The sequence below is a fragment of the Cryobacterium sp. TMT1-66-1 genome (assembly GCF_004403435.1).
GTDB classification, from domain to species: Bacteria; Actinomycetota; Actinomycetes; order Actinomycetales; family Microbacteriaceae; genus Cryobacterium; species Cryobacterium flavum.
Map to the genome: position 1 here is coordinate 341,497 of NZ_SOGP01000023.1, position 55,017 is coordinate 396,513.

Annotated in this window: 65 protein-coding genes and 3 pseudogenes (2 of these 68 cut by a window edge); 35 read left to right on the forward strand and 33 right to left on the reverse strand. The window is 63.1% G+C overall.

Annotated features, from left to right (window positions below):
- Nucleotides 1–669, forward strand: the 3' portion of a protein-coding gene (locus E3T29_RS17925; protein ID WP_198417785.1) for an SDR family oxidoreductase. Its footprint begins 297 nt before the window's first position; only the last 669 of its 966 coding nucleotides appear in the window; its start codon lies beyond the left edge, outside the window; it ends in the stop codon at nt 667–669.
- Nucleotides 670–884: 215 nt separating this feature from the next.
- Here the strand turns inward: E3T29_RS17925 and E3T29_RS17930 are convergent, their stop codons facing one another.
- Both E3T29_RS17930 and E3T29_RS20785 read right to left on the reverse strand, forming a co-directional pair.
- Nucleotides 885–2,252, reverse strand: a complete 1,368-nt coding sequence (locus E3T29_RS17930; RefSeq protein WP_166792454.1) for an NAD-dependent succinate-semialdehyde dehydrogenase — start codon at nt 2,250–2,252, stop codon at nt 885–887.
- Between the two features lie 13 nt (nt 2,253–2,265).
- Entirely contained in the window at nt 2,266–2,511 is a 246-nt protein-coding gene (locus E3T29_RS20785; RefSeq protein ID WP_166792455.1) for a transposase, read from the reverse strand.
- 21 nt (nt 2,512–2,532) lie between these two features.
- Between E3T29_RS20785 and E3T29_RS17940 the strand changes: the two genes are divergently transcribed.
- The 3 genes from E3T29_RS17940 (at nt 2,533) to E3T29_RS19825 (ending at nt 4,104) form a co-directional block, all read left to right on the forward strand.
- Nucleotides 2,533–3,186: a recombinase family protein gene (locus tag E3T29_RS17940; protein ID WP_134346844.1), complete on the forward strand. Its 654-nt coding sequence runs from the start codon at nt 2,533–2,535 to the stop codon at nt 3,184–3,186.
- A gap of 239 nt (nt 3,187–3,425) precedes the next feature.
- A complete protein-coding gene (locus tag E3T29_RS19820; protein ID WP_166789862.1) occupies nt 3,426–3,569 on the forward strand; it encodes a GPGG-motif small membrane protein in 144 nt (47 codons plus the stop codon).
- Between the two features lie 391 nt (nt 3,570–3,960).
- Nucleotides 3,961–4,104, forward strand: coding sequence for a hypothetical protein (locus E3T29_RS19825; RefSeq protein WP_166792456.1), 144 nt, complete (start codon nt 3,961–3,963; stop codon nt 4,102–4,104).
- On the opposite strand, the gene E3T29_RS17945 is transcribed toward E3T29_RS19825, so the two are convergent.
- A complete protein-coding gene (locus E3T29_RS17945) occupies nt 4,099–4,422 on the reverse strand; it encodes a low temperature requirement protein A (RefSeq protein WP_134346845.1) in 324 nt (107 codons plus the stop codon). The two genes, E3T29_RS19825 and E3T29_RS17945, sit on opposite strands and share 6 nt — an antisense overlap.
- Nucleotides 4,423–4,561: 139 nt before the next feature.
- Nucleotides 4,562–4,747 carry a hypothetical protein gene (locus E3T29_RS17955; RefSeq protein WP_134346846.1) on the reverse strand — a complete coding sequence of 62 codons (186 nt, stop codon included), beginning with the start codon at nt 4,745–4,747 and terminating at the stop codon, nt 4,562–4,564.
- 264 nt (nt 4,748–5,011) lie between these two features.
- On the opposite strand from E3T29_RS17955, the gene E3T29_RS17960 reads away from it, so the two are divergent.
- The 3 genes from E3T29_RS17960 (at nt 5,012) to E3T29_RS20790 (ending at nt 8,259) form a co-directional block, all read left to right on the forward strand.
- Nucleotides 5,012–6,052: an aromatic acid exporter family protein gene (locus tag E3T29_RS17960; protein WP_241987886.1), complete on the forward strand. Its 1,041-nt coding sequence runs from the start codon at nt 5,012–5,014 to the stop codon at nt 6,050–6,052.
- A 774-nt stretch (nt 6,053–6,826) separates the two neighbouring features.
- Nucleotides 6,827–7,969: a glutathione-independent formaldehyde dehydrogenase gene (locus E3T29_RS17965; protein WP_134346848.1), complete on the forward strand. Its 1,143-nt coding sequence runs from the start codon at nt 6,827–6,829 to the stop codon at nt 7,967–7,969.
- 188 nt (nt 7,970–8,157) lie between these two features.
- The gene (locus E3T29_RS20790; RefSeq protein WP_370449201.1) at nt 8,158–8,259 is read left to right on the forward strand and encodes a helix-turn-helix domain-containing protein; all 102 of its coding nucleotides are present in this window, start codon (nt 8,158–8,160) and stop codon (nt 8,257–8,259) included.
- A gap of 323 nt (nt 8,260–8,582) precedes the next feature.
- Here E3T29_RS20790 and E3T29_RS19830 read toward each other — a convergent pair whose 3' ends face one another.
- Nucleotides 8,583–8,741: a hypothetical protein gene (locus tag E3T29_RS19830; RefSeq protein ID WP_166792457.1), complete on the reverse strand. Its 159-nt coding sequence runs from the start codon at nt 8,739–8,741 to the stop codon at nt 8,583–8,585.
- A gap of 207 nt (nt 8,742–8,948) precedes the next feature.
- On the opposite strand from E3T29_RS19830, the gene E3T29_RS17975 reads away from it, so the two are divergent.
- Nucleotides 8,949–9,773: a hypothetical protein gene (locus E3T29_RS17975; RefSeq protein ID WP_134346850.1), complete on the forward strand. Its 825-nt coding sequence runs from the start codon at nt 8,949–8,951 to the stop codon at nt 9,771–9,773.
- A 155-nt stretch (nt 9,774–9,928) separates the two neighbouring features.
- On the opposite strand, the gene E3T29_RS17980 is transcribed toward E3T29_RS17975, so the two are convergent.
- Nucleotides 9,929–10,783: a PPK2 family polyphosphate kinase gene (locus tag E3T29_RS17980; protein WP_134346851.1), complete on the reverse strand. Its 855-nt coding sequence runs from the start codon at nt 10,781–10,783 to the stop codon at nt 9,929–9,931.
- 166 nt (nt 10,784–10,949) lie between these two features.
- Between E3T29_RS17980 and E3T29_RS17985 the strand changes: the two genes are divergently transcribed.
- Nucleotides 10,950–11,957: a diacylglycerol kinase family protein gene (locus E3T29_RS17985; protein WP_134346852.1), complete on the forward strand. Its 1,008-nt coding sequence runs from the start codon at nt 10,950–10,952 to the stop codon at nt 11,955–11,957.
- Nucleotides 11,958–11,986: 29 nt separating this feature from the next.
- Nucleotides 11,987–13,444, forward strand: a complete 1,458-nt coding sequence (locus E3T29_RS19835) for a phosphatase PAP2 family protein (RefSeq protein ID WP_166789864.1) — start codon at nt 11,987–11,989, stop codon at nt 13,442–13,444.
- On the opposite strand, the gene E3T29_RS17995 is transcribed toward E3T29_RS19835, so the two are convergent.
- Complete coding sequence (locus E3T29_RS17995; RefSeq protein WP_241987887.1) at nt 13,441–14,247, reverse strand: DUF1206 domain-containing protein; 807 nt, start codon at nt 14,245–14,247, stop codon at nt 13,441–13,443. The two genes, E3T29_RS19835 and E3T29_RS17995, sit on opposite strands and share 4 nt — an antisense overlap.
- Nucleotides 14,248–14,433: 186 nt before the next feature.
- Here E3T29_RS17995 and E3T29_RS18000 point away from each other — a divergent pair, with 186 nt between their 5' ends.
- The gene (locus E3T29_RS18000) at nt 14,434–15,495 is read left to right on the forward strand and encodes a sodium:calcium antiporter (RefSeq protein WP_241987888.1); all 1,062 of its coding nucleotides are present in this window, start codon (nt 14,434–14,436) and stop codon (nt 15,493–15,495) included.
- 59 nt (nt 15,496–15,554) lie between these two features.
- Here E3T29_RS18000 and E3T29_RS18005 read toward each other — a convergent pair whose 3' ends face one another.
- Nucleotides 15,555–16,382: an SDR family oxidoreductase gene (locus E3T29_RS18005; protein WP_134346854.1), complete on the reverse strand. Its 828-nt coding sequence runs from the start codon at nt 16,380–16,382 to the stop codon at nt 15,555–15,557.
- Nucleotides 16,383–16,722: 340 nt separating this feature from the next.
- Between E3T29_RS18005 and E3T29_RS18010 the strand changes: the two genes are divergently transcribed.
- The 13 genes from E3T29_RS18010 (at nt 16,723) to E3T29_RS18075 (ending at nt 26,135) form a co-directional block, all read left to right on the forward strand.
- Nucleotides 16,723–17,397, forward strand: coding sequence for a haloacid dehalogenase type II (locus tag E3T29_RS18010; protein ID WP_134346855.1), 675 nt, complete (start codon nt 16,723–16,725; stop codon nt 17,395–17,397).
- Nucleotides 17,398–17,601: 204 nt separating this feature from the next.
- Entirely contained in the window at nt 17,602–17,823 is a 222-nt protein-coding gene (locus E3T29_RS18015) for a hypothetical protein (RefSeq protein ID WP_092342117.1), read from the forward strand.
- Between the two features lie 329 nt (nt 17,824–18,152).
- Nucleotides 18,153–18,644 (forward strand): YkvA family protein, encoded by a 492-nt coding sequence (locus E3T29_RS18025; RefSeq protein WP_198417786.1) that lies wholly within the window; start codon nt 18,153–18,155, stop codon nt 18,642–18,644.
- Nucleotides 18,645–18,677: 33 nt separating this feature from the next.
- A complete protein-coding gene (locus tag E3T29_RS18030; RefSeq protein WP_134346857.1) occupies nt 18,678–19,409 on the forward strand; it encodes a response regulator transcription factor in 732 nt (243 codons plus the stop codon).
- Nucleotides 19,410–19,536: 127 nt separating this feature from the next.
- Nucleotides 19,537–19,863 (forward strand): sensor histidine kinase KdpD, encoded by a 327-nt coding sequence (locus E3T29_RS18035; RefSeq protein ID WP_166792458.1) that lies wholly within the window; start codon nt 19,537–19,539, stop codon nt 19,861–19,863.
- A 64-nt stretch (nt 19,864–19,927) separates the two neighbouring features.
- The gene (locus E3T29_RS18040; protein WP_166792459.1) at nt 19,928–20,641 is read left to right on the forward strand and encodes a phosphatase PAP2 family protein; all 714 of its coding nucleotides are present in this window, start codon (nt 19,928–19,930) and stop codon (nt 20,639–20,641) included.
- On the forward strand, nt 20,631–21,305 hold the full coding sequence (locus tag E3T29_RS18045; protein WP_134346860.1) for a response regulator transcription factor: 675 nt from the start codon (nt 20,631–20,633) through the stop codon (nt 21,303–21,305). The genes E3T29_RS18040 and E3T29_RS18045 overlap by 11 nt, the downstream gene beginning before the upstream one ends.
- Complete coding sequence (locus E3T29_RS18050) at nt 21,302–22,312, forward strand: sensor histidine kinase KdpD (protein ID WP_134346861.1); 1,011 nt, start codon at nt 21,302–21,304, stop codon at nt 22,310–22,312. The genes E3T29_RS18045 and E3T29_RS18050 overlap by 4 nt, the downstream gene beginning before the upstream one ends.
- Before the next feature lie 122 nt (nt 22,313–22,434).
- Complete coding sequence (locus E3T29_RS18055) at nt 22,435–23,238, forward strand: hypothetical protein (RefSeq protein ID WP_198417787.1); 804 nt, start codon at nt 22,435–22,437, stop codon at nt 23,236–23,238.
- 63 nt (nt 23,239–23,301) lie between these two features.
- The gene (locus tag E3T29_RS18060; RefSeq protein ID WP_198417788.1) at nt 23,302–23,964 is read left to right on the forward strand and encodes a DedA family protein; all 663 of its coding nucleotides are present in this window, start codon (nt 23,302–23,304) and stop codon (nt 23,962–23,964) included.
- Nucleotides 23,965–24,062: 98 nt separating this feature from the next.
- The gene (locus E3T29_RS18065; protein WP_241987889.1) at nt 24,063–24,782 is read left to right on the forward strand and encodes a response regulator transcription factor; all 720 of its coding nucleotides are present in this window, start codon (nt 24,063–24,065) and stop codon (nt 24,780–24,782) included.
- Nucleotides 24,783–24,811: 29 nt separating this feature from the next.
- Nucleotides 24,812–25,729: a cell wall metabolism sensor histidine kinase WalK gene (locus E3T29_RS18070; protein WP_166792460.1), complete on the forward strand. Its 918-nt coding sequence runs from the start codon at nt 24,812–24,814 to the stop codon at nt 25,727–25,729.
- Between the two features lie 103 nt (nt 25,730–25,832).
- Complete coding sequence (locus E3T29_RS18075; RefSeq protein WP_134346864.1) at nt 25,833–26,135, forward strand: hypothetical protein; 303 nt, start codon at nt 25,833–25,835, stop codon at nt 26,133–26,135.
- Nucleotides 26,136–26,361: 226 nt separating this feature from the next.
- On the opposite strand, the gene E3T29_RS18080 is transcribed toward E3T29_RS18075, so the two are convergent.
- The 8 genes from E3T29_RS18080 to chrA all read right to left on the reverse strand — a co-directional run bounded on the left by E3T29_RS18080 (nt 26,362) and on the right by chrA (nt 34,117).
- The gene (locus E3T29_RS18080; RefSeq protein WP_166792461.1) at nt 26,362–27,318 is read right to left on the reverse strand and encodes a F510_1955 family glycosylhydrolase; all 957 of its coding nucleotides are present in this window, start codon (nt 27,316–27,318) and stop codon (nt 26,362–26,364) included.
- Nucleotide 27,319: 1 nt separating this feature from the next.
- A complete protein-coding gene (locus E3T29_RS18085; RefSeq protein WP_134346866.1) occupies nt 27,320–28,405 on the reverse strand; it encodes a M23 family metallopeptidase in 1,086 nt (361 codons plus the stop codon).
- A gap of 160 nt (nt 28,406–28,565) precedes the next feature.
- Nucleotides 28,566–29,363, reverse strand: a complete 798-nt coding sequence (locus tag E3T29_RS18090; RefSeq protein ID WP_134346867.1) for a M23 family metallopeptidase — start codon at nt 29,361–29,363, stop codon at nt 28,566–28,568.
- 198 nt (nt 29,364–29,561) lie between these two features.
- On the reverse strand, nt 29,562–30,164 hold the full coding sequence (locus E3T29_RS18095; RefSeq protein WP_134346868.1) for a DUF305 domain-containing protein: 603 nt from the start codon (nt 30,162–30,164) through the stop codon (nt 29,562–29,564).
- A 94-nt stretch (nt 30,165–30,258) separates the two neighbouring features.
- On the reverse strand, nt 30,259–30,717 hold the full coding sequence (locus E3T29_RS18100) for a hypothetical protein (protein ID WP_134346869.1): 459 nt from the start codon (nt 30,715–30,717) through the stop codon (nt 30,259–30,261).
- A gap of 19 nt (nt 30,718–30,736) precedes the next feature.
- Nucleotides 30,737–32,122 (reverse strand): MFS transporter, encoded by a 1,386-nt coding sequence (locus E3T29_RS18105; protein WP_134346870.1) that lies wholly within the window; start codon nt 32,120–32,122, stop codon nt 30,737–30,739.
- Nucleotides 32,115–32,507 (reverse strand): metalloregulator ArsR/SmtB family transcription factor, encoded by a 393-nt coding sequence (locus tag E3T29_RS18110; RefSeq protein ID WP_304997051.1) that lies wholly within the window; start codon nt 32,505–32,507, stop codon nt 32,115–32,117. Before E3T29_RS18110 ends, E3T29_RS18105 begins: the two co-directional genes overlap by 8 nt.
- 395 nt (nt 32,508–32,902) lie before the next feature.
- Complete coding sequence (gene chrA, locus E3T29_RS18115) at nt 32,903–34,117, reverse strand: chromate efflux transporter (RefSeq protein ID WP_134346872.1); 1,215 nt, start codon at nt 34,115–34,117, stop codon at nt 32,903–32,905.
- A gap of 503 nt (nt 34,118–34,620) precedes the next feature.
- Between chrA and E3T29_RS18120 the strand changes: the two genes are divergently transcribed.
- The 3 genes from E3T29_RS18120 (at nt 34,621) to E3T29_RS18130 (ending at nt 36,691) form a co-directional block, all read left to right on the forward strand.
- Nucleotides 34,621–34,872: a helix-turn-helix domain-containing protein gene (locus tag E3T29_RS18120; RefSeq protein ID WP_241987890.1), complete on the forward strand. Its 252-nt coding sequence runs from the start codon at nt 34,621–34,623 to the stop codon at nt 34,870–34,872.
- Nucleotides 34,873–35,291: 419 nt separating this feature from the next.
- Nucleotides 35,292–36,140, forward strand: coding sequence for an alpha/beta fold hydrolase (locus tag E3T29_RS18125; RefSeq protein WP_134346874.1), 849 nt, complete (start codon nt 35,292–35,294; stop codon nt 36,138–36,140).
- 86 nt (nt 36,141–36,226) lie between these two features.
- Nucleotides 36,227–36,691: a hypothetical protein gene (locus tag E3T29_RS18130; protein ID WP_134346875.1), complete on the forward strand. Its 465-nt coding sequence runs from the start codon at nt 36,227–36,229 to the stop codon at nt 36,689–36,691.
- Nucleotides 36,692–36,740: 49 nt separating this feature from the next.
- On the opposite strand, the pseudogene E3T29_RS18135 reads toward E3T29_RS18130, so the two are convergent.
- The 7 genes and pseudogenes from E3T29_RS18135 to E3T29_RS18165 all read right to left on the reverse strand — a co-directional run.
- Nucleotides 36,741–36,941, reverse strand: a pseudogene (locus E3T29_RS18135) (transposase); the annotation flags it as partial.
- A gap of 108 nt (nt 36,942–37,049) precedes the next feature.
- Entirely contained in the window at nt 37,050–37,265 is a 216-nt protein-coding gene (locus E3T29_RS20795; protein ID WP_370449196.1) for a hypothetical protein, read from the reverse strand.
- A gap of 53 nt (nt 37,266–37,318) precedes the next feature.
- Entirely contained in the window at nt 37,319–37,798 is a 480-nt protein-coding gene (locus E3T29_RS18145; RefSeq protein ID WP_134346877.1) for an AAA family ATPase, read from the reverse strand.
- A 144-nt stretch (nt 37,799–37,942) separates the two neighbouring features.
- The gene (locus E3T29_RS18150) at nt 37,943–38,278 is read right to left on the reverse strand and encodes a DUF1206 domain-containing protein (protein ID WP_134346878.1); all 336 of its coding nucleotides are present in this window, start codon (nt 38,276–38,278) and stop codon (nt 37,943–37,945) included.
- A 58-nt stretch (nt 38,279–38,336) separates the two neighbouring features.
- Complete coding sequence (locus E3T29_RS18155) at nt 38,337–39,473, reverse strand: LCP family protein (protein ID WP_241987891.1); 1,137 nt, start codon at nt 39,471–39,473, stop codon at nt 38,337–38,339.
- Nucleotides 39,474–39,747: 274 nt separating this feature from the next.
- Nucleotides 39,748–40,803, reverse strand: a complete 1,056-nt coding sequence (locus E3T29_RS18160) for a hypothetical protein (RefSeq protein WP_134346880.1) — start codon at nt 40,801–40,803, stop codon at nt 39,748–39,750.
- A gap of 102 nt (nt 40,804–40,905) precedes the next feature.
- Entirely contained in the window at nt 40,906–41,820 is a 915-nt protein-coding gene (locus E3T29_RS18165) for a DUF808 domain-containing protein (protein ID WP_134346881.1), read from the reverse strand.
- A 282-nt stretch (nt 41,821–42,102) separates the two neighbouring features.
- On the opposite strand from E3T29_RS18165, the gene E3T29_RS18170 reads away from it, so the two are divergent.
- The 3 genes from E3T29_RS18170 (at nt 42,103) to E3T29_RS18175 (ending at nt 42,875) form a co-directional block, all read left to right on the forward strand.
- Nucleotides 42,103–42,339: a hypothetical protein gene (locus E3T29_RS18170; RefSeq protein WP_241987892.1), complete on the forward strand. Its 237-nt coding sequence runs from the start codon at nt 42,103–42,105 to the stop codon at nt 42,337–42,339.
- On the forward strand, nt 42,326–42,400 hold the full coding sequence (locus E3T29_RS20405) for a hypothetical protein (protein WP_241987905.1): 75 nt from the start codon (nt 42,326–42,328) through the stop codon (nt 42,398–42,400). Before E3T29_RS18170 ends, E3T29_RS20405 begins: the two co-directional genes overlap by 14 nt.
- Before the next feature lie 64 nt (nt 42,401–42,464).
- Entirely contained in the window at nt 42,465–42,875 is a 411-nt protein-coding gene (locus E3T29_RS18175) for a hypothetical protein (RefSeq protein WP_134346882.1), read from the forward strand.
- 136 nt (nt 42,876–43,011) lie between these two features.
- On the opposite strand, the gene E3T29_RS18180 is transcribed toward E3T29_RS18175, so the two are convergent.
- Nucleotides 43,012–43,329 (reverse strand): YdeI family protein, encoded by a 318-nt coding sequence (locus E3T29_RS18180; protein ID WP_134346883.1) that lies wholly within the window; start codon nt 43,327–43,329, stop codon nt 43,012–43,014.
- A 94-nt stretch (nt 43,330–43,423) separates the two neighbouring features.
- On the opposite strand from E3T29_RS18180, the gene E3T29_RS18185 reads away from it, so the two are divergent.
- Together E3T29_RS18185 and E3T29_RS18190 are read left to right on the forward strand one after the other, a co-directional pair.
- Nucleotides 43,424–44,065, forward strand: coding sequence for an NADPH-dependent F420 reductase (locus E3T29_RS18185; RefSeq protein WP_134346884.1), 642 nt, complete (start codon nt 43,424–43,426; stop codon nt 44,063–44,065).
- 9 nt (nt 44,066–44,074) lie between these two features.
- Nucleotides 44,075–44,467, forward strand: coding sequence for a hypothetical protein (locus E3T29_RS18190; protein ID WP_134346885.1), 393 nt, complete (start codon nt 44,075–44,077; stop codon nt 44,465–44,467).
- 34 nt (nt 44,468–44,501) lie between these two features.
- Here E3T29_RS18190 and E3T29_RS19915 read toward each other — a convergent pair whose 3' ends face one another.
- The 4 genes and pseudogenes from E3T29_RS19915 to E3T29_RS18210 all read right to left on the reverse strand — a co-directional run bounded on the left by E3T29_RS19915 (nt 44,502) and on the right by E3T29_RS18210 (nt 46,442).
- Nucleotides 44,502–45,212 carry a response regulator transcription factor gene (locus tag E3T29_RS19915; protein WP_134346963.1) on the reverse strand — a complete coding sequence of 237 codons (711 nt, stop codon included), beginning with the start codon at nt 45,210–45,212 and terminating at the stop codon, nt 44,502–44,504.
- Nucleotides 45,209–45,929 (reverse strand): annotated as a pseudogene (locus E3T29_RS19920) (sensor histidine kinase); the annotation flags it as partial. The gene E3T29_RS19915 and the pseudogene E3T29_RS19920, both read right to left, overlap by 4 nt.
- Nucleotides 45,929–46,353 (reverse strand): annotated as a pseudogene (locus E3T29_RS18205) (potassium-transporting ATPase subunit KdpA); the annotation flags it as partial. The pseudogenes E3T29_RS19920 and E3T29_RS18205, both read right to left, overlap by 1 nt.
- Nucleotides 46,353–46,442 (reverse strand): potassium-transporting ATPase subunit F, encoded by a 90-nt coding sequence (locus tag E3T29_RS18210; protein WP_134346886.1) that lies wholly within the window; start codon nt 46,440–46,442, stop codon nt 46,353–46,355. The gene E3T29_RS18210 and the pseudogene E3T29_RS18205, both read right to left, overlap by 1 nt.
- Before the next feature lie 399 nt (nt 46,443–46,841).
- On the opposite strand from E3T29_RS18210, the gene E3T29_RS18215 reads away from it, so the two are divergent.
- A complete protein-coding gene (locus E3T29_RS18215; protein ID WP_134346887.1) occupies nt 46,842–47,342 on the forward strand; it encodes a hypothetical protein in 501 nt (166 codons plus the stop codon).
- 94 nt (nt 47,343–47,436) lie between these two features.
- Nucleotides 47,437–49,302 (forward strand): bifunctional 3'-5' exonuclease/DNA polymerase, encoded by a 1,866-nt coding sequence (locus E3T29_RS18220; protein WP_241987893.1) that lies wholly within the window; start codon nt 47,437–47,439, stop codon nt 49,300–49,302.
- 139 nt (nt 49,303–49,441) lie between these two features.
- Here the strand turns inward: E3T29_RS18220 and E3T29_RS19965 are convergent, their stop codons facing one another.
- On the reverse strand, nt 49,442–50,731 hold the full coding sequence (locus E3T29_RS19965) for a hypothetical protein (protein WP_166792462.1): 1,290 nt from the start codon (nt 50,729–50,731) through the stop codon (nt 49,442–49,444).
- A 526-nt stretch (nt 50,732–51,257) separates the two neighbouring features.
- Between E3T29_RS19965 and E3T29_RS18230 the strand changes: the two genes are divergently transcribed.
- Nucleotides 51,258–51,779, forward strand: coding sequence for a DUF3145 domain-containing protein (locus E3T29_RS18230; protein WP_092342239.1), 522 nt, complete (start codon nt 51,258–51,260; stop codon nt 51,777–51,779).
- Between the two features lie 182 nt (nt 51,780–51,961).
- On the opposite strand, the gene E3T29_RS18235 is transcribed toward E3T29_RS18230, so the two are convergent.
- The 4 genes from E3T29_RS18235 to E3T29_RS18250 all read right to left on the reverse strand — a co-directional run.
- Nucleotides 51,962–53,197 (reverse strand): beta-ketoacyl synthase, encoded by a 1,236-nt coding sequence (locus tag E3T29_RS18235; protein ID WP_134346890.1) that lies wholly within the window; start codon nt 53,195–53,197, stop codon nt 51,962–51,964.
- Between the two features lie 104 nt (nt 53,198–53,301).
- Nucleotides 53,302–53,550, reverse strand: a complete 249-nt coding sequence (locus tag E3T29_RS18240; protein ID WP_092108059.1) for an acyl carrier protein — start codon at nt 53,548–53,550, stop codon at nt 53,302–53,304.
- Nucleotides 53,551–53,609: 59 nt separating this feature from the next.
- Complete coding sequence (locus E3T29_RS18245) at nt 53,610–54,614, reverse strand: beta-ketoacyl-ACP synthase III (protein ID WP_134346891.1); 1,005 nt, start codon at nt 54,612–54,614, stop codon at nt 53,610–53,612.
- Nucleotides 54,615–54,660: 46 nt separating this feature from the next.
- Nucleotides 54,661–55,017 carry the 3' end of an ACP S-malonyltransferase gene (locus E3T29_RS18250; protein WP_134346892.1) on the reverse strand. 564 nt of this gene lie beyond the right edge of the window, so only the last 357 of its 921 coding nucleotides appear in the window; its start codon lies off the right edge, out of view — the gene reads right to left on this strand; its stop codon occupies nt 54,661–54,663.

Here is a 55,017-nt window from a genome sequence, read left to right on the forward strand (position 1 = left end):
GTTGCCGCCGAAGGCGGAACCACTGAGATCCTCGTCGAGGACCTCACTCAGAGCGGCGTTGTTGAAGGAATCGCGCACGCAGTCGCTTCGTGGAGCACCGTCGACCTCCTCGTCAATAATGCCGGGAATGTGCGGGCGGGCCGGCTCGAATTGACCGGCAATGCGGACGTCCACTCGATGATCGATCTGAATCTCACCGCCCCGATTCTCTTAACCAAGACCCTGCTGCCCGCGCTTCGACAGAGCGCGACGGTGAGCGGGAGCATCATTTTGAACATTTCCAGCGGGATTGCGCTCGTGGGAATGCCGTTCTATTCGGTCTATGCGGCGACGAAATCGGGTATTTCACAGTTCGGCGAGTCACTCCGCCGCGAGTTGACCGGAACGGGCGTACATGTTGCGACCGTGTACCCCGGCGCAACCGACACCGCGATGATGACCTCACAGACCGCTGGCGCTGAACTCGGTTGGGGACGCCGACCACTCGGCGACGTCATCACTAACCTGATTACTGCCCTCAAGGCCGGTGAGCACGAAATCAACACCGCACCAGAAGGTCGTCGCGAGATGCAGCAACTCAATATCACCGACCCGATGGCAGTGGATGCCGCCCTCGCACCCGGCCTCGAAGCCCTGGAACTCGCGGTCCGCGACCACCGCAGCATCTAGCACCACACAACACAGTAGACACCATCTCGCGTGGCTCACGCATCAATGTTGCCTAGATATGCCGTTTGGCCCAGAAGGTGGAGAGATTCTCTTCGAGTACGAAGACGGCAGCATTGTACGGACTCACTAGCTGAAGGGTCGCGTTTGGGTCGGCACACAGCCCTATCGGCAACTGAACGGTCTTTACCGCGTCGGCTGAGGATTTCGTCTATGTGTCAGCCGATGCGAATGAGTTTCTTGTTCACGAACTCGCTGGCACCGAAGCGTCCGAGTTCGCGCCCGAAGCCGCTTCTTTTCACTCCGCCGAACGGTAGCTCTGCGCTGCCGGCATCGACGAGGTTGACGAACACCATGCCAGCTTCGATGCGGTCGGCGACCCGAAGGGCCTGCTCGGGATCGGTCGTGAACAGATAGGAGCCCAGCCCAAAGGGAGTGTCGTTTGCGAGGGCGACAGCTTCATTTTCTGAGGCTGCCCGGTAGACGAATGCTACGGGCCCGAAAAACTCCTCGTGGTACGTGTCGTTGTCTCGCGTTACGTCGGTGAGCACCGTCGCTGGGTAGAAGGTACCCGACCGCTTACCTGTGCTCGCCAGGGTCGCTCCCTGAGCGACTGCGCGCTCTACCTGCTCCTCAAGATGCTCGGCTGCAGCGAGCGACGAGAGAGGGCCGTAGTCTGCCCCGGGGACGGTCGGATCGCTGGGAGAGCACGCCAGGATAGCGGCGGTGAACTTCTCCGTGAACTCATCGTAAAGTCCATCGATCACGATGAATCGTTTGGCGGCGTCGCAGGCCTGTCCGCCATTGCGAAGGCGACCGGCGACGGCGGCATCCACTGCGGCGGCCATGTCGTCGGTGCTCAGCAGAATGAACGGGTCTGACCCGCCCAGCTCCAGCACGACCTTCTTGAGGTGGCGACCGGCGACCTCGGCAACGGCCGCGCCGGCGCCCTCCGAACCGGTGAGGGAGACGCCCTGTACCCGCGGGTCGGCGATGATCGTGGCGACCTGCTCGCTGTCCGCGTACACATTGGTATAGGCGCCGACCGGGAAGCCTGCGTCGTGAAAGATTTGTTCAATCGCCGCGGCCGACTCCGGGCACTGCGACGCATGCTTGAGGATGATCGTGTTGCCCGTCATGAGGTTCGGTGCAGCGAAGCGCGCAACCTGGTAGTACGGGAAATTCCACGGCATGACGCCAATGAGCACACCCACAGAACTGGAGCGCATGAACGCGGAACCCTCTCCGCCGAGCAGGGTGATTGGTTCGTCCTTCAGAAATTCCTGCGCGTTGTCGGCGTAGTACCGGTAAATGTTGGCGGCATAGTCGACCTCGCCGAGCGCTTGATCGACGGGCTTGCCCATCTCGCGCACGATTGCGGCCGCCAGTTGATCGCGGCGTTCCGCATGCAATTCGCCGACCTTCCGCAGGAGTGCGGCTCGCTCGTCGACGGAAGAGTTCCGAGACCAGCCGTAGTGAGCCTCATCCGCCGTTGCGATGACTTGCTCGAGTTCATCACTCGAAATCTGGGGGTACGTCTTGATGGTCTCGCCTGTGGCGGGGTTGATCACGGCATGGTGGCTCACGGGCCACCTCCTTTCACGGTCGAACTCTGTGCCGGAAATTGTCACGTAACACGAGCCAATCATGTTCGCTGAATTTGTCAAGGCGAATCAGACCAGCGGTGTCGTTGTGGGCCTTGAATGTGGTGACCCACCGGCCCAGCGATGCCTCGTTGATGCCGAGCTCGCGGGCCACGTTCGCTATCGCCCTGCCGGTGTTGATCACGAGCTTTACGGCCTCGTCTTTGTACCCAGGAGTGAACTCCCTGCGTGTCTTTCCCATGTGAACATTCTCTCTTGTGGGGTGTCCACTCAATGGGGGCAGGGCCAACTGATCGGCTACGCGCGCGTATCGACGCGTCAGCAATCCACCGACCGACAGCAAGTCGATATCCTCGCCGCTGGCGTCCGGCGTGATGACGTCTACGTCGACCATGGGATCTCAGGAGCTCGCACATCGCGGCCCTGCTTCGATCGCGCGCTTGACGCCCTCGAGGCGGGCGACACTCTCGTCATCACGGCTCTGGACCGGCTCGGGCGATCGACGCAGAACATGCTCGCTTTCGCCGAAGAGCTCCGCGCCCGCGGTGCCGGCTTGAGGGCGCTCAACCTGGGCGGCGACGACGTCGACACCGCGACACCGATGGGGTCCATGCTGTTCACGATCATGGCGGCGCCCGGTCAAATGGAACACGAAATCAAGCGAGAGCGCGTAGTCGACTCGATCATCAAGCGCGGCGCCGCCGGAAAAAATCTGGGCGGGCGACCGAGACTCATTACCGACAGTCAAATCCGAAACGCCCACCGGCTCATAAATGGTGGAGAGACAGCGGCGCAGGTCGCGCTCGATCTTAGAATGTCCGGAGCGACCTTCTACCGCCGGGCGCGCGTCCTCGGGTTACTGCCAGATCAACCTGCTGACGAGACTCTGGGACGTGACGACGCCACCAAGCGCTAGCCGTTAGGTCACGTCCCGCACGGTGTTAAGAAACTCCACCACTCAGCGGGACGTGACCGTGCCTGGGTTCTCTTAGTCGTTTCGCATGGCCGCTAACAGATGATGACAGAGTCTCACCTCCACGACATGCTGGATAAAACACATGGGTCAGAGATCGAGCAGGGGTACGTTCGCTTTAACAGATCGAAAACCGCTGTGGGCGTACGGCCCGTCGGCGCTGAATGAAATGGAGTCGCACCATGGCAACAATTCTCTGGATCATTGCGGTAGTCCTCGTTATTGCAGGCATTGTCGCGCTATTTCGACGCCAGATTCTCTGGGGTATTGTGCTCATCGTCGTGGGACTGTTGGTTGGTCCAGGTGGCGTGAGCGTCTTCACTTGAGGCTGCGGATCGAGTAGCCGTTTCGGGGCGTGGCGGAGCTCCGGAACGGTTTCGGCGTGAATGATCCACTGACGCTCTTCGTTATCTGAGGGCTGCATGACGTCGAGGAGGTCGTAGCTTCTCCTGATACTTGCGATCGTCTCGCGGATTGGACCGGCATGGACGGGTCTAACCGAGCCTTCACCAAACCCGGGGCTCGACAAAGCCAGATGGACGCGCGGGCGGGACTGCTCTCGCGAGTGCGGTTCCTATGCTTCACCCTTTTCTTGTCGGCTGCGGAGCTCAGCACAATCCCCGCGATGATGATCGCATACACATACGTGTGGGCGAGTCGGGCGAGTCAGCCGGGCTTCGATACCGACGCGATGGCCCTGCTCCCGACGCGCTCGACGTGATCCAAGTACAGCCACCTCATGGTGACGGCGGTGACGAAGGCGACGAGCAGGCCGAGGACGCCGTCACGTCATATGTCCTGGTCGATGAATGCGAAACCGGTGAAGAGGAAGGACTCCCCGAGGGCGAGGATTACTCATAGGGCGCTCCGCTCGGCGATGTGGGCGCCGGAGATGTCCCAGTCGTCTGCGGTGGATTTTCCCAGACCGGGCGCGCCGACACTCAGGCTGGCGGAGAGGTATTCGGTGGCCAGGGCGATGCCCCAGAGCGGTAGTCGCCATTCGAGCGGACGAAGGGCACCGATACTCCACAAGTTCCCGGCGACCGGGATCCAGACGAATATCCGCAGGTAGGTGTGATGCAGCGCCCTGTCGTGCCGGGCGACCGCCAGCAACACGAACCCGGTGCGTTCGAGCTGCAAGGTGACATAGGAGACGGTTAAGACCAGCGCCCCGGTCACCGAACGACTCGTAGATGGACGGACTCATCACGAGGCCGATGATCGCGCCGCGTACGGGCAATCGCACCGGGTCGAGCCAGTTGGTCGCCCAGGTCGTGTAGATCCAAATCCACCAGAAGCGAGCTCGAGCACGGCGGATTCAAGGGCAACCGATCAACGACTGGTTGTCAAGGAGATGCCGGGAGAGCTGGGTGAGCGCGCGGATGGAGATGAGGTCGAAGAAAATCTCGATGTAGGCGACAGAGTGCGCACTCTGAATCGTCGGGCCGTAGGAGGTTCCGACGGATGCCGAAAGCTGCGGGGCCGTTTCTTTCGGTGCGGTCACGGGCTCATTCTCCCGTGCTGGGGGCGAGCTGAGCGGTGCGGTTCGAGAATTCGCAGATATTTGTTGTCAACCGACCTACAACGATGACCGGGCAACTCGAACGGAGTGCATTGCCGGGAAATTCTCCGGTTCGGTCAGTACCGTAACGAAGCAACATACGCCCGGTGGGCACCGTGATTGAATGGAACTATAATGACAGGCACCACGCTGGCATCAGTTACACACACGGCTTGGCAGCTGAAATCGCAGATAACCAGGTCGCGCATGTTGCAGGCCGGCAAAGCCGCAGTAGCCGTCGGCATTTCATGGTCAATCGCTCCGCACTTGCCCGGGGTCGCCGACAATTACCCCTACTACGCACCGCTCGGCGCCCTCGTGAGCATGTATCCCACGCTCATGGGTTCGGTTCGGAATGCTCTGCAGACCCTCGGCAGTCTCGTAGTCGGAATTGTGCTCGCCGCGGCTGTGCTCGTTCTCAGCCAGCCGAACGTGGTGACGATTTCGGTCGCCGTCGGCATCGGCGCGCTGATCGCCGCGACAGGGTGGTTCGGCAACAACCGCGAATACATACCGGTGACGGTTTTGTTCGTGCTGATAGTGGGCGGCCCCGACGCGGACTCCTACTCCATCGGTTATATCGTGCAAATCAGCCTCGGCATCGTCATCGGGCTCCTGGTCAACATGTTGGTCTTTCCCGCGCTGAACCTCAATGGCGTGGGCCTGAAGCTCTCGAACTATCGCTCAGCGCTGGCCGATCACCTATCCGAGGTCGCCGAAGCCCTCGCCGAGCACTGGCCACCGGAGCGGGACGGCTGGGCGTCGCGCAAAGACTCGCTCATCAACCTTTCCAGCGGGCTGCGCACTGCGCTGCAGCAAGCCGACGAAAGCCGCAAAGTCAATCCGCGGGCTCGAATCCACCGCCACCGAGACCTGAGCGCCGACTACGAGGACCTGGCCGCGCTCGAAACCATCGCCTTTCACGTGAGGGATCTCACGGAGGTATTGGCCGGGGCAGTGTGGGGCACCCCGATCAAGGTGGAACTGAGAGAGGACTTGCGCCCGTCGGTGAGCCTGGCGCTTGACGCGATGGCTGCGGCGCTGCGTGATTGGGATGCGGGAAATACGGATCTGACGGCCCACGCCGCCGCCGCGGATGCGCTTGCGTCCCTCATGGCCGAGCTTGACGACAGAAAGGACTCCACTTCGGCGACGTCGATGGGCGCCGCGATATCCATCGCGATGGATATCGCCCGGGCGCTCGCAGCCCTCCTCTCCCGCCTCGAAAGTCCGGCGACGGATGACTAGTTGCGATGCCCTGATGCCAGGACATTGTGACTTTCGTTCGGAACTAGCGGGCCACTGTCATCCGTTGAATTCAGCCACTGGATAGAACTTCGCCCCATCGGTCAGGGTAGCGACAAGATCCGATGCGCAATCAGCGTTCACGTAGGTCCACTCGGTGATCGCTTCAGAGGCAGATTTGATGACCACACGTGAAACACGTGTAGATCGAAGATGGCCCAAAATAATTCTCTGAGTCGGCGAATCTGTCGCCGCCGGGGTTGCGTGTGCCAGAACTGATGAGGGCGTCGAAGATTACGCTGTTTGCGTTCTCTCGAACGTTTGAAAAGGCAAGGCCGCCAGTGGCGAGGCCGAGTAGGGCCGGATCAGCAGCACCATCCCAAAAGGTGCCGGGGAGCGCGTCTGCGTCGCTCCTGAGAGCGTCCGCGAACGCACTGCTCTGCGTGCCTACGGCGCTGGCGAGGCCGTCACCGAGTGGATCTTTGAAGGGACGGGTATCGGCCCTCGCGACAAGCGACAGCTCGATATTCCGTGACGCTCTCTGCTTTCTCCTGATGCGCGCCTCTGGCCGAGTCGGGTTCTCTTGATCCGGCCAACGCACTGCCGCCCACCCCGTACGAACGCACAGTGGCGGGTCACGCGCGATCGTGATAGACAAAAGCCATGCAGACCTTCCGCGCGGTCTAAGACTGTCCGGACAATCATCGATTGAACACCTCCGAAAGTGAAGACGGACCGTCCGTGTTCATGGTCATAAAATTCAGGGAGTGAAGAGAAATGAAGGCAGTCGTTTACAAGGGGCCCAACTCGGTCAAGGTTGAAGATGTTCCGGATGCCAAGATCGAACGTCCCACTGACGTTCTGGTACGCATTACGGCGACAAATATTTGCGGTTCAGATTTGCACATGTACGAGGGACGTACCGATTTCGAGGTGGGACGCACGTTTGGGCACGAGAACATGGGCGAGGTCATCGAGATCGGGAACGGCGTCGACGCCGTCAAGATCGGCGATCGGGTCGTGCTGCCATTCAATATTTCCTGCGGGTTTTGCAAGAATTGCGAACGCGGTTTCACCAACTATTGCATGACCACTCAACCGGACCCGGTCGGCGCGGGCGCCGCTTACGGCTTCGCGGGAATGGGTCCGTATCCCGGCGGGCAGGCCCAAATGCTGCGTGTGCCCTACGGCGACAATAACTGCCTGCGCCTGGGTGAAGACGCCATAGAAAAGCAAAACGATTATGTGATGCTGTCGGACATCTTCCCTACCGGCTACCACGCTACCGAAATGGCCGGCGTAATCCCCGGTGACACAGTGGTGATTTACGGTGCGGGTCCGGTCGGGCTCATGGCCGCCCTATCTGCCACGATCAAGGGCGCGAGTAAAATCTGGGTTGTGGACCGACGCCCGGACCGGCTGGCCCTCGCCGAGCAGATCGGTGCAATCGCCGTTGATGACTCAAAAACGGACCCGGTTCAGTTCGTACTGGACCAGACCAAGGGTATCGGCGCGGACCGTGGTTGTGAATGCGTGGGCTATCAGGCCCACGATCCACAGGGCACCGAAGATCCCGCCATGACTCTGAATCGGCTGATTCAGTCCGTGCGCATCACCGGGGGCATTGGCGTTGTCGGCGTCTTTCTGCCGGCAGATCCCGGCGGCTTCGACGAGAACGCCAAGCAGGGCAAGCTGGCCATTGACTATGGCCTGCAGTGGCTCAAGGGGCAAAGCATGGGCAGCGGCCAATGCCCGGTGAAGAAATACAACCGGCAATTGCGTGACCTGATTGCCGTGGGCAAGGCCAAGCCATCGTGGATCGTTTCCCATGAGATCCCCCTCAGCAAAGCCGTGGACGCTTACAAGAACTTCGGCGACCGCACGAAGGGTTGGACGAAGGTCATCCTCAAGCCCGAGTAGGCCACTGCTGAACGAACTCGCCGCGGCGCGGTCACCGCCCGACTCGACCATTGAGGCGGTGAATTCGACGTCTTCCAGTGTGGCTTTCGGAAGTATATGAGGGGTTATATCGACGAACTGGACGGCGTTGGCGTCAAGCAACGGGCGGGCGGATCCCTCTTCCTGTGGCAGAGGTATCTGGGCGGTACATGTCCCTGGAGGAGCGACTGCGGATCGCGGACTTGCATCTGGGTGGCACCGGCGTGCGTGCGATCGCTGCTCTGGTGGGCCGTTTTGGACTGCTGCCCTGACCGAACCGCGGTACCAACAGAACATTGCCGCCGCCGCTCTGCATGATGGCAAGCCGATCGGCATCGCAATGTCAGGACCCTCGCTCAGTGACGCCGACGAGCCGTGGCAACTGTACGTTATGTACTTCTATGCCGCCTTCCGGCTATCTCCCTGTGGGTTGCTGACCCGAATCCCCCGCGCAAGCCCTTTATCAAAAGCACGGAATTGTCGCGGACGGTGCACTGAGCTTCGAATGGTTCGGGTCCTTGATCCCGTTGAGGCCCGATGGTGGCGCCAGAGATTTACTTCGCGACGCCTTCGCTGACGCCGAGTGCTGTGATTCTCAGTTGACGGCGTCGGGCTGGCTGCCGGCGATCTGAGCGAGGGCGGCCAGGTGGCCCTCGAGCGTTTTTCGCCCATCGACCGTGGGCAATACCCAGGTGAGCCGCCGTGAATCCTTTCGTTCGGGTGAACTCTCCTTCCACCGCGACGATGCCCGCATCGGTAAGCACCTTGAGGTTCTTGGACAGGTTTGCGTCGTAGTTCCCGGGTGTCCCGGATGACCGCGAATTTCCAGTTCCGATGTGAAATGTGACGATCGCAGGCCCAATCTTTAGCGGACCACTGCGCGATGGTCTGCCGCGAGTTTAGGGGACTTACTCAGGACGCCCACGCACACTGGAATTTCGATCCAAAACGAAGGACCTTTGTGAGCAATCTCCAGCGCATTTTAAACATGGCATCGAAGGCCCTCGACAAGAAAGGACAGGCCGTTTCGAATGGTGGCGGCAAGGCGGATTGGCGGGAAATGGTGCGTACCGCCGCCGATAAGATAACCGGTGATAGCCGGACCCCGGCGAACGTTGCGCCGCAGGCATCGGTCAACGCTCCGCGCGTGTCTAGACCCGCGCGGGCGGTGAGTGCTGAAGACCGTGCGGCGATCGGCCGCTATGAATACTTGCTGAATACCGCGCAGCCACAGCAGCTCGAACAGGTTCATCGGGAGGCGTTCGCGCGGCTCACGCCGGCGCAACGCGACGAAGTAAATACGCAACTGCGCGCCGAGCTGCCGGCTGGCGAATACCCGACGTCGAGTAGCCCGGACGATCTGGCCCGGTCGGCCACGCGCGGTGAAGCAAAGAACCCTGGTTTTCTCCGCAAGATGTTTGTCAAGTCGGGTCGCCGTGGCGGCATGGCTGGTGTGGGCATGGGTGCTGTCGCCGGTGCCGGGCTTGGTGCAGCAGGCGGGTTGCTCGCAGCTGTTGCCGGCGGGGCCGTGCTCAGCAGTGTTGCCGCCCCTCTGTTGGAACAAGCCGCCGGGTTGGGCGTTGATTTTGAGTCCCTCGCGGGGAGATTCGAGGCTGGCCTGACTGATCTCACCGGAGGGCTTGACGGAGTCTCGGGTGGACTCGAAGGAGTCGCCAGCGGAGCTGGCGAGTACACATCGGGGCTCGGCGATCAGCTGTCCGAACTGGGATCAAATTTTGAGATACCGGGCCTCTCCGGTCTCGGGAACTTCTTCGGGCGCGAGTAGAAGCGCCACCAGACGTGGCGATTCGGAAGGCTCGTCAAGACGATGTAACGACAAGCTAAAAATGCACAGTCGTACTTGGTGGCTGAGACAGGGCCCAGGCGTGACACTTTCGGAACCTGCGGACTCGATGTGACCCCAACACCGGCACCACTGGGTCAGGTGGCGGAGAGGCGCACCTTCTCGGCTTCCACGTCGAAGTCGGCCGTCGGCCAGGTGAGAACCATGCTCTTCAGCGCTTCGATGAGCAGGTGTTGCACGACGAGGCGGGCGTACCATTTGCGGTCGGCTGGCACGACATACCAGGGTGCCGCCGCCGTTGACGTGCGCTCCAAGGCAATCTGGAAAGCCTCCTGATACGCCGACCAGTGCATCCGCTCGTCGACATCGACCGTGTGGTACTTCCAGTATTTGTCTGGTCGGTCGAGGCGCTCGCCGAGGCGTGACTTTTGCTCGGTGGAGCTGATCTGCAGCATGACCTTGATCACGGTGGTGTCGTCGTCAACGAGTTCCTGCTCGAACGCGTTGATCTGGTTGTAGCGTTTTTTGATCTCGACCGGAGGCGCGAGCTCGTGAACCCTCGCGATGAGCACGTCTTCATAGTGTGAGCGGTCGAACACGCCAATCATTCCTGCCGCTGGTACGCGTTTGCGAATACGCCACAGAAAGTCGTGCGTCAGTTCCGCTTTGGTCGGGGCTTTGAACGCATAATGGCTGACTCCCTGCGGATCGACGTCACCGATCACGTGCCGCACGATGCCACCCTTGCCCGCCGTGTCCATGGCTTGTAGCACGAGCAGAACCTTGCGATTATCGCCGGATTTGCTGTTGGCAAAGAGTTTCTCTTGCAGTTGCGAGAGGATGCCAGCGGCTTGCTTGGCCGCCGCGGCCGCGTGTTTCTTTCTTCCGTAAAACCCCGGCGTCGCCCGGGTGTCTACACCGGCCAGGGCGAACCCGGGGGTCACCCGCAGCTGGTTGATCGAATCGTCGCTCCAATAGTTTCTGCTGGACATGGTGCACCCTTCGCTGCCGCTTATTCTGTACCGGGTCCAGCGCCGATGCTAGAGCCAGCGGGGGCGGGGCTGTGCGAGTAGACTCCCTTCATCTCGTCGATTTCCCATCCGCGGGCCTGATCCGATCGTGCCCAGGCGGCCACCCACCAAGCCAAAGGCTGCGCTCATGACGGAGCACCGAGCGACATCCGGCCCCCCTTCCCACCGGGTGGCTGCCGTCGTCTACAACCCCGTGAAGGTGGACCTGGCCGCTGTTAAGGCCGAGATTGCTTCCGCAGAGAAATCTGCCGGGTGGGCACCGACACTATGGTTCGAGACCACGAAAGACGACCCGGGCCAGGGGCCAACGGCCGAAGCGCTCGAGGCCGGCGCCATCATGGTCATCGCGGCCGGGGGAGACGGCACCGTGCGGGCCGTGGCCGAGGCCATGTATGACAGCGACGCTTCGTTGGCGTTACTGCCGTCGGGAACCGGCAACCTGCTGGCGCGAAATCTGAATCTTCCCCTGGACGACCTAGCAAGTTCGGCGCGCACGGCCTTCGCTGGTCTGGACCGCCGAATCGACCTGCCCCTGATCGATATTCGACGCGATGATCAGTCGATTTCTCGGCACGCCTACCTGGTCATGGCCGGGCTCGGCCTCGATGCCACGATGCTCGCGAACACGAACGATGCCGCCAAGGACAAGGTGGGGTGGCTGGCCTACGTCGGTGCTCTCGGTGGCGCAATGCTCGACCAGAACCAGCTGCACCTGCACTACAACGTCGATGGGACGGGAAACCGCTCGGTCCACGCCCACACGATCATCATCGGCAATTGCGGGTCTCTCCCGGGGAATGTGCTCCTCCTTCCCGACGCAGCCATTGATGACGAGATGTTCGAGATGGTTCTCCTGCGCCCACGGGGCCTCGTTGGCTGGGTGCAAATCACGACCAAGATCCTTTGGGAGAATGGGCTGCTGCGCCGCACCGAAGCCGGCCGCAAATTCATGGGCCCTGCCAAGGAAGTCCGGGCACTGCGCTATAGCAAGGGCCGCGAAGTCGTCCTCCGGCTGGAGCGGCCGCACGAAATCGAGCTCGACGGCGATACCTTTGGCTCGGCCCTCGCGCTGAAAATCTGGATCGAACCGGGGGCGCTCACGGTGCGCGTTCCCGTTCCGGGTTCACCCTCGTAGTCTTGCCACGGACGATCTACCATTACCTCATGGACGCCCACGGGAATCCGGAAGTTGCTGCCACACCACCGGCGAAACGTGTCACTCGCCGCTGGCCGCTGATCAGCGGTGTCGTCGCCCTACTACTGTGTGTCGGCTTGGGCGCTTACATTGTGTTCCGCGACAACGGTGCGCCCTTCAGTATCGACACCGGGTGGATGAACTTCATCAATCTGCACCGAGCGCCTGCCTTCACCGTCGTCGCGCTGGCACTGAACTTCATTGGCGGCGGCTGGCCGGGCACGCTAATCATTCCGGTGTTGATCATTGTTCTGCTGGTGTGGCTGAAACGCCCGTGGGGTGCGGGATATTTTTTGGTAGCGACGGCCCTGACCGGTGGTCTGGTGCAGGTGCTCAAGCACCTGTTCGGGCGGGCTCGGCCGGGAGACATCATCGTCACCGTGGATTTTGGATCGTTCCCGTCTGGCCACGCGGCCAATGCGGCGGTCATGGCCGTGCTCTTGTCGATTCTCTTCCCGTTCTGGTGGATGCGGGTGGCTGGCACCATCTACACAATCGGAATGATGCTCAGCCGCACCTACGTCGGTGCGCACTGGCTGTCCGATACCGTTGGAGCGATGCTGCTCGGAATCGGTGTGGCGATCGTGCTCTGGGCGCCGGTTGCGGCCAAACTTGATGGCGAACGTGAACTCGCACGCCTGCATCCGTCTGGGGGAGGGCACGCCCACCCGCCTGGTCGGGTCTCAGCGTGGCGGGTATGGTTCGAGAAATACGTGGTCGAGAGACGGTATCTGGAGGCAGATTATCGCCGCCGATGCACAGCTTTGTCGCTGCTTCTGATCGGAGTGGGGACGCTGGTATTCGCCGTCCTCCTCGTGTCGGTGATCCAACGAAACGGACTGACTTCGCTGGATGCGCCGGTGCAGGACTGGTTGGCATCGTTGCGCTCGCCGGGACTCACCGCGGTGATGATCGTTCTGGCCGTTCTGTTTGGGCCCATCGCGCTCCCGATTATTCTGCTGGTCGTGACCGTGACCTGGGGTTTCGTGACACGGCACGCCTGGCGGCCGCTGGTGCTGGCCGGCGCGATGCTCATCGGCGTCGTTCTGGCGCAGATCATCGGACATCTCGTCGACCGCAGCCGACCGCCGACCGATCTCATGCTGTTCGGACCGGACCCATCGTTTTCGTTTCCGTCCGGCCACGTATTGGGCGCCTCGGATTTCGTGCTGCTCACCGCCTACCTGGTGTTTTCACGTCGGAAGGGCAGTCTCGGTACAGCTCTGGGTGGTGCCTTCGCCGTTCTCTGCATCGTTGCTGCAGCGGTCAGCCGGGTCTATCTGGGCTACCACTGGGCTAGCGATGTTCTGGCCTCGGTGTCGCTCTCGCTGATCATTGTCGGCTGCGTGATCGCCTTCGACATCCGGCACACCGTTCCGGTGCCGCACACAGGGGGCGTTCCGACGCGAACATCGACCAACGGTTAAAGTCGGGCGCGCCACGCCCTGGCGAAACAGTAGACGCCATAGGCAATCAGGCCGATGCCGATGGCCAACAAAATGATGCTCCCAAACGGCAAGCCGGCCAGCGTTTTCAACGCCCCGTCGAGGCCGCTGGATTTGCTCGGGTCCAGGGTGAGGGCCGCGACCAGGATGAGAACGGCGACGACGCCCAGCACAATTCCCTTGGCGATGTAACCAACGACTCCGAGGGTGATCACGGCCTGTCCGGCCGGGCCGCTCGGCACGGCAAGGTCCGCTGTGAATTTCTTGGCGGCACCCTTGTAGACGAAGTAGCCGCCGATGGCGAGCACGAGCAGCCCGGCGACGAACAAAATGAACACGCCACCTGGAGAGGAGAGCAGTTTCGCGCTGGCATCACTGGTGCTGCTGGCCGAACTGGTAGCGCCACCTTGAGCAAAGGTGACGGAGGTGGCGGCGAGAAAGAAGTACGCGGCAGCTTTGCCGATATTCGCGGCGCGCTGGCCCCACTTGTGTTTCGGGTTGCCGTGCACCAGAAAGGCCGAGATCAGCAGCCACAGGCCGAGGGCGAACAGGCCCACCACGACCGTCCACAGCAGGAATGCTCCACCCGGAGTGGCGGCCAGCTGTGCCAGAGCGCCGGATTGGTCGGCCGAACCGCCGGCGGCCCCGAACACGACGCTGATGGCCAGAAAACCGATCAGAATGTGCAGCAGGCCGTTGACCGCGAATCCCAATCGAGCCAACATGCGCAGGGGCGCGCTGCTTTGCGCTTTGCGGGCAACTCCGGATGGCGATGCAGCGTTCACGGGGCCATAGTATGCCCGGACGGTCAATTGCGGGTCACAAATATGGGGTCGAAATGCATGCTGACCCAAAAGTATCGGCAAATCCGTCTCTGACCGTAGTCTCCTGCCACCAGTCGGGTGGATGCGCAGGGCTTATAAGCCCTAACGAAAACCGCGCCGCCTCGCTAGCGTGGCGAGATGGGAAGCATGCCTTTTCTCCTACGGCTCATTATCTTTCTGGTCGCGGCGGCTGCTACCTGGATCGCGGGCGTGCAGCTGACTAAGCACACCGATGTGATCGCGGAACGCCTGCACCTTGGCGCTGCCCTCGGTGGCCTCATTCTGCTCGCCGTCGCCACGAATCTTCCTGAGCTGGCCATCACGATCAGCGCAGCCGTGTCCGGCGACCTGACTATAGCTGTTGGAAACATTCTCGGTGGGATTGCTCTGCAGACCGTCGTTCTCGTGATTCTCGACGGGTTCGGAGTGAAGGGAAACCGTTCGCTGACGTACCGGGCCGCGTCGCTCTCGCTCGTCGTTGAGGCGACAGCCGTCATTGCCGTGCTCGGGATTGTCATTGCCGGAACCCAGATGCCGCAAGGGCTCGTCATCGCCCGGATGACTCCCGCCGTTGTGCTGATCGCTGTGGTTTGGGTAGTGAGTCTCGCTCTCGTGAACCGAGCGGGCAAGAACATGCCGTGGCACGAAAACGGCTCAGCTCCGGATGCCCAACTCGAGCCTCGCGGGCACAGCCGAACCAAGCGGGTCGCCGCCGCCACCCAGGCCGGCACGAGCACAGTGAAGTCCGCAGTCATCTTCGGTATCGCCGCCCTGGTCACCCTGATCGCGGGCGTTGTCCTGGAACAGAGCGGCAGCGCAATGGCAGATCATATCGGGCTCTCTGGCGTGCTCTTTGGTGCCACGGTGCTCGCGCTTGCCACGTCGCTGCCCGAGATTTCCACCGGGCTTACCGCTGTTCGGCAGGGTGATTACAAGCTCGCCATCAGCGACATTTTTGGCGGCAACGCATTCCTCCCCGTGCTGTTCCTCGTCGCGACCCTCATCTCCGGAAAATCCGTGCTCCCGTCCGCACAGTCGTCCGACATCTACCTCACCGCAATCGCCATCGTGCTGACGCTCATTTACCTGCTCGGCATCCTGTTCCGCCCCAAACGTAAAATCCTCGGGATGGGCGTTGACTCGATTCTGGTGCTCATCGTATATGCCTTCAGTGTTGTCGGACTGTTTGCCATTTCGGCCGCGGACTAAACCGAGCTAAAGGTTCCCGGCGAGTGACCGCGAATCACGTGGTGGACTCGTGCGGGCCCCTAGATGCTGCGGTGGTCGCGCACCGCGAGTTCGAGGGCCTCGAGGCCGGGTGCGAGGGCGGCATCCACGGCCAAAGGGTCGGTGAGGTTGAGTTCCTGCATGGCTCGGCGGTCTTGTGGCGCGGTATTGATCTCATGCTCGCCTGCTTCCAGAGCTGCAATCAAGTCGGTGATGACGTCGGCCAGGCTGCGGCGGCCCCAGCCAAGTTCGGCGCCAGCGTTCTGCGAGGTCATCATGGCGGTATCGGTCGCCCCGGGGTAGACGGTCGCAACGTGCACGCCCGTTCCGATCAATTCTCGGCGCAAAGATTCTCCGAACTGGGCCAATCCTGATTTCGTGGCCGCGTAAATCGAGTAGAACGGCATACCGACGAGGGCTATCCCGCTGGATACGTTCAAGAGGATACTTCCGCGTTCCTTGCCGCTCTGACGAAGCGCCGGCAGTAGTGCTTTGGTGAGCAGGATCGGGGCGGTGAGGTTCAGATCGATCATTGAATGGACATCCGCATCGCTGATGATTTCTAGCCGGCCCGCGCGTACATTTCCGGCATTGTTGACGAGCAGATCAACAGTGGTCCACGGTGCGACGGTTGCGGCGATCCGTTCAACGGCGCCAGGCTGAGTCAGGTCTGTGACCAGGATCGCTGTTGTTCCGCCCTCGGCGGCGACAAGGCGGGCAGTTTCGGTGAGTGTGGCCAGTTGGCGGCCGACCAGCAGGAGGTGACCACCGCGTCGACCAAACTCGAGGGCGATGGCCCGGCCGATGCCTTGTCCTGCGCCCGTGATGACTCCGCGGCGATTGGTGAGATCCAGATTGTTGAGGTCCATGGGCGATCTTCTTTCCGTTGAGTTCAGCGTCGGTCATTCGGACGGCATTGCACCCGCCGATTCCGATGTGTCTAAAAGACAACCATGAGGCACGGGAGGAATTCCCAGCGGTGCGTCCCACGCCTCACAGGATCAGCTCTAGGGCGTGGGCGAGACTTTCGTAGACTGGATGAGGGCGGATCGGTGGATCGCATCGTGTTCGCTGCCGGAAGCGTATGGGAAAGCACGAACAACTCTTTTGTCCGATTTCAAGTTTGGGTCGAGGCAAGACCGGCGTGAACCAGTCGCTATCGGTCGTTTCCCACTATCCGGCGCGTTGACCAATCTTGAGGACTCCACCATGAATGCAGCCACAGCAGTGATCGTATTCGATGTCAATGAAACTCTCTCGGACATGTTACCGATGGAGAGTTGTTTCGTGGAGGTCGGTGCCCCGGGCTATCTGGCCCACATTTGGTTCGCAGCCTTGCTTCGGGATGGATTCGCCCTCGCCGCGTCTGGCGGCAGTGCGAAATTCTCCGTGATAGGCACCGAGATGCTCCATGATCTGTTCCGCGGCGTCGCCCTGACGTGCACTCTCGATGAGGCCGTATCCCATGTCTTGGAGGGCCTCAGCACGCTGAAACTGCACCCCGACGTCGCAGACGGGGTTAGGGCATTGAAGGACTCGGGATACCGCCTTGCAACTTTGTCCAACGGGTCGGCACGGTTGGCACAAGCCATGCTGACCGAGGCGGGGATTCGAGACAACTTTGATAGCCTTCTCACTGTCGAGGACGCACCGGCGTGGAAACCCGTTGGTTCCGCCTATCACTACGCCGCGAAAGCACTCGGGGTTCAAACGGCGGAGATGCTCCTGGTCGCCGTGCACCCCTGGGACACCCACGGGGCAGCCCAAGCGGGACTCCGCACCGCTTGGATCAACCGAGGCGATGCCCCTTATCCGAGCTACTTCGCGCAACCGGACTACACCGTTCCCACCCTCCACGAGTTGGCCGCACGCCTAAACGCTTAGGCAGCTGTGCGCCGGCGGCGAAAGCAAGCAGGCGAACGTCGAGAATGATGTCGCGCGGCTTCGATAAGCAGGACGACATTCGCCTTTGCGAACAACTCGTCGCGGCTCTGCCCGTAGTCTCCGACGGCGGACCTCGCAAATTCAGCGAATCTGAATTGGGAGCGGACCAAGAAACGTGATGAATGAGCGCAGTAGGCTTCGAGCATGACACGTCTTGACCGCGCTGAGTCCGAAGCAGAGTCGAAGGGCACCAGCACCGCCTATCTCGGCGGCGCCATCGCTATTATTAGCTTCTCGATACTCACTTTTGGGAATGCGTCGGAATGGTTCGACTACGTTTTCGGCGTTGCCCTCCTTTGCCTCGCAGGCACTCTTGCATACAAGGGAATACAGTCCATTACCAAAAGGCGCCGCTCTGCTGATTAGCAGTCATACCAGTAGCTTCCCGGCGCAAGTGGCTGGTTCAATTCGCCAATTCAATTGCTTGCGTTACCGCACGGAACCGGCAGACGACGATACCTACTCAACAGACTGGCCCGCGAAGCTGGGCAACCCAGTCCTGGTTACCGAAGGACGGGTGACAGTCATCGACGGTCTCCTCGCTTGCGCTGTACTTTTCGGCTTGGTGCTCAATCTGGCACTCGGATAGTGGTGGGACATCCCTCTCGCGGGTTAGATTATCGTCTATTACGCGGCTCGCGAGGCCGTCAGTGTCTTTCGTTCGAACGGGGCAGCTCACGACGACCTGGTGGGCCGTGGCTCTGAGCGTGCTCGGCGGATTGCTGGTGCTGTGGCTGGCCCTTGTTCTGGTTCTCTGGATCGAACAACGCCGGCATCCCGGCGGTGCGTCACTTCGCGATCTGCTGCGCCTCGCGCTCGACGTCGCCCGGTTACTCAAACGCCTGGCCTACGATCGAACCGTGTCGATCGGAGCTCGAATCTGGCTCGCGGCCCTTTTGCTCTACTTGCTGTCGCCGATCGACCTCATTCCGGATTTCATACCCGTTCTCGGTTACGCCGACGATGCCATCGTTGTCGCGATCGCTCTACGATTTGCGACTTACTATCGCGGCGCGAGTCATGTTTGTCATGCCCGTCATTGTGGACGCCAACAGGCTGTTGGTCGCGCGTTGAGCCCGAATCTCAGTACTTTGGTAGGTCGCGCCGTTGCCCGTCCGCGGTCGCTGTGCGAGAGCGCAGCGTGCGATCCGCCGGTCCTACGCTTTGACGGCATGCGATGTCCGTGACCCCGCGCCACCGGGAGTAGATAAGCTGCGGGCATGTCCCGTCTTTTGGTCGTCGAAGACGACGTGACCATCGCCACGACCTTGGAGTCGGCTCTGCGTGCCGGTGGCCACACCGTCTTCTGGGCTTCGACCGGCCGCGCGGGGATCAACGCCGCGATCGCGCACAAGCCCCAGCTGGTGTTGCTTGACCTGGGTCTTCCCGATCTCGACGGGTTGAGTGTGTGCCGGGAGATTCGTAGTCTGCTGCCGGCCACGATCATCGTTCTGCTGACCGCTCGTCGGGAAGAGCTGGATGTGGTGTCTGGGCTGGAGTGGGGAGCGGATGACTACCTCACGAAACCGTTCCGGGTCGTTGAGGTGCTGGCCCGCGTGGGCGCGCATTTACGCCGGGCCAACGGCGACTCCGGCTTGGTCCAGTCGGTTCCGGCCGACGACGTAAGCGTGCTCGGTTCGTTGAGCGTGAACGCCGCCGCGCGCACCGTGCAGGTCAACGGCTCTAACGTTGCCCTGCCGGCCCGGGAGTATGACCTGCTTGCGCGGCTGCTGAGCGATGTCGGCCGTGCCGTGCGCCGCGAGGACTTGATGAATGATGTGTGGGATGTGAACTGGTTTGGGTCTACTAAGACTCTCGACGTGCACGTGGCGTCGCTGCGTCGGCACCTCACCGACGCCGCCGACGCGGCCGGCCCGACCACCGTCGAGCGGATGCCGGTGATCGTGACCCTGCGCGGCCACGGCTACCGCCTCGAGGCCCCGACCGGTTAGAGGTCCCGAAGCGTTTCGATGGCCGGTTGGCGGGAGGCCCGGGCCGCGGCGAGGGCGGCGATCACGATCGATACGATGGCGATCGCTGCGACGCATCATCGACGCTGACCTTCCCCCGGTCATCCTGGTGGCGTCAGCGCTGGAGCAGGTGCTCGATGCGCTGATCGAAAACGCCCTACAGCACGGCGCGGGCACCGTGGCCCTGCGTGCCCGGGCTACGCACGGTGCACTCGCGATCGACGTTGACGATGAGGGAACCGGCATCGCTGCCACCGACCAGATCTTCGACCATGGTGTCTCGTACGGCGGGGGCAGTGGGATCGGTCTGGCCTTCGCACAACAGCTCACCGCCGATCAGGGCGGACGACTGCTGCTGGCACGCCGCCAGCCGAGCACCCGCTTCACCCTGATCTTCCCGTCCACCCCGTCGCCGGGCGGTATAAGAATCCGCTAAGACGGGCGAGCCCGGCAAAATGATTCTTAGACGGTTCTGTGACGCCCCGGGCAACTGTAGGGGGATGAGCACAGACATTCGACCACTCCGACGGTTCGCCCGAACCGCTGTTCCCGCCGCCGGAGTCATCCTCGCCGTCATCCTCACCGGGCTGCTGCTGAGCGCTTCAGTCGGGTGGACGGCCGGAGAGATGGGCCTGCTCCGTCAAGTGAACATTGCCCACACGGCACCGCTGGACGCGGTGGCTCTCAGCATTGACTGGCTGTTCAGCCCCGCAGCAGGCGCGGTGCTCGTGCTGCTGGCAGCCGGATCGGTGCTGCTGGTGACCCGGCGCCCCGGGCCGGCGATTCGCTTCGTGCTGGTGGTGATGATTCCCACGGTGGGGGCCGACGTGATCAAGCTGCTGGTGCATCGGGCTCGGCCCGACATTCCGTCGCTGCCGCACATTCTGCTTCTTGAACCGGGCGGTCTCAGCTTTCCTAGCGGACACACCAGCTTCGCCGCCTGCTTCCTCCTCGGGGTCATCCTCGTCACAGCTGGCCACCGCTGGCATCCGTTTGTGATCGGAACTGCCGCGGTGGTGGTGCTCGCCACGGCTGCGTCCCGAGTGTATTTGGGGGTGCATTACCCGTCGGATGTGGTGGCGTCGATCGTGTACTCGCTTGCCGCGGTGGCGTTGGTGAACGCCGCCTGGACTCTTCTACTGGCACACTGGAGCCAACGTCGATCCGTCCTCCCGGACGGACGCGTGCACGAAGGAGTCAGGGATGCCCGCTGAGAGTACGGTCCGCGCCCGACTGCTGCTGATCGAAGACGACGCCAAGCTCGGCCCAATGATCCGGGACGTGCTCACGGAAATCTACAACGTCACCCTGGTCGCCGACGGCTCAGACGGCCTGGCTGCCGGCCTCGCTGGCGAGTTCGAGGTGATGGTCATCGACCGGCGCCTGCCCACTCTGGACGGCCTCGGAGTTGTGGAAGCGTTCCGCCGCAAACTGGTCACTACGCCCATCCTGCTTCTGACCGCCCTCGGAACGACCAGCGACAAGGTAGCTGGGCTTGACATCGGCGCCAACGACTACCTGGTCAAGCCGTTCGAATTCGACGAGCTTTTCGCCCGGCTCCGCGCCATCCGCCGAGTGTTCACCGGCGAGGGCCGCACCGTGCTGGTCGGCGGGTGGGAGTACTACCCCGACAGTCGCACCATCTATTCCCCCTACGACGGGCGCATCCTGCTCACCATGAAAGAGAACGAACTGCTCAAACTGTTAGCGGATGCGCCACAGCGCACGTTCTCCCGCCAGCAGATTCTGCAGGCCGTCTTCAGCGCCGCGGACACCGCTGGAACGGTGGACACCTACGTGCACTATCTTCGGCGCAAGACCGACACCGACATTGTCCTCACCGTGCGCGGTGAGGGTTACCGCCTGGGACAACCATGACCCGCAGCAACCGCGTCGTCGACAGCGACACCCTCGCCATCCGCCGGGCCTCCCGACTCGTCGGCACGCGCATCGCGATCGCGTGTGCCGCGGTCGTCGCGGTGGTCATCGTGGCCGTGTTCGTGTACATCCTGTCCGAGATCTCGCCCGGTGAGTTGTTCGAACCGGTGCCCGACACCGAGAATCTGCAGGTCAGCGCGTTCAAGCTGCTGCGCGCTGCCGCCGTGTTGGGCGTGGCCTTGATCGTTCTGGCCGGGGTGTTGAGCTGGCTGGTCACCCACCGGGCCGTGCAACCTCTCGGTGACGTGCTGCGCATCCAACGGGCGTTCGTCGCTGACGCCAGCCATGAACTCCGCACCCCGCTCGCGGTGCTCGATTCCCGCCTGCAGATTCTGCAGCGCGCCCTCCCCGCCGACGACCCGTCGGCCTCGGTTGTCGCGGAGCTCCGCAGTGATGCGAGAGACCTCATCCACATCGTCAACGACCTGCTCGAATCGGCCGAAATCGGCGGCGCGGCCGTGCCGGACACGACCGTCGGCGATCTGGTCGGTGCCGTCGACGCCGCTGTGCAGTCGATGGCACTCATCGCCGTCGACAAACACATCACCATCGAACTGGATGCCCCGCAACCCGCGCCTGTGCGCGTGCCCTCCTCCAGCATCACCCGGTGCGTGGTCGCCCTGCTCGATAACGCGGTGCGCTTCGCCCCCACCGGCTCGATCATCACGGTCGGCGTGAGCGTGACCAGGAAAACGGTGGCGGTCACCGTACGCGATCGCGGACCCGGTATCCAGGGCATCGATCCCGCCCGCATTTTCGATCGGTTCGCGCGCTCCGGCACGGCCGTGGACGGCGGCGGAGAGGCCCGCACCGGGTTCGGTATCGGACTGTCCCTCGTGAGGGAGATCGCGGTGCGCTACGGCGGAGCCGTGCACGTCGTCGACAGCTCAGCCGCGGGCACCGCGATCAGCCGCACCCTCCCGCGGGCCAAGCCAGCCGCATCCTGATCCTTTGCCGTCGAGCGGGTTGCCGCGCACCGGGAAGAAGGGTGTCGATTGTTCGGTTCTGTGAGAAGTCTTAGACGGAGCCGTGTTCGCTAGTGCTACCGACCCCATCCAAGGAGGAACACTTGTCCACGACCTCAACGCTCTCCACGACCGTTTCGCCCATCCGGCACATCCTGACCAAGGTGCCCGAAGTGACCCTCATCTTCTGGGTGATCAAGGTGCTCGCGACGACCGTGGGGGAGACCGCCGCGGACTTTCTCAACGTCGACCTCGGCTTGGGCCTTTCGATCACGTCGGTCATCATGGCCGCACTGCTGGTCGCCGCATTGATCGTGCAATTCAGATTGCACAAATACACCCCGGCCGTGTATTGGCTGGCCGTGGTGCTCATCAGCGTTGTGGGAACTCTCATCACCGATAACCTCACCGACAGTCTCGGTGTTCCCCTGTGGGTGACGACGGTCGTTTTCGCCATCGCATTGGCTGCGACCTTCACCGTCTGGGCGATCTCGGAGAAGACCCTGTCCATCCACTCCATCTTCACGACCCGGCGGGAGACGTTCTACTGGCTGGCCGTGTTGTTCACGTTCGCCCTCGGCACCGCGGCCGGTGACCTCGTCGCCGAAGGACTCAACCTGGGCTTCCTCGTCGCCCTGCTCGTCTTCGCCGCCGCCATCGCGCTGGTCGCTGTGGCGTACTTCGTCTTCCACTTGAACGCTGTGCTGGCCTTCTGGATCGCCTACATCCTGACCCGCCCGCTGGGCGCATCCACCGGCGATCTGCTGTCTCAGCCTGTCGCTGATGGCGGCCTGGGGCTGGGGACCACGGGAACGAGTGTGCTGTTCCTGACGGTGATTCTCATCTTGGTGGTCGTACTCACCCGCCGCGCCCGCACCACGAACGCCCAACTGACGGCCACCGCCTAAACACCTCGCGCAGCAGCGGATGCCCGGCTCGTCGTCAGTCAACTCAGAGAAAGGACTTGCAGCATGAACACTATGACCGTCACCGCACTCCCTACTTCTGGTTTTCTGGATCCGCAGGCGGTGATCGCAGGGGCCGGCGTCTGGGGCCTCGTCGTCGTGTGCGCGATCGTGTTCGTGGAGACAGGCTTGCTTGTGGGGTTCTTCCTGCCCGGCGATACCCTCCTGTTCTTCACCGGCGTGCTCACCCTCAGCGGGGTGATCAGCCAGCCGCTCTGGATCGTCATCCCGGCCATCGCCGTCTCAGCCGCGCTGGGCGACCAGCTCGGCTACCTCATCGGGCGCACGACGGGCCGCCGCATTTTCGACCGGCGCGACTCCGGCCTGTTCAGCCGGTCGAGCGTCACCCGAACGCAGGGCTTCTTCGATCGGTTCGGACCGGCGGCCGTCACCATCGCCCGCTTCGTGCCGGTCGTGCGTACCTTTGCCCCCGTCGCGGCGGGCGTGGGCAAAATGCCGCGACGGGTGTTCACGATATTCAACGTCATCGGCGCCGTGCTCTGGACGACCGGGGTTGTGCTCCTGGGCTTCGGGCTGGCCCATATCCCGGGCGTCGCCGAATTCGCCGCACGCTACATCGACCTCGTGCTGATCGGAATCGTGGTGCTCTCCGTGGTTCCCGTCGTCATCCGTGCCATCGTTTCACGCCGCCAGAATGCTCGGGTGTGACCATCAGCGGAACGCCGCAGTGAACGCCGTGAGGCACGCCGCTTCTCATCTTGGTCTCATCGGCCACGGGCTAGGGTCGAGGCTATGACCATCACCCGTTGCCCGCCAGGTCGCAAATCGGTTGGACCGGGCGGCGGATGAAGGTGCTCGTGGTCGAGGATGACGTCCGCATCGCGGACGTCATTCGGCGCACCCTCACCGAATCCGGCTACGCCGTCGACGTTGCTCACACTGCGCCCGACGGCGTCCAGGCGTTCGAAATCGACACCTATGATCTGGTCGTTCTGGACCTGATGCTCCCGGGACTGCCGCGTGGAGGGATGGACGTGTGCCGACGCATCCGATTAATCAATAGCAACGTGCCCGTGCTGATGCTGACCGCCCTGGATTCGATGCGCACCAAGGTGGAGGGCCTCGACGCCGGCGCCGACGACTACCTTGTCAAACCGTTCCACCTGGTCGAGCTGCTGGCCCGGGTACGGGCCCTCCTTCGACGATCACCGCGGGCACACGCACCCGTGCTGCAGGCGCAGGGCGTCGCTCTCGACCCGGCTACCCGCACCGCCCACCGCGCAGGGCGCACCATAGAGTTGACGGCGAAAGAATTCGCTGTGCTGGAATATCTCATGCGCAACGCCGGCACCATCATCAGCGCCACCGAACTGATCGACCACGCCTGGGACAGTAACTATGAGGGGTTCAGCAACGTCGTGCAAACGTACATCCGCTACCTGAGGCAAAAACTCACCCTGCCGGGGGAGACAGAGATCATCGAGACCCGGCGTGGCGCCGGTTACCTGATCAACGCGGACAGTTGATGTTTCGCCGCGCGTTGGTTCGACTCACCGTGACCTACACGGTTGTGCAGCTGGTGTTGTTCGCCGCATTCGCGGTCGGCATCTACATCTTCGTCACCGGAACCTTCGACATCGACGCCACCGAATCTGACGGTGCCGGCGCCCTGAACGCGGCCGAGCAGGGCTTCGCCAACCTCCGCACCGGACTCATCGTGCTCTACGCCATTCTGTTGGTGTTGATCCCGATCGCGAGTTTTCTCATGGCCCGCGCGGCCCTGACACCGCTGCAGAAAAGCTACGATCTGCAGCAACGCTTCGTCGACGGTGCCTCCCACGAGATGCGCAGCCCGCTGAGCGTCATTCAGGGCGAACTCGAACTCGCCCTCCTCACCCCCCGCACCCCGGCCGAATATGAGCGGGCCATACAGACCGCCCTCGATGCCGTCGGCGGACTTACCGAGCTCACGAACGACCTCCTGCTGATATCGCGCGGCGCGGGAGCCGAACTGAAGAGGACGTACGAACTCGTCGACCTGAACGACCTTGTCCGCCTCGACATCGACGCGCGCTCCAGCAACCCCGAGGATGCCCACCGGCTATACGTTAAGCTGGGGCAAGCCACGGTTGTTTTGGGATCCCCGGCCCTGCTCGCTCGAGCGATCGCCAACGTCATCGACAACGCGCTGAAATTCACCACGCCGCCCGGAATCGTCACAGTGAGCACGGACATCCACAACAGCATCTGCACTGTCACCATTCGTGACACCGGCATAGGCATGGACAACGACGACCTGAAGCACGCCTTCGACAGGTTCTGGCGCTCCGACCAGGCGCGATCACGGCCCGGGCACGGCGTCGGACTCAGCCTGGTGCAGCAGATCATCCACGCGCACGACGGGCGCATCACGCTTACCTCGCAGGTCGGCGTCGGCACGACCGTTACGGTGAACCTCCCACTCCGCCCCTAATCGGGCACCGTCGTACGGGCTCTCACGTTCATCTCACATGCCCCTCTCTAGCTTGGAAGTATGGCTCCGCAGTCGCGGAGCGACCTCTCGAAAGGCACACACCATGCAGAACAAGACGAAAGTTATCAGCGGAGCAGCACTGGCCGTCGCGCTGGCCGTCGTCGGCGGTATCACCCTCACCGCCGGAGCCCAGGCCACTCCGGCCGGCCCCTCATCATCCACTTCGACGGTGGAACCCGCCGCCACGTCGACCGATACCGACAACGTGCAAAACGAGGTCGAAGACGGCACCAATGACGGCGAAACCGCCGACGACGCAGGCACCGAGTCCGGTACTGAAATGGGTGCCGAGAACACGAGCGACGACATCAACGGTGTCGCCGTCGAAGACGGCACACAGGACTAAGCCTTCTCACCACAGGATGGCCGGGGCGCACCTGCGCTCCGGCCACTCGCATGTGTACACCTGAGAGGTGTCCCGTCCCGAACGGGCTGACACAGACGCGATCACAGGGCCTGAATAGTGCCCATCATCATTCCGGCGTCCTCGTGGTCGAGGATGTGACATCAAGTTTCCTTCAGTCGACGAGGTGGAGGTTGGTCGTATGGCCGGTGTCGGCCGATGGTGGGTGTCAGTCAGCCAGTGAAATTAGCGAGGTCCACGTGACACCGCCATCGTCGCTGGCGGCGATGCCGGCGGCATCCGCGACGAGGAGCCAGGGGGAGGGGCCGCCGACGACGGTGAACGCTTCGGGTGTGCGGCCGGTGGTGCCGGTTTGTGTCCACGTATCGGCGGTCTGCCGCCAAACCGCACCGTTCGGATCGATACCGACCAATTGGGTGTCGGTGTCGGTTTCGACAACATCCACGAGGAGGAGCGCCGGCGCGCCGACCATTAGGGCGAACGTTCGGCCTGCATCGGTGCTCATCATGAGACCGTCTGCTGTTGTCGCGTAGAGTCGATCGGCCGGGGACGGATCCGCAGCCAGGTCGCGCAGCGCGAGGACCGCTCCAGAGGACCAGGTGAGGCCGGAATCGTCGCTGACAGCGATCGCCCCGGCACCCGCGTCGTAGCCGTAGATGCGCAGGGTGCCGTCTTCGAGAGCGACGGCATCTAGATCGTGAAAATCTGTTTCGCCCGCCAGTGAGAGCGCCGTCCAGGACTTCGCGCCATCGGTGCTGGAAATGAGTCCCAAATTCGGAAGCGCCAAGTCGCTCGGTTTGGTTGGATCGGGATGACCAGACGCCAGCAACTGGCCGGGCCCAGCGACGGTAAAGCCCATCGTGTCTTGCGCCAGACCGGCTATCTGAATCGGTTGCGTCGTATCGGGTCGGGGCGCCCCCGCCAGATAGCTATCCGCAAGAACTCCGGTTGGGACGAGCCATACCCCGTGGTGCGTGGCCGCATAGGTCTCTCCTGTCAGTGGATCGGCTCCGAGGCCGTGCACGTGCTCGAAGGCGTTCGGAACCGGAGCGGTGACGAGCGACCCCGCTGCCGAGTTCGAAGCGCTGGCCGAACAACCGGTGATGGCAACCAGGCCAACGAGCAGCAGGGTTAGGGCGAGGAACCGGCGTGGAGAACGGGGCAATCTAACCAAGGGTGACTCCCCGATCGCTCATGAAAGTTTGCGGATTGACGCGGGCACCATTGACTCGTGTTTCAAAATGCACGTGGCAGCCCGAGGACGCACCTGTCGTGCCCACGAGCGCAATGGTGGCGCCGGTGGAAACCTGCTGTCCGGCGCTGACCAAGAGGGAACTGTTGTGTGCGTAGCCGGTTTGGGTGCCGTCACCGTGGTCGATGAGAACCCAATTGCCGTAGGAGCCGAGCCAGCCAGCGTAGACGACCGTTCCAGCGGATGCGGCATAAACGTTGCTCCCGCAGCCTGCGGCGATATCGGTTCCATAGTGGAACGCACCGACCCCGGCTACCGGTTTGTTGGGGCGAGCTCCGTATGCCGAGCTGATCCATCCCGACACGGGCAAGGTCCAGCCCTGTCCGTTGGGTGTGCTGCCACCGACCGCAGGCCTGCTCGCTGCTGCGGCTGCGGCCGCGGCAGCAACCTGTTCAGCTCGCGCTTTGGCGGCAGCAGCTTCGGCCGCTCGGCGAATTACTTCGCCCGCGGTATAGTCGGCCTCTGTCGCGGCTCGATCCTCCGTCAGCACTGCAAGCTGAGCCTGCAGGGTTCCGGCTACTTCTTGCTGGTCGGCCAGCGCCGTCTCAACGCGAATGCTCGAGGCCATCGCCTCAGCCAGCGCGGTCTGGGCCGTCTCGGCCAGCACGCCCAGCGCTTGCTGGGCGATCTGGGCCTGATCGGTAAGTGATCGGGCAGAATTTCGGTCGGCCGCCGCGGAATCATAGACCAGACTCATTCGCTCCGTCAGCTTGCTCATCGAGCCAAGTTGATTCAGGAGATCGCTGGCGCTGGACCCATCCACGAACAGGGACAGCGACAGATCGCTGTTCCCCGTGCGAGCGAGCATCGCCGCCAGTCGGCCGGCCTGCTCTCCGGAGACGACGGCAGCGGCCGAGGCCTCATCGGCTTGATTCTGCAAGTTGGTCGCCCTCAAGGTTGCCCCGTCGAACGCGCTCTGGGCGGCTTCATAGTCGGTCGCGCGCCGATCTGCTTCCGCACGGGCGGCATCCACTTCGGTCGTGAGACCCGAGATCAGCACGGTTAACTCCGTGACCTGCGCTTGTTTGCTGGCTTCGGACGATCGAGCACTTTCCACATCAGACCAGCTCGGATACTCAACCGCTTGGGCAGGCCCGGCGATTCCGAGTAACGACAATACCGTCACCGCGACAACTGCGACCCTCGTGAAAGTCCTGTGCTTAGCCAAGAGAGACCCCCCGAGCGTTCATGAATGGTTCCGCATCGATGCGTTCACCGTCGACGCGTGTTTCAAAATGTACGTGGCAGCCGCTGGATGCACCGGTTGATCCCACGATCGCGATGATCTCACCGGCCACAACCAGCTGACCGGAGTCCACGAGAAGCTGACTGTTGTGGGCATATCCCGTCTCGACACCGTTGCCGTGGTCGATGAGAATCCAGTTGCCGTAGGAGCCCTGGTAGCCCGAGGTGACAACTTTGCCTCCTGTAGCCGCGAAGACGGGCTGGCCGCAGGGTGCCGCTATGTCGGTTCCGTTGTGGAAGTCGCCGACACCATCAACGGGCTTGTTCGGGCGAGAACCGAACGGGCTCGATATCCGGCCCAAAACCGGCAAGGCCCAGCCTTCATCGCTGATCTGGCCCGGGCTCAGGCTCGCCCACTCCCCATTGCTGGCGAGGTCGGTGTACGAGGCCGGTTCGGGCGCTTCCGTGATGGTGTATCCGTCGCGTTCGATGAGAACGGATGCTGCCCCAGCGGCGCTGACGCTTTGCAGATCGTCCGTCGGGGCGGCGCTGCTGGCTGCGGCGGCCTGTGGCGTGTTCGTCTTGACCACGAGCGCGGGCAGGGACGTGCTGATCGCGAAGAGTGCGATCATCGCCATGGCGCTGCCGGCCGCAGCACGTTGGCGAAGCGGGATCTGTCGAGGAACAACCTTCGCGGGTCGGGCAGCTTCCGATGGGCCGGATCGGCCCGTCCGCAGCATGGCTTCCATGGCGCGCAGATCGCGTCGCGCCATGGGTGGAGTGGCGCCGGAGATGTGGGGCGCCGTGGCGACGTGACCGGTGCTATCCACGGATCACCGCGCTAGCGAGGTGAACCAGAGGGGGAGTGTGACGGTGATGCATACTTATGTCCTTGCGGGTCATTCGGGAAACGAAGGCTTGGCTCCACGGGCGCTCTCTTCCAAAGAAGAGCGCGCCCCGAACGTGTCGCTTTAGAGCGACGCGAGGAGCTCGGCCATGACGGCAATTTCAGCCGTCTGCGACTTGACAATGTTGGCGGCCATGGCCTGGGCGTCCGCATTCTCACCATCATCGACTTCGAGCTGCGCCATCGCGACAGCGCCCTCATGGTGCACCGTCATCTGTTCGAGGAACAGGGTGGCGGCCTGGATTCCCGAGGCGTCCTGCAGGGCCATCATGTCGTCGTCAGACATCATCCCGTCGGAGCCGCCACCCATGCCGGACATGCCGTCCATGCCCGACATGCTGCTGTCATCCTCGCCCCACGCCGTCAACCAGTCTTTCAGCTGCGTGATCTCGGGTTCCTGGGCAGCCTTGATCTCGGTTGCGAGATCGGTGACGCTTTGGTCGATACCGTCCTTGGCGAGGAGGTCATCGCTCATTTGAACGGCCTGCTCGTGATGGGGGATCATCATCTGCGCGAAGGTTACGTCCGCTGAATTGAAGGCCGCTGTGGTTTGGCTGGCCGAGGGGCTTACTGAATCGGGGGCGGGACTGCCACCGGCACAGGAGCTGAGAGTCAGTGTGGCCGCGAGTGCCACAGCCGCATACAGAAAAGTTCGTGGTTTGAGCATCGTTCATCCATTCGTCGATAAGTTGTAGACATCGAGTGGCCGTGGGCACGGCGTAGTTCCGAGGCCATGTGCTGGCTCGGAACTACCTCTCGGTTTAAACGCGACAGATGGAGAGACGGGTGAGGCTGGGGCGCTGAGCCGGCAGAGCGCTGGTGCGCCAGGATTTCAAGATGTGGCCGCCGGCATCGAGCAGGCGCCGATACGTGGCCGGAAGCCGAGTCAGGAAAACCATCACGACGAGGGTCAGTAGCAGGACGCACGTCATTGCCAGCAGAGCGCAATCAAGCATTCCGTTCAGGTTTCCGGACGTGATAGCCGCGACGACGGGAGCGGCCATGACAGCAGTCATTCCCATCACTGAAGATTGCTCAGTAGTAGCCGATGAAGCAGCAACATTTGATGACGCGGTGGCCGGCGTGTGCATGGAATGCCCGGTCGCCTCGGAATGAATGGCAAAAACCGCAAAAAGCAGCGCGGCCAAGGCAAGCAACGAGATGAAAGGCGACACAGAGACGGGTGCAAACAGCCGTCCTACCGCACGCTTCAGCGTCATTTCACCTACTTCTCTGCACTCAGTCCACGACTGAACTGCCAATGTCTTCCTTCGCAGAGTACCCCACCGTGAGCAGCGAATCCTGAATGCCAGTTTTACCAAAGCACTGCCACGGATCCGGACACCCCCTTCCGCGGGCAGCACGACACGCAGCGCGCCCTTCTCTCAGACCGCGATTGGCGCATCCATCGGTGATGAGGTTGTTGCCTGAGCTGTCCACGCACGAAGCGCGATGATGCCTGCGACTATTCCGATGCCGGCGAGTACCGCTGCAGTGGGGTGCCAATCCGAGCAGGGCGCCGAGGATCCCGGCGAGAGGGTAGGTGACGATGAAGCAGGCGTGAGAGAGCGAGAACTGTGCAGCAAAGACGGCCGGTCGATTCGTTTCGTCGGACGAGCGGCGCAACAGTCGTGCCGACGGAGTCAGAATGAGCGCGGTCGCGGCGCCGAGCACGAACCAGATCAGGAGAAGACCAGACCAGGTCAAGGTGGTTGTTGGCAAAGAAACAAAGCCGGCGAGGGCCAGAAGCCCCACTGGTAATACAGAGCAGCCGAGCAGCATGACGGTTCGGTCGGCGAAGCGCTCGAGTACCCGGGGCAGCGCGAGCGCGACGAGCATGGACCCGAATCCGTAGCAGGCCAGGGCGATAGCGAAGTCGGACTGAGCGCGGCCGAAGTGGCTTTGCACAAGCACGACGGTGTTGACAATGACCATGCCGGTCGACGTCGCGACGACCATGTTCATAGCGAGCAGAGCGCGCAATTGCGGTGTGCGCCAGAAAACGCGTGCGCCGCGGGTGAGGCGCTCCCAGAACGGTGTCGGAGGGGAGACATGGTGTGCCGGCAGGGTTGCTGTGAGCACAAGCAGGGCGGAGCCGACGAAGCCTACGACAGTTCCCACGAACAGGGAGTGGTAGCTGATCACGGTCAACAGAGCGGCGGCCAGAATCGGGCTCAGGAGGGATTCGAGGTCGTAGGCCAAACGAGACAACGACAGCGCCCGGGTGTAGTCGCTCTCTTTCGGAAGTACGGCCGGGATGAGGGCCTGAAATGCCGGGGTGAACGTGGCCGAGGCGGCCTGCAGCACGAAGATGAGCACATAAATCTGCCAGGCCTCAGTGACGAACGGCAGACAGAGCGCGACGATCGCGCGCAGCACATTCGCTGACACCAGCAGAGTCTTGCGCGGCACGTGCGCCGTCAGGGCGGAGATCACTGGCGCGATTCCGACATAGGCGACCATTTTGATGGTCAGTGCGATGCCGAGCACGATGCCGGCGTCGCCGCCGGCCAGGTCGAAGGCGAGCAGGCCCAAAGCTACGGTGAGCAGTTCGGTGCCGACCAACGCCACGATCTGCGCGCTGAACAACCGGCGATACGTTCGGTTGCGCAGAACCTCAAGCATGAGCGCCCGCATCGTGGGCCGCAGCCGACGTCTCAAGCGGAAGCCGGTGGTGCGCCGGTGTGCCCTCGACGGCATGTTCAGCCTGGAAAATCGCATCCGCGACGAGCTGGCGGGCATGCTCATTGGCCAGACGGTAGAACACCCGCGTGCCCTCGCGGCGGGTCGCCACGATACGCCCCAGCCGCAGCTTCGCGAGGTGCTGGGATACGGCCGCTTGAGACTTGTTGACTGTCTCGGCGAGCTCGTTGACCGACAACTCCGTGTCGCGGAGGGCAAGAATGATGCGGATACGTGTGGCATCGGCGAGCATCGCAAAGACTTCCACGGCCAGCTCGACGTACTCTCCATCAGAATCAAGCGTACACATCTTCTTATCTGCATTTATACGCAGATTATTGCACAGTATCCGCTGTCAGGACAGTGGCGTTGGCCGGATGGGATCGACGGTCCAAGCCACAGATGAGACCCGAACGACTCGGAGCCCGCCCTGGTTGTCACGTCTTCCGTAGACCCGAATGCGCGGTATGGCGTTCATGCACATGGCGGCTTTGGCCGAGATATACCTGACCATCAAACGCGAGATTTAAGGTTGCGGAATTGACCATATTGTTTCGCGAGATAGTTACAAGAAACTTCAAGCCGCACAAGCCAAGCCGAGTGTTGGAGTAGACCGCGGCGGCATCGCGCCGCGTCATAGCGGGAATGAGACAGTCATCCCCGTGTCGAATCTCATTCAAAGAGGGGGGCGCTAACGTCGTTGGAGCCGGGATCGCTATCTGTTTAAAGCATTTCTTCGGGCAGAAGAGTAAGCACTATCCCGCCGACAGCACCGACGCCTACGACAGCCCAAGCCGGTATGCGCCACGCGATGAGCAGCACGAAACACAAGAGAGCCAGGACGAATGGGGCAGGACCCGTGATCGAATTTGTAAAAACTGGGTCATACAAGGCTGCGGCGAGGATACCGACAACTGCAGCGTTCGCGCCGCGCATGAGCGCTTGCGCCCACGCTCGCAATCGAAACGCATTCCAGAACGGTAATACCCCGATGAAGACAAGTAATCCTGGCAGGAACACACCAATTAAGGCGAGAGTGGCACCTGCGGTACCGCCCGGGCCCACGTTTGAGACGGTGCCGAGATACGCAGCGAATGTGAACAAGGGGCCGGGTAGCGCCTGCGCCGCGCTGTATCCGGTGAGAAATTGATCCGGAGAAACCCATCCCGGATCCAGGACTCCGGCTTGCAACAACGGCAAAACGACGTGACCGCCGCCAAACACCAGCGCCCCGGCCCGGTAGAACGCGTCGAACACTTCAATCGTCTCCCATTCGGTCGCGGTAGCCGCAACCGGTAACGCGACCAGCAAGATTGCGAAGAGCGACAGGCAAACCCATCCGGCGGCACGGGAGACCGGGAATCGGATCATTTCAGTCACGGTGCCGGAGCCAGCACGGCACCAGATCAGGCCAGCACACGCGCCCGCCACAAGAGCGATGATCTGACCCATTGGTCCCGCGAGCAGAAGCGCGCTGAGAACAGCAATCACTGCGATGGAAGCGCGAGCAGGATCGGGGGTAATGGTACGTGCCATTCCCCAGACAGCCTGAGCGACAATCGCTACGGCGACGATCGTGAGTCCAAGGATGATCCCGGAACCAATCTCGCTGTGAAATAAGCTCGCACCGTAGCCAAAAGCCACCATCAGGATGGCAGAGGGGAGAGTGAAAGCGAGGAACGCGGCGATAGCCCCCAGCGGCCCTGCTCGGTACAGGCCCAGACCGAATCCGACCTGGCTCGACGCAGGGCCTGGGAGGAACTGCCCGAGCGCGACGAGATCTGAGTAATCGCTATCGCTAAGCCATCTGCGGCGTTGGACCAACTCCTCACGGAAATATGCGAGATGTGCCACCGGGCCCCCGAAGGATGTTAATCCCATTCTCAAAAATACCCAGAAGACCTCCCAGGCGCTCTTACGCACGCGAGGTTCAACCATGCGGCCTTCCGAGGCTATTGCTTGGCCCACTCCCCACGCGTTCGGCCTGATATTCCGCTTGTGAGTTACTTTTCTGGACACAAATGAAGTGTCGCACGCTCCGGTTAACGAGCGGATACCCCCCCTGCACCGCAGGGAGATCGCCAAGATACGTGACGTGCTGGACCAAGGTCCAGAGGTTAGAGGTTAGAGGTTAGAGGTTAGAGGTGAGAGGTGAGAAAGTAGAACAAGAAACCGAGAGGAAACGCCACTCCGGCGAGGACGATGAGCTCTCCATCGCAGTCGTGTGCCCCAGCCGGTGCGGGGCGTCATTCTGTTCGGCCTTGATCAGGACTCTCGTTAAGAGCCATGGCGACAGCCCGGCCAATGATCGGGTTCGATCACCTCTGCCGAAAACTTGACGGTCATATAGCCATCGGTAGCTTTGACGGCGATAATACCGCCAGCCAGGCTGAAGGGTATAAGACCGTCGGAAGGAGTTTGTCCTGGCTGCACGTGGAGAAGTGAAGGGCCCAGAGGGTCTCGGTCGAATGCTGCAGCAGGGCCGTCTCGTAAGCGGTCTGACGCAGCGCGATCTCGCGGAGAGGTTGGACACCGACCAGAAGTACATCTGGGGTTTGGAGTCCGGCAAGAACACCATCGTGATCGAGCGCCTCTTTGCGATCATGCGGGAGACCGGTATTCGCATGTACATGGAGGTCGATCCAGGCACCGACGGGCCCCAAGACGATGTTGTGGACGAGCCCCGTGGGTGACTTGCGCGTCGAGCTATACGGCGAGTTGGTCGGGCATCTGGTCGGTGCGCACGCTGTGATTCTCAGTTGACGGCGTCGGGCTGGCTGCCGGCGATCTGAGCGAGGGCGGCCAAGTGGCCCTCGAACGTTTTTCGCCCATCGACCGTGAGCGCGTGTGTTGAAGACGCTCGGGCGCAGCCATTTCGTGAAGCTGCTTTCCGGCTGAGAGCCGATTGCGGCATCCGCTCTTGGTGGCCATTCGTTCGGTGCGGCTCAATCACGGGCAGGAAGGCAGCTAACGGCGGTGCGACGCCTTCGCCCTGGAGTTCGCGTGCACCCCCAGGTCGGGCAGGACTCAGCTTTCTCCTAGCAAACTCGGATTACGCCCCGCAACTATCCCGACTACGTTCGGGGCACCATACCAATTTCAAGGAGAGACCATGCCCTTCATCACCGTTCCCGCGCCAAATGAAACCGATGTCGAACTGCATTACGAGGACGCAGGCGCCGGTAAGCCCGTCGTGCTGATTCACGGCTGGCCACTCAGTGGCAGGTCGTGGGAGGGCCAGGTGCCCGCACTCGTGGACGCCGGCTACCGGGTGATCACCTATGACCGTCGCGGGTTCGGCCAGTCATCCCAGCCCTGGAACGGATACGACTACGACACGTTCGCTGCCGACCTGAAGGTCGTGCTCGACACCCTCGACCTGCACGAGGTCACCCTCATCGGATTCTCGATGGGCGGCGGTGAGCTCGCCCGCTACGTCGGCACTTATGGCACCGACCGCGTGGCGAAACTCGTCTTCGCCAGCGCAGTAACTCCGTATCTCTGGAAGTCGGAGGACAACCCCGAGGGCGGTGTCGACGCCGGCCTGGCTCAGTGGTTCCACGACGGCCTGACTGGCGACCGGCCGGCATTTCTGCACGAATTTCTTGAAATGTTCTTCACGGCCGGTAAGCCCTCGTTGGCCAACAAGCCTAAGGTCAGCTCCGAGCAGATTGCCTACAACCGCGATATCGCAGAAATAGCGTCACCGAAGGGCACGCTCGACTGTACGACCGCGTTTGCGACCACGGATTTTCGCGACGACCTGACGAAAATCACCGTGCCGACCCTGGTAATACACGGCGACTCCGACACGATCGTGCCGTTTGAGGTCAGCGGTAAGCGTACTCACGAGGCCATCGCCGGCAGTGAACTCGTGCTGATCGAAGGTGCTCCGCACGGTCTCACCGTGTCGCACACGGACGAATGGAACCGGCACGTTCTCGAGTTTCTCGCGAAGTAGAGACTCGAGGAGAGCCCGTCGCTGATCGGTGGCGGGCTCTCCTCCGCCCGGGGTCGGACTCGACCAGGCCCGCTCGCAAAATCACCGTGGCACGTCGAGCTGCAACCGGTTGCGGAGTCGAATTGACGGATGCCGTCGCCGCCAGCTGTGCCAGTGGCCTTCCGTACCGAATCGACGATATCCGCTACATCGACGGCGGCTACCGATCGAACGCCGAGAATGCTGATCTGGCCGCCGGATACGGACGGGTGCTGGTGGTGTCACCGTTCGGCGGCAAATCATTGACGCCGCTGCCCTCGGGAGTGCATCTCGCCACTCAGATCGCCGAGCTCCGCGCCGAGGGCAGCACGGTCGGAACGATCTTTCCAGAAGAGCGCTCCGAGCACCTGTTCGGTGTTCACGCGATGAATCTGTCGCTTCGGCCGCTCGCTGCTCGGGCTGGATACGAGCAGGGCACAGCAAGCGCTGACTACCTCGCCGGGTCACGTCCCGCTGAGTGGTGGAGTTTCTCGACACCGTGCAGGTCAGTGGTTCTGATTATGCCGCAGTGAGTTCGGGAACGGGAATCACCCCTGTGAGGATGCTGGCGTCGACGGTTGCGCGGGCGTCGTGGAGCATCTGGGCGACCCTGGGGTGGGAGTGTTCGAGCATGCGGGTGACCTCGTCGAACTGGGCCTGAACGTGCTTGGCGTCCGGCTGGGCGAAGATGGTGCGGATGACGCTGGCGACCATTTCCTGGCTGGCGCGCGGGACGATCGAGAGAATATTTCGCATTTGATGGACACGGCAGCGTTGCCAGCTGGCGCTTTGGAACACGGTGCCGATGGCTTTCTTCGATGACCTGCTCCAGCCGGATTCCGAGAATGTCGATCAGCGCTGTGACCATCTCAGGATCGACCGCACCCGAGCTCAGCAGTGGCGGCGCTGCGAACGCAAGTTGTTCTTTCTCGATGCGAACGGGAACCAACCCTGCGTTGCATTCCTGAACCACAACGCCCGGAGTTGCAGGCACGCCGCCAGCGTCCAGCCAGGCCCGGGCGGTGCCGAGCGTTGAATGGCCAGCGAACGGTTTCCGGTGCAGGGACCGTCGCCGAACACGTCGACCTGGCGAAATTGTCGGATCATCCTCGAACGCTACCAAAACGCGGAAGCGGATTCCGCGGCGGCCCTATTGTCATCTAGCGGTCTTCGAGAACTCGGTTGACGATGTCACTGACTGTTTCGGAAGGCGGGAGCCTGCGCTCCCGTACAAAACTGAGTGGTTGCCATCCGTGGTACCAGACGGCCATCTCGTCTGCGGTGAAGTCGACAGCCCTTGAGCGGGTTTGGTGTCGGAGGACAGTTTCCTCAAAACTCAGGTCGAAGGCATAGAAGCGGGCGTCTTCGGTCATAAGCCTGACGCGCGCGAGCATAGGACCGTACCGGTCGGCGTTGAAGATGCCATCAAGGATCACGTGCTGTCCGACACCCAGGCAGTGCGCCGCCGCAGCTTCGAGCAGATCAGCGTGCGCGAGGCTGTCCTGTTCACGCTCGTGGTAGATCACCCGGCGGAAGTGGTCTTGGCTGAGAATGGCGGCCCGTCCCGGCAACTCCGATTGGAGTCGTTCGGCGATTGTGCTCTTGCCTGAGCCAGAGTTACCACGCAGCACGATCAGCATGAATCGACGCTCGCGGCTGAACCGAGCCCTCGGTATGCGCCAATAATTAGCGTAACGCCAACGTCGATGTTCAATTGTCTCCTCGTTGACCCGACTACTGCCGTGCCCCTCCTTCACAGCGTATCGACGACGACGCCACGCTGGTCACGCGGGCACGAATTCTGCGTGGATGCCTTGACCTTGGTTGACGACGGCTAGAACGCGGCGACTACGACGAGAATGGCGACGACACCCAGCACGATCCCCTTGGCGACGTAGCCCACGACTCCGAGAGTGATCACGGCTCGGGCCGCTCGGCACGGTGAGGTCGGCCGTGAATTTCTTGGCGGCACCCTTGTAAACGAAGTAGGCGCTGATCGCGAGCACGATCAGCCCGGCCCTGAACAAAAGGACCACGCCGCCGGGGGAGGCGAGCAGCGTCGCGCTGACGTCGCTGGCGCTGTATTTCTCTGCGGATGCGACGTGGTTCGGTTTCAGCAAGGCTCGAGACGTGTGCGTGGCCGCGCAGTGTCGGCTCCGGACGATCGACAGACTGCCATCACCTGATGGCCGCTTCGGCACACGAGTCGTCCTGCGCCGTTTGGCCGGTGAGACCGTCCAGCGGCTGAACGGTCGGTACTGGTGCAGGGACGGCGGTTTCGCCCGGTTCCGGCGTTGACGTTTCGACCGGCACTGCGGAATCCGCTGTCGGTTCCGGAGTGGAGGTCGTTCCCGGGAGAGTGAAGGGCTGATCGGCTGCGAGTTTGGTGAACATCTCAGCGGCCACGGATTCCACCGGAACGACCTTGCCCGGAAAATCGGGATCCTCGGTGGTGCCGGGATATTGCACGAACAGCAGTCGGTCCAGATCGATGTCCTTGAGTGCCAGGGCCATCGATACCATCGTGTCGATGTCGGCCAACGAGGTCGACAACTGAATGTTGGTGGCTGCAGCATTGGCTAGTCTGACCAGGGTGGGGATGCTGGTCAGGGTTCCGTTGCCCTGCACGGTGCGCATGAGTGAGGCCATGTAGATTTGCTGCGAGGAGATTCGTGCCAGATCGCTGCGGTCGCCGACGCCCTTGCGGCTGCGCAGGAACGCGAGCGCGGTGTCTCCGGCGACGATGCTGGTGCCCGAGGGCAGGTCCAGTCCCGCAGCGGGGTCGTTGATGGCTGCATTCAGGCAGATGGGAACGCCGCCGACGGCGTCGCTCATCTGCACGACCCCGTCGAACGAGATCAGCCCGGCGTAGGGGATGGTCAGCCCGGTCAACTCGGACACGGTTTTGACCACGCAGGGGAGTCCGCCACGAGACATCGCCTCGTTGACGGGCCGTGCGGCCATCGCCGAAAACTCGGTGCCGCTCGCGGCATCCGTGCAGGCGGGGTGCGCCACGATGAGATCGCGGGGGATGCTCACAACGACCGCGTTGCTGTGGTCGGCAGACACGTGCACGAGAATGTTCACATCGTTGAGAGTGCCGTCACGTTCACCGTACGCCGCGCTTTGCGTTGCATCGTTGTCGATGCCGACCAGCAGAATGTTGAAACCGTTTTCGTAGCTTTCGAGCTGTGGCACGGGCGCGGCCGTGTCACCCGTGGTGATGTCGATCGCGTTGTCGTCGACCGTCTTGCTGAAGCTCCACACCGCCACCGTAGCCACCGCTGACGTGCTCACTGCGGCAACGGCCAGCACGGTCGCCACCAGTCTGAGGGCGATAAAGTACGGATTCGAGCGTTTCAGCCGCCCGTGACGTGCTACTCCGACGATCCGCTTGCTTCGCCTGCCCGCTTCAACCACAGAGCTCCGTTCGTTGTATCCGATCAAGCCCCTCGACGTTGCGCTGGACCATTCCGAGGGTATCGCGCCTCCCGGGGATGACCGTGTTCACGCCCTTTGGCGGAGCGGATGCGCTGACGCAGACGCGGCGTGCCGGTTCACCGCGATAGCCAGCCAGCGGGCCGCTTGACTACGGTGCGACGTAGGCGGACACTGTTGGCACGTGCGGCGAGGTACTAGACATGACCATGCCGTCGGCCAACCATGTTGCCGTCAGATCGAGAAGCACGCGTGGCCCGGTCGCCTCGGGGTCGAGGGTACCCAAAACCACGGCGTTGAGACGCAGGCCGTTCTCGGCAATCTCGGTGGCAGCCGCGCAGATACTCGTCGCGGTGAGGTCGACCTGTTGCACCACGAGGCAGTACGGGCCGGAACCGAGCCGGGCCAGGTAAATTCCGTAGGAGCCTCGAGGCGTGAGTCCGGAGGGTCGCACCATGCTGTAAGCCGGTCCGAGGTCGGCCAATTCACCGGCCGAGGGGTCGATCGGTTGGTCGAAAAGCCCGGCAATGGCGCCGACCGCCGCTTCGTTCGGCAGCACGCCGGGTGTGTTCTCAGCTGAGCTGGGGCCGGCAGTGGCCGAAGAGCCGTTCTCGAACGTGGCCATGATGCCCTGCTGCAGCGCCTGGGCACCGAGCGTGCCCAAGACGCCAGCGGCCACCCCTGCGGCCAGCAAGATTGAACGCCAACGCACTCGGCCGGCCAGCGGCCGGTCATCGGTGACCGCGTTCGTGGATCTGTCGGCGGGTGGGGGAGCGGCGACACCGGACGCGAGATCCTTGGTGACCGCCATCGTGGCGGCACCCGCATCAGTCAGATCGGTACCGAACCGTTCCAGCAGCTGGGCGACGGCATCCGCGCGCGCAGCGAGGTGCACAGTGAGCTGCCGCAGGCGGTGCTCGCTGGCTGTCGCACGCACGGTCGATCCAGCCTCCGTGCGTTCGAGCGTCGGCTCGGGCATTGCTGCGCGGGAGAAAACACTGGACTGCAGCTCCACCAGGTGCACAGCCGGGTCGATCTCGCCGGCGGGTGTCGGCTGTAACGGATGCGCGGCCCACCACAGCGCGTCCATCACGTCGTGTGCGTCCCGGTTGGTACCGATCAGGGTGGCGAATTGCTGGTCGAGATCCGCGCGCAGGGCATCGTTTCTTTTCGCGGCCGCGCGTAACTGGAGCGCCAGATTGTTCACTCGTCCCCGCATCGTCTACCTCACCCTATCGCTCGGCCGCCTGCCCCTTGGTAGCTCGGCACTGCCGTCCAGGCGCTACGTGGCGTGCTGTCCGGATGCAGGCTAGATATTCGGGGTGGAGACTTCCTTGGTCGTAACGGGAGGTTTACTGCGTTTTAGGAGACCCGACAGTGCGAAAGTGATCCCGGCGATGATGAGCCCGAGAGTCAGGCCGAACACGGCCGACAAGCCAGTGTCGGTGAGCCAGACAACAGCCGGGCCGGCGGATTCGACCGAGTGCGTGACGACATGGAGCAGGTCGTAGGGGCCGTGCCAGAACGTCTCTGCGAGGTTTGCGATGACCAAGTGGCCGCCGACCCAGAGCATGGCGACCGTTCCGATGATGCCGATCACACGGAACACGGTGGGCATCGATGCCACGATGCGTGCGCCGGTACGTCGCACCTGGCGGGCGGGGTTCTCCATCAAAGCCAGGCCAATGTCGTCGATCTTGACCAATAGTGCGACGGCACCGTAGACGAGCGCGGTCATGCCCAGACCGATGACCACCAGGGCGCCGAGGGTCATCCAGATGCCGAAGTCGGGGTCGAGGCTGGCCAGCGCGATCAGCATAATCTCGGTGCTGAGGATGAGGTCGGTGCGGATTGCGCCGAAAATGAGCTTGCCCTCATCGCGGGATTCCGTCTCGTCAACGATGTGACGGGTGCCGAACCATTCGGTGACTTTTTCCGCACCTTCGAAGCACAGGTAGGTCCCGCCGAAGATCAGCAGAAACGGCAAAACCCACGGCGCGAACGCGGACAGGAGAAGCGCGAGCGGGATGATGATGACGAACTTGTTGAACAGGCTGCCCAGCGCGATGCGCCAGACAACATGGAGTTCGCGTGCCGGCGAGAGCCCCTGCACATACTGCGGCGTGACGGCCGCATCGTCGATGACGACGCCCGCGGTCTTCGCGCTCGCCTTGAGGGCGGCCGTGAGTATGTCATCGACGACAGCAAGCAGGCCGACAGACATGTGGTACTCCTCGGTTGGGGCATCGCGCTCGCACGGTGCAATGGCGGTGAGGTCCAGATTACCGTGGGGAGGTGAGCAAGAGTCGTCATGGTGGATTCAGGCGAGCGGATGCTCACGCTCGGCACCGGTCGCCGCCGCCAAGTGGCGGTCACCCGACCTGCTTGCGGGGTCAGAAGTCGAGTCGGCGGCCGAAGCTCCGTTTGGCTCGGGGGCGGGCAGAGCAGAAGGCCTCACGGCCGAGCTGCACCATCTCATGGGGCTGGAGCCCGGCTGAATGCGCGGATGCGTCCTCGAGCACCGCTCGACACGGAAACATCCCTCTTCGCCGACGAACTGCGCAGGGCCGGGCATGTCGTTCACACACCCGACCTGTTCGATGGCCGTACCTTTGAAACCATAGACGAGGGCGTTGGCTACGCCGAGCAGGTCGGCTTCGGCGACCTGATCGACCGCGGCGGAACTATTTCTCTACCCCGGAGACCAGCACTATTTCGCCGACAGTTCGCTGCCGTCGTATGACGCGGAGGCCGCCGCGCTGTTGCTGCACCGCACGCTCGTGTTTCTTCACTCAACCGCATAAAAGGGATGTCCGAGACGCCGCCTACACTAAATGGCGTAGATCGGCCCCTGGAAAGGAACAGACCATGAGCACCATCTTCAGCAAAGAGGAAAAGGCAGCCATGCGGGCGGCTGTGGCCGAGGAGAAGGCCGCCAAGGCCGGTGCCGACCTGGCGGCAGCCTGCCTCGCTGCAATCGCCGACTTGACCGGCACAGACAAGGAGTTGGCCGAGACCCTGCACACGCTGGTTACGAGCCACACGAATCTGGCCGGGAAGACCTGGTACGGCATGCCGGCCTACGCCGATGGCGATGGCAAGGTGGTGGTGTTCTTTCAGAGCGCCGCGAAATTCAAGGTGCGCTACGCCACCATCGGCTTTCAGCCAGACGCGCACCTTGACGACGGCGATTTCTGGCCGACCTCCTACGCCGTCACCAAGCTGACCAACGCCGATCAGGATCGGCTGGTGGCATTGCTCAAGAAAGCCGTTGGCTAGCGCGACTTCACGCGGGCCCAGATCTGCGCCGTCCCGCGCTGGTCAGGCATCAAGCGAGACGCCGCGCGCGAGTCGGCAGACGGCCAGCATCGACGGAAAGGTTGCCTGATCGCCCAGGAACCGATCGTCAGAGGGCTCAGGACACCCCACGAAGGTCGGCGATCGTCTTCCCGACGCGACGCGCGCGGGTGTCGTCACCCTTCGCATCCGCGATGGCCCGAGCATATTCTTTGCGGCGGCTGTAGGACAGCCTGTTCCAGGCGGCAGTAGCGTCGGAATCCTCCGCGAGCGCCAGTGCGAGCGTCGGCGGCACCTCGACCTCCCGCGGCTCGTCGTCACGCACAATAGTGACCTCCACGGCGTCTCCGCCGCCGAGTTCTGCGACGACCGCGTCCGGGATCACGATGCCGACGTTGTTGCCGTTTTGCAATAAATTCGTGGTGAATCGAGGCATCAGTTGCGTGCCGTTCCCTTCTCAGCGCCGACCCCGCCTCTCCGCGTGGCCGCACGGCGGGAACATTTTTGGGGTCGCTATCGTTGTCGCCAGTATGACAACTATTGGAATCATCGGTGCAGGAAACATTGGCAGCCAGGTCGCGCGAAAGGCGATCGAGAGTGGCTATGACGTCGTAATCAGCAATTCCCGAGGACCGGAAACCCTGGCAGACCTCGTGGCGGAACTGGGTCCGAAGGCGAGCGCCGGGACCGCAGCGCAGGCTGCCGAGGCCGCCGACGTGGCGGTCGTCACCGTGCCGCTGAAGGCCTACGCGAACGTGCCCGTCGAACCCCTGTCCGGCAAGATCGTCATCGACACCAATAACTACTATTTCGAACGCGATGGACACATCGAGGCCCTCGACAATGGCCAGGCGACCGTGACGGGCATGTTGCAGAAGCACCTGCCAATGTCTCGCGTGGCCAAGGGATTCAACCACATCACGGCCGCCGACATCACCGCGGATTCCTTCCCGACCGGGGACCCCGAGCGGCGCGCGCTGGCCACGTCCTCTGACTTTTCGGATGCCTCTGCCTTCGTTACCAAGCTCTACGACGAATTCGGCTTCGACACCGTCGACATCGGCCCCCTCGCCGAAAGCTGGCGCGTCGAGCGTGACCGCCCCGCCTATGGCGTGCGTCAGACCATCGCAGAGCTCGAGGCCAACCTGGCGAAGGCACCGCGCACCGTCTGACCCAGCCCGGTGAGCGGAGAAGTCACCTGGAACCGCACACGTCCGCCGACGAAGATTCCCACACTTGGTGGACCCACAGTGTTGGCGAGCGGCCTGTTTCTGCCGCTCAGTCTGGGCGTCGGGGCGGCCGGCACAGCCTATGTCTCGCAGAACGCACTGGGGGTGCTCACCAAGGTCAGTCCCGTCGGCACGACCAGTGTCGTTGCGAGTGCCAACCCCGGCGATGAACTCGGGGCCGTCTCCGTGCGTAACGGCACCGTCTACTACTCGACCAACACGCACGATCACACCGCATCGGCGCTGTACTCGATCCAGCGGCACCTACCGGCCCAGCCACCTATGCCGGAATCGTCGATACCCACCCCTACGCCAGCCTTCCTTTGGATGACGGCGTGTATGTAGCGGATGCCGGTGCCAACGCCGTTCTCAAGGTCGGTTACGACGGAACGGTGAGCACGGCCTCCGTACTCCCGGCCGGTGACCCGATCGTGGTCACTCCCGAGATCGCTGCCGGAGTCGGCTTCCCCGCCGGCACCGCCTTGAGTTTCTTGCGCAGCTGCGCAACGTAGAGCCGCAGATAGCCGGAGTCGTTGGTGTGGTGGGGCCCCCACACCTCGCTCAGCAGGAGCTCGCGAGTGACCAGCTTGCCGGGGTTGCGCAGCAGAACTTCTAGAATGCGCCACTCGGTTGGGGTGAGTCGAATGACCTCCGATGCCGCACCGGTCACCCGCTTGGCGGCGAGATCGACGGTGACGGCGCCGAACTGCACCACCGGTTCGTCGCCGACCGACGGCACGCGCCGGGTGAGAGCGCGGATTCGGGCGAGCAGTTCCTCGATGGAGAACGGTTTCGTAACGTAATCGTCGGCGCCGAGGTCGAGGGCGTCGACCTTGTCGGCGGCCCCGGTGCGGCCGGAGACCACGAGAATCGGCGCCTGACTCCATCCCCGCACCGCCTCGATCACGGCCAGACCGTCGAGGCGCGGCATTCCGAGGTCGGGCATGAGCAGGTCGGGGTGCTGTTCGATGACGGCATTGAGCGCGTCGGCGCCATCGCCGGCCGTGATGATCTCGTAGCCGCGCGCGCCGAGCGTGATGCGCAGAGCGCGCAGAATTTGCGGATCGTCGTCGGCGATGAGAATCTTCATTTGGGTTCCTCCCCGGCCGGGCCGTCCGGAATAGCCGGCAGGACGATCACCATGGTGGACTCCGCCACCGGGCGTGTCATCGGCGTCGAGCGTGCCGCCCATGCCCTCGACGAACCCCTTGGCGATGGCCCGGCCGAGACCGAGACCGGTCAGGTTGTCGGTGTCGCCCAGTCTCTGGAACGGTACGAAGACATCCGCTCGCCGCCCGGCGGGAATTCCCGGTCCGTGGTCGGTCACTCGAATTTCCACCTGACCGGCGAACTCGCTGGCCGAGATCCGCACGCGCGTTCCGGCGGGAGCAAAGCGGATGCCGTCGGCCACGACGTTCACGATGGCCCGCTGCAACAGCCCCGCGTCGGCCAGAACCGTGCTGAGCTGGGGGCCGAGGTCCAAGTCGACCTGCTCGGGACCGAGTTCGAGCTCGTCGAGGGCCGGAAGAACCACGTCGGCCACATCGACCGGGCCCCGCCGCACGGCCAGTGCGCCGGCCTGCAGTCGGCTCACATCGAGCAGGTTCGTGATGACCGCCGAGAGCGATTCCAGACTTTCGTCGGCGGTCCCGAGCAGCTCGGCGCGGTCGTCGGCGCTCAGCGCAACGTCGGTGGCGCGCAGCCCGCTCACGGCCGCGGTGGCCGACGCGAGCGGGCGACGCAGGTCATGTCCGACGGCAGCGAGCAGGGCGCTCCGCACCCGGTCGGGCTCGGCGCGCGGCGCGATCGCATCGCCTCCTGTGAAGCGACCGGCCCACCGGGCAGCGACTGGGTCGCCCCGCTCAGGGTCGTGATGGTTGTAAAGCCGCTCACGTTCTGAATCACGCCGGCAGCGATGAGCACGATCGCGGCCACAATGGACAACGGCAACAGCAGGCGCAGGATGCCGCGGGTCAGGTCCACCCAGAAATTGCCGATCGTGCCGGCCCGCACGGCAGCGAACGCTCGCACCAGGGCGATGGCCACGGAGAGCGCCGCCAGGTCTGTTCGGAGCGCGGATCGACACCGATCAGTCGGTAGAAGCCGCGCTCGACGCGCAGGTTCCGCCGGCTGGTGTCGATGAGCGCTATGTAGTCACCGAGCGGGCGATAGATGAGGGCGAGAACCAGCGCCACGGTTGCCGCCTGCAGGGCAACCAACCAGTTATCCATTAGAACGACTCCGGCTTTATTAGGGCAACGAGCAGGTAGACGATGGCGGCCACGGCCAGACCGGCGGCAATGACCGAGAACACGATCACAGTTTCTCGACCCCCCAGGCGACAAACGCGACGAGGGCGAACAGGGCACAGACGCCCAGGAGATAGACAAGGTCGAGCATGAAAGCTCCTTCTGCGGCGGCGAGAGATAGACGTGGCGGCGCGGGTTGTGTGCTGCACCGGAGAAAGTAGACACCCGCCGGGAACGGGACGGGACGATCCTCACGACTTCCATACGCCGCACGGCGCAAAGCTAACGACATTGCCGCGGGCAAAGGTCGTCGGACAAATTCTTCTGGCCACTGAACCATTCCCCGTGGTAACTCGTGGTAGCTCCAAGGACCCCTACGCCTCGCACCACAGCACCGATACCAGTCATCGAATAGCAACACTTCATCACGCACCAATTCGAAAAGCGTGCACCGAGAGAAGGAAGCAATCATGAACAGCAGAATTTGGCTCAAGGTCGGGCCCGTCGTCGGGGCGGTTGCGCTCAGCGTTCTCGCGCTGACCGCATGCTCGCAGGGTACGACGGCACCGGCTGCCGACACATCGAGTTCATCCAGTGCGACGAGCGACGCCGCCGTCAAGCCGGCTCTGGCCACCGCGGACAGTTCGCTCGGCACGATCGTCGTCGATACCGCCGGGATGACCCTGTATGTGTTCGACAAGGACGTCGCCGACTCCGGCAAGAGTACCTGCGAGGGCGAATGCCTCGTCAAATGGCCAGCCGTCATCGCCGAATCCGACACCCCCACCGTTGACGGTGTGACCGGCACGGTCGGTGTCATCACCCGCACCGACGGCACCAAGCAAGTCACCCTCAATGGGCTTCCGCTCTACTACTGGGCGGGCGACGCTGCTGCCGGTGACACCACCGGCGAGGGTGTTGGCGGCGTTTGGTGGGTTGTCGCTCCCAACGGCGACAAGATCGCTGGATAACGTCCTCAATCAGGCGTCGCCTCGCAGACCCCGTACCCATCGGCACCGCGAAGCCGAGGGGTACGGGTGCTCCGGCACCGGGCAGAATAGACGAGTGTATGTTCTGGTGCGGCAGGCGAGCGGGGGCGACGTGCTCGTCGACCCGCTGGACGATGCCGGCCTCCCGCTCGAGACTGCCCGCCGACTCACCATGAGCGGGTTTCACTCGTTCGTGATGTCCCGCGAGCCGACAACGCGCGTGCCAGCGGGGCAAAACGCCGCTGCGCCCCGATGGGTCTGGGAAGACACCGCCCGAATCTATCCCGTTCTGCTCGCCGCCGGGATCCGTGTGGACCGTTGCCATGATCTCCGCCTCTGCCACGTGATCCTGAAGAATTCCGCCCTCACGATGACGAGCCCACTCGCGCTGGCCGCACCAGGTCGCTGGGATGTGGCGAGCTTGGGACCGATCGACGAGGCGGAACCTCGGGCGACGCTGTTCGACCTCGACGTCGACGGTGACGCGGCCGATGAATTTGGCGCTGACGGCTCCGGTGATGCCGCTGCCGGTGACTCCGGCGCAGCGCGCGAGTTTCGACGCCAGCTCGACGCCGTGGCATCCGCTGGCGAACCGGGTCGACTGCGGCTGCTGCTGGCGGCCGAATCCGCCGGTGCCCTGGTAGCCGCGGAGATGCGTTATGCCGGACTGCCCTGGCGCACCGACGTGCACGATGTGCTCCTCACCCGGGAACTGGGGCCGCGGGTCGCGCCCGGGGTACGGCCGGAGCGTCTGGAGCTACTGGCCCAGCGCATCCGCTTCGAACTGGATGATCCGGACCTCAACCCTGACTCCCCGCAGGATTTGTTCAAGGCGCTGCAGCGAGTGGGCCTCAGCGTCACGTCCACGCGCGGGTGGGAGCTGCAGAAGCTGGAGCATCCGGTCATCGAACCGTTGCTGCAGTATAAGAAACTGGCCCGGCTGCTCAGTGCCAACGGCTGGACCTGGATGGAGTCCTGGGTCGTCGACGGCCGATTCCACCCCGACTACGTACCTGGAGGTGTCGTGACCGGTCGCTGGGCCACCCGCGGTGGGGGAGCGCTGCAGTTGCCCAAACAGATTCGCGGTGCCGTGGTCGCTGACGACGGCTGGAAACTCGTCGTCGCCGATGCCGCCCAACTCGAGCCGCGAATCCTCGCGGCGCTCTCACAGGACACGAGCATGGCCACGGCCGGGCGCGGAACCGACCTGTATGCCGGAATTGTGTCGAGCGGCGTCGTCGAAACTCGCGACCACGCCAAGGTCGCCATGCTCGGCGCCATGTACGGCGCCACGACCGGGGAAAGCGGTCGACTGATGCCCCGCCTCGCCCGCGCCTATCCCCGGGCGATCGCCCTGACCGAGTCGGCCGCCCGCGCGGGAGAACGTGGTGAGGTCGTCACGACCAGACTCGGGCGATCGTCGCCGATCCCGGGACAGGGTTGGCACGAAGCCCAGGCGCAAGCCTATGATCCGGCGGCAACGGCGAGCGATGAGCGTCGCGCCCGCAGTCAGGCCCGCGACTGGGGACGCTTCACCCGCAACTTTATCGTGCAGGGCAGTGCCGCTGAATGGGCCCTGTGCTGGATGGCCGAGATCCGCCGCGAGCTCACGGCCTTGCCAGGCCTTGCACCCCGCGATCGCGCGGTAGCGGCCCGCTCCGAAGCGGATGCCGCCCCCCACACAGCCCCCGAGTCCGGTTCTCTCGACGAGCGGTCGACGTCGCGGGCTCCGGGGCCCCGCCGGCCCTTCGACGCCGAACCGCATCTGGTGTTCTTTCTGCACGACGAAGTGATCGTGCACACGCCGGCGGAGCTGGCCGAGGCTGTGGCTCAGATCATCGTCACGGCCGCCGACACGGCGGGGCGGCTGCTCTTCGGTGACTTTCCGGTCGACTTCATGCTCACGGTGGCCACCGTAGACAACTACGCCCAGGCCAAGTAGCCGGTCAAAGTCGACCTGCGTGACGGGTGTGCGGTGCGGGTATGCGGGTCTGGGCGCGTAGAAAGGCGGGCCCCGCGCTGTGTGCGTGGGGCCCGCCGGGTGTTCCTGCGAGGGAATTCTGTGGGGGTTGGTCTGGTGGTTAGCCCTTTTTGATGACGACGGTGGTGTTGTCGGTGTAGTAGTTGCGTTGGAAGTCGATGGTGGTGGTGGTTTTAGCGATCACGGCGCAGTTGGCGACCTTGGTGTCTCTGCCGAAGGTGTTGTCTTTGATGATCGTTCCTTTGAGTGGGCCGTAGGCTTTTTCGGCGATGTTGATGGTGCAGGCGCCGTTGTTGGCGAAGTTGTCGGTGAAGCTGAAGTTGGAGACGACTCCGCGGTCCTGGGTGATTTGCACGGCGGCGCTGTGTGAGTCGGTGAGGCGGTTGCCGGTGACTGTGACGTTGTTACCGATCTGTACTTGGATGGAGTCGTCGTGGCTGGGTGATCCTCCCTGGTTGGGGTCGTTGAGGTAGTGCGTGTGGTCGTGGATCCAGCTGTTTTGAATGAGTACGTTGCTGCCGGTGACGTGGATGCCGTCGATGACGTTGTGGATGTTCAGGCGGGTGGCGGTGAAGTTGTAGCCGTAGATGCCGTTGGCGTCGGGTGAGGCGACGGTGGGGAACAGTTCGGTGTCGGTGATCACGAGGTTGCTGTAGCCGCCGAGGTTGTTGATCAGGGCGCCGGGACCGTTCATGGTGCGGCCGCGGATGATGGAGTTTTTGATGGTGACGTTGGCGGCGCTGATTTTGATCAGGCCGCGCACGTCGAGGCCGTTCAGGACGGTGCCGGGGGTGGTGACGTTGATGTCACCGTTGACGACCTTCAGGCTGGTGCCGGCGGGAACACCGGTGTTCGTCGCTGTTGGCGTGCCCGCCGTCGGCTGAGCTGGAGTCGGTGTGGGCGTCGGCGTCGGGGTAGGAGCCGGTGCCGGGGTGGGGGTGGGGACGGTTTTGGCGGTGTAGCCGACGATGGTCATGTCGACGGTGACGTTGGCGGTGGCGCTGGCGACGGTGAGGGTGCCGTCGGATTTGCTGGTGACGGGGACGGTGTAGGTGCGTTCGGGGCCGTCGCCGGTGGGGGCGGTGAAGTAGTAGCGCTGGGTGTTTTCCGGGCCGACGAGAACTTTGATGTCGGTGCGGGCGGCGGCGGTGGTGTCGAACATGACCTGCACGGAGGCGGCGTCAGCGGGGATGGTGCCGAGGTCGGTGGTGACCTTGCTGCCGGCGGGGACAGCGACCGTGGTGGTGTTCGTGGCGGCTTGGGCCGGCAGCACGGCGAGGCCGCTGAACGCGACGGCGAACGCGCCGGCGGCGGCGATCAGGGCCAGGCGGCGCGACGGACGAGCGGTGGAAGGAAGGGTGGAGCGCGAAGCGAAAGCAGTGTTGGACATGGGTCACATTTCGTCTAGTGCACGGATTCGGGGGGTGCGGGTGAGCGGCTGTGGAGGGGGCCGCGTCGTGTGAAATGAGTATTGCCCACTATGGGTATTGTCACAATCGAATACGGGTTTTTCTCAGGTTCACCCCTCGTTCCGGGGTAGACGAAAACCCGAAACGGGCACAAAAAAGCGGCCGGACCTGAGATAACAGGGCCGACCGCATCCGTATAACGAATGTGGAGTCTGTGCACGATTTCCCGTACGCGCTGTCCCAATGCGGACTCTGGTGGTCACAGATGTGCGTTCGCGGCCAACGAAGCCTCGCCTACACCGGGCCCCGGGAAGGCCTGTCAGGTGCTTGTCAATGCGCAGGTGGCTGGGGCATAATGGCGCTATCGGCTCGCTGCGCTCTGGCGGTCGAACAATTTCATATTCACCATCGTGCCCACAGCAGTGAGTTGAAAGTAGCTCAGCGTTGTAAGCGCGGTCGTTCCGAGGTCGTTGGGGAAGACGCACCTACTAGGAACGGAGAAACACGATGGATGCAACACCTAACCGTCGGACGCGGATTGCGCGGGGGGTGCTTTTTGTGCACTCCTCTCCGCGGGCCGTCTGCCCGCATGTCGAGTGGTCGGCTGGCCGTGCGCTCGGCGAGGCTGTCAACTTTGCCTGGTCAGAACAACCGGCTCTGCCCGGATCCCATCGGGCCGAATATTACTGGGAGGGATCCCCGGGTACCGGCGCGGCACTCGCATCCGCTCTGCGCGGGTGGGAGCAGTTGCGCTTTGAAGTCACCGAAGACGCCGGACCGGGTTCGGATGGCGGTCGCTGGCTGCACACGCCTGAGCTGGGAATCTTCTATGCACAGACCGACAGCGTGGGTAATGTCGTCGTGCCGGAAGATCGCATTCGATCGGCGATGGAGCGTGCCGGAGCCAACGCGATCGAATTGCACCGGGAGCTGCGCCTGGCCCTCGGGCAAACCTGGGACGACGAGCTTGAACCGTTCCGGCAGGCCAGCGATCTGAACGCCGTGGTGTGGCTGCACCAGGTCGGCTGATCAGACCGGTTCCCCAATGCGTGCGGTTCGCCCGTGATGGCGTGGCCTGTCGACCGGCGATACTCCCGGTGGCAATCCCACGAAGTCGACGTCTGTTCCCGTGAACACGGCCAGATTCGGCGAATCGCCTTACAGAAATGACCCCGTCCGAATCCGGACGGGGTCATTCTCATCTGCAGTACTTAGACGGAACGGAACGCCACGACCGCGTTGTGCCCGCCGAACCCGAAGGAGTTGCTCAGCGCGAGCAGGTCTCCGGCAGGGAGCGCCCGCGGAGTGGTCACCACGTCGAGCGGAATTTCCGGGTCCTGCGACGTGAGGTTGATCGTTGGCGGTGCGGTGCGCTCGGCGAGAGCCTTCACCGTGAAGAACGCCTCGAGGGCACCGGCACCTCCGAGCAGGTGGCCGGTTGATGCCTTCGTGGCCGACACCGGGATACCGTCGAGCAGGTCACCGAACACTCGCTTGAGAGCGTTGTACTCGGCGATATCTCCGACCGGGGTGCTCGTGGCGTGAGCGTTGATGTGGGATACCTCAGCGAGGGTCGCACCGGCATTTTGCACCGTCGACACCATGGCGCGGGCAGCCGCGGTTCCCTCAGGGTCAGGCGCGGTAACGTGGTACGCGTCGCTGTTGACGACGCCGCCGACGAGCTCAGCGTAGATGTGCGCTCCACGTGCCTTGGCGTGCTCTTCGGTCTCGATGACGAGGGCGGCAGCGCCCTCGCCGAGAACGAAACCATCGCGGGTCACATCGTAGGGGCGGCTCGCGGTGGCCGGGTCGTCGTTGCGGGTCGACAGGGCGTGCATCGCCGCGAACGAGGCAATGGGCAGCGGGTGAATCGCGGCTTCGGAGCCGCCAGCAATGACGACATCGGCCAATCCGGCCTGCAGACGGTTGTAGGCGTTGACCAGAGCTTCGGTGCTCGAGGCACAGGCGGAAACAACCGTGGTGATACCGGCACGGGCGTGCAGGTCCATGCCAATGGCCGCTCCCGGGCCGTTGGGCATGAGCATCGGCACGGTCATCGGCAGCACGCGGCGCGGGCCGCGTTCGCGCAGCGTGTCCCACGCGTCCAGCAGGGTCCACACGCCACCGATTCCGGTGGCCCAGTCCACGGCGAGGCGCTCAGGCTCGACCTCGGGAGTGCCGGCATCGGCCCAGGCTTCGCGCCCGGCGATCAACGCGAACTGGCTGGACGGGTCGAGGCGTTTGACCTCAAAGCGCTGCAGCACATCTGCGGTCTTCACGCGCGCCTGTGCGGCAAAAGTTACGGGAATCGCTGTTTCAGCGACCCAGGCCTGCTCGAGGGTGGTGGTGCCCGATTCGCCGGCCAGAAGGGCCGCCCAGGTGTCGACCGCCGTGCCGCCCAACGGCGTAGTGGCACCGATACCGGTGATAACGATTTTCTTGGTCATAAGTCAACTCTCCATGGAACGACAAACGTGTGGGCCGGCGCGTTCCAGCACCAGCCCAGTGAACAGGTCGGCCGTTTGCCGGCCGACCTGGTTCAGGCTTGGGTCTAGTCCTGGGCCTTCACGATGAACTCGACGGCGTCGCCGACGGTCTTGAGGTTCTTGACCTCTTCGTCGGGGATCTTCACGTCGAACTTCTCTTCTGCGTTGACGACAATGGTCATCATCGAGATGGAGTCGATGTCCAAGTCGTCGGTGAACGACTTGCCCAGTTCAACCGTGTCGGTTGCGATTCCGGTCTCGTCGTTGATGAGCTCGGCCAGGCCGGTCAGAACTTCTTCGGTGGACAATGCCATGATATTTCTCCTTGAGGGGTGTCTCGGTTGACCGAGACCTAGTTTAGGGGGTGGGTAGGTTAGGGCAGCACAACGACTTGCGCACCGAACACGAGTCCGGCTCCGAAGCCGATCTGCAGTGCGAGTCCGCCGCTGAGCTCTGGGTGTTCCTCGAGCAGGCGGTGGGTGGCGAGAGGGATCGACGCCGAGGAGGTGTTACCGGTCGTGGCGACATCGCGGGCGATGACCACGGACTCCGGCAGTTTGAGCTGCTTGGCGAACTCATCGATGATGCGCATGTTGGCCTGGTGCGGAATGAACGCCGCCAGGTCGGCGCTCTCGATCCCGGCGACTTCGAGGGCCTTCTTAGCCACCTTCGCCATGTCCCAGACGGCCCAACGGAAGACAGTCTGTCCTTCCTGACGCAGGGTGGGCCAGTCGGCTTCGCCGCGACGGTACTCCTGCAGGGTGTGATTCATGGTGATCGCGTCTGCTTTGGAGCCGTCCGAACCCCACACTGTGGTAGAGATTCCGGGGTAGTCGCTCGGGCCGATGACGATAGCGCCGGCGCCGTCGCCGAGGAGGAAGGAGATGCTGCGGTCGGTCGGGTCGACGAGGTCTGAGAGCTTCTCTGCGCCGATGACGAGCGCGTAGTGCGCAGCCCCCGTGCGAATCAGGGCATCGGCCTGGGCTACGGCATAGGCGTAGCCGGCGCAGGCCGCGTTGATGTCGTAGGCGGCGGCCGGATTGGTGCCGACGCGGTCGGCCACGACAGCGGCGATCGATGGGGTCTGGCGGCTGTTGCTGATGGTGGCGACGATGACGGCGTCGATCAGGGCCGGGTCGATGCCGCTCTTCTCGATGGCCTCGCGGGCGGCATCCGTTGCGAGATCGACGGCGCTGATGTCCTGGCTGGCCCGGGCACGTGTGATGATTCCGGTGCGCTGCTGAATCCATTCGTCCGAGGAATCGATGGCTTCAACGAGGTCGTCGTTGGGTACGAGGTTTTCACCGCGGGCAGCGCCCACGGACAGAATGCGGGTGTACTGCGGTCCGTGGGACTGCTGGAGTGTGGGCTTTGGCATTGTCTCTTTCGTCACATTCTCTCGTGCTTCAGTACTGCTGGCACAGTTAGGACTGCTGGTCGATCATGGCCCAGGCGGCGGGCAGGTCGTCCGGGGTCTTGATGGCGACGCTGGGGACGCCTTTCAGGGCTCGTTTCGCGAGCCCCACGAGGGCGCCGGCGGGCGCCACCTCGATGATTCCGGTGACTCCCGCTTGAGCGAAAGCCTCCATGCACCTGTCCCACCGTACCGGCGACGACACCTGACCGACGAGCAGATCCACAAAATGGATGCCGTCGCTCACCTGGCTGCCGTCGCGGTTGGTCCAGATCGGGAGCGTCGGATCGGCGGGGCCGAGCGAGTCGGCGACCATGGTCATCCGTTCGACGGCTGGCTTCATATACCGGGTGTGGAATGCACCGGC

Bases quoted from the DNA above. Each gene is read 5' to 3' on its own strand.
- E3T29_RS19915 (WP_134346963.1), bottom strand. From the start codon at position 45,212: ATGAAGATTCTCATCGCCGACGACGATCCGCAAATTCTGCGCGCTCTG.
- E3T29_RS17965 (WP_134346848.1), top strand. From the start codon at position 6,827: ATGAAGGCAGTCGTTTACAAGGGGCCCAACTCGGTCAAGGTTGAAGAT.
- E3T29_RS18175 (WP_134346882.1), top strand. From the start codon at position 42,465: ATGAGCACCATCTTCAGCAAAGAGGAAAAGGCAGCCATGCGGGCGGCT.
- E3T29_RS18165 (WP_134346881.1), bottom strand. From the start codon at position 41,820: ATGTCTGTCGGCCTGCTTGCTGTCGTCGATGACATACTCACGGCCGCC.
- E3T29_RS19820 (WP_166789862.1), top strand. From the start codon at position 3,426: ATGGCAACAATTCTCTGGATCATTGCGGTAGTCCTCGTTATTGCAGGC.
- E3T29_RS18050 (WP_134346861.1), top strand. From the start codon at position 21,302: ATGACCCGCAGCAACCGCGTCGTCGACAGCGACACCCTCGCCATCCGC.
- E3T29_RS19835 (WP_166789864.1), top strand. From the start codon at position 11,987: ATGGACGCCCACGGGAATCCGGAAGTTGCTGCCACACCACCGGCGAAA.
- E3T29_RS18125 (WP_134346874.1), top strand. From the start codon at position 35,292: ATGCCCTTCATCACCGTTCCCGCGCCAAATGAAACCGATGTCGAACTG.
- E3T29_RS18090 (WP_134346867.1), bottom strand. From the start codon at position 29,363: ATGGCGCGACGCGATCTGCGCGCCATGGAAGCCATGCTGCGGACGGGC.
- E3T29_RS18245 (WP_134346891.1), bottom strand. From the start codon at position 54,614: ATGCCAAAGCCCACACTCCAGCAGTCCCACGGACCGCAGTACACCCGC.
- E3T29_RS19830 (WP_166792457.1), bottom strand. From the start codon at position 8,741: ATGCGGGCATCGTCGCGGTGGAAGGAGAGTTCACCCGAACGAAAGGAT.
- E3T29_RS18100 (WP_134346869.1), bottom strand. From the start codon at position 30,717: ATGACGCTGAAGCGTGCGGTAGGACGGCTGTTTGCACCCGTCTCTGTG.
- E3T29_RS18145 (WP_134346877.1), bottom strand. From the start codon at position 37,798: ATGCTGATCGTGCTGCGTGGTAACTCTGGCTCAGGCAAGAGCACAATC.
- E3T29_RS18045 (WP_134346860.1), top strand. From the start codon at position 20,631: ATGCCCGCTGAGAGTACGGTCCGCGCCCGACTGCTGCTGATCGAAGAC.
- E3T29_RS18095 (WP_134346868.1), bottom strand. From the start codon at position 30,164: ATGCTCAAACCACGAACTTTTCTGTATGCGGCTGTGGCACTCGCGGCC.
- E3T29_RS18185 (WP_134346884.1), top strand. From the start codon at position 43,424: ATGACAACTATTGGAATCATCGGTGCAGGAAACATTGGCAGCCAGGTC.
- E3T29_RS17980 (WP_134346851.1), bottom strand. From the start codon at position 10,783: ATGTCCAGCAGAAACTATTGGAGCGACGATTCGATCAACCAGCTGCGG.
- E3T29_RS17960 (WP_241987886.1), top strand. From the start codon at position 5,012: ATGTTGCAGGCCGGCAAAGCCGCAGTAGCCGTCGGCATTTCATGGTCA.
- E3T29_RS18075 (WP_134346864.1), top strand. From the start codon at position 25,833: ATGCAGAACAAGACGAAAGTTATCAGCGGAGCAGCACTGGCCGTCGCG.
- E3T29_RS17985 (WP_134346852.1), top strand. From the start codon at position 10,950: ATGACGGAGCACCGAGCGACATCCGGCCCCCCTTCCCACCGGGTGGCT.
- chrA (WP_134346872.1), bottom strand. From the start codon at position 34,117: ATGGTTGAACCTCGCGTGCGTAAGAGCGCCTGGGAGGTCTTCTGGGTA.
- E3T29_RS18005 (WP_134346854.1), bottom strand. From the start codon at position 16,382: ATGGACCTCAACAATCTGGATCTCACCAATCGCCGCGGAGTCATCACG.
- E3T29_RS18060 (WP_198417788.1), top strand. From the start codon at position 23,302: ATGAACACTATGACCGTCACCGCACTCCCTACTTCTGGTTTTCTGGAT.
- E3T29_RS18170 (WP_241987892.1), top strand. From the start codon at position 42,103: ATGCGTCCTCGAGCACCGCTCGACACGGAAACATCCCTCTTCGCCGAC.
- E3T29_RS20795 (WP_370449196.1), bottom strand. From the start codon at position 37,265: ATGATCCGACAATTTCGCCAGGTCGACGTGTTCGGCGACGGTCCCTGC.
- E3T29_RS18030 (WP_134346857.1), top strand. From the start codon at position 18,678: ATGTCCCGTCTTTTGGTCGTCGAAGACGACGTGACCATCGCCACGACC.
- E3T29_RS18105 (WP_134346870.1), bottom strand. From the start codon at position 32,122: ATGCTTGAGGTTCTGCGCAACCGAACGTATCGCCGGTTGTTCAGCGCG.
- E3T29_RS20790 (WP_370449201.1), top strand. From the start codon at position 8,158: ATGTCCCTGGAGGAGCGACTGCGGATCGCGGACTTGCATCTGGGTGGC.
- E3T29_RS18180 (WP_134346883.1), bottom strand. From the start codon at position 43,329: ATGCCTCGATTCACCACGAATTTATTGCAAAACGGCAACAACGTCGGC.
- E3T29_RS20785 (WP_166792455.1), bottom strand. From the start codon at position 2,511: ATGGGAAAGACACGCAGGGAGTTCACTCCTGGGTACAAAGACGAGGCC.
- E3T29_RS18240 (WP_092108059.1), bottom strand. From the start codon at position 53,550: ATGGCATTGTCCACCGAAGAAGTTCTGACCGGCCTGGCCGAGCTCATC.
- E3T29_RS19965 (WP_166792462.1), bottom strand. From the start codon at position 50,731: ATGTCCAACACTGCTTTCGCTTCGCGCTCCACCCTTCCTTCCACCGCT.
- E3T29_RS18215 (WP_134346887.1), top strand. From the start codon at position 46,842: ATGAACAGCAGAATTTGGCTCAAGGTCGGGCCCGTCGTCGGGGCGGTT.
- E3T29_RS18000 (WP_241987888.1), top strand. From the start codon at position 14,434: ATGCCTTTTCTCCTACGGCTCATTATCTTTCTGGTCGCGGCGGCTGCT.
- E3T29_RS18235 (WP_134346890.1), bottom strand. From the start codon at position 53,197: ATGACCAAGAAAATCGTTATCACCGGTATCGGTGCCACTACGCCGTTG.
- E3T29_RS18040 (WP_166792459.1), top strand. From the start codon at position 19,928: ATGAGCACAGACATTCGACCACTCCGACGGTTCGCCCGAACCGCTGTT.
- E3T29_RS18010 (WP_134346855.1), top strand. From the start codon at position 16,723: ATGAATGCAGCCACAGCAGTGATCGTATTCGATGTCAATGAAACTCTC.
- E3T29_RS18015 (WP_092342117.1), top strand. From the start codon at position 17,602: ATGACACGTCTTGACCGCGCTGAGTCCGAAGCAGAGTCGAAGGGCACC.
- E3T29_RS18230 (WP_092342239.1), top strand. From the start codon at position 51,258: ATGGATGCAACACCTAACCGTCGGACGCGGATTGCGCGGGGGGTGCTT.